We start from the raw sequence: 57,131 nt of genomic DNA, 5'->3' as shown, positions 1-57,131 counted from the left end.
AGATTGGTCCGAGTTTGGTTAGACACCCAGGCTGCGGCCCAATTGGCTCGGCTAGACGCCGAGGCTACGGCCGATGATCTCCTTCATGATTTCGGTTGTCCCCCCGTAAATAGTCTGCACGCGCGAATCCAAATACGCCCGTGCGATCGGATATTCGCGCATATAGCCGTAGCCGCCGTGCAGCTGCAGACACCGGTCGATGAGATGGACCTGCTTTTCGGTCGCGTACCACTTGGCCATCGCCGCCTGCTCCACCGTGAGCTTTTCCTCGAGGTGCAGGCGAACGAACTCGTCGACCATCATGCGCACCACGGTGGCCTCGGTGGCGAGTTCGGCGAGCACGAAGCGGCTGTTTTGGAAGCTGCCGATCGGCTTACCGAAGGCCTTGCGCTCCTTGGCGTACTGAAGCGTCTGTTCGAGCACCGTCTCCATCGCCGCCGCCGCCATGATCGCGATCGAGATGCGCTCCTGCGGCAGGTTCTGCATCAGGTAGATGAAGCCCAGGCCCTCCTCGCCGAGCAGGTTCTCGGTGGGCACCTTCACGTCGGTGAACGACAGCTCAGCGGTGTCCTGGGCGTCCAGGCCGATCTTGTCCAGATGGCGGCCGCGTTCGAAGCCCTCCATCCCCCGCTCGACGACCAGCAGCGAAAAGCCTTGCGCGCCCTTGTCCGGGTCGGTCTGCGCGACGACGATCACCAGGTCGGCGTTGATGCCGTTGGTGATGAACGTCTTCGACCCGTTGAGCACGTAATGGTCGCCCTCTTTGACCGCGCGGGTCTTGATGCCCTGCAGATCGCTGCCGGTGCCCGGTTCGGTCATGGCGATGGCCGTGATCAATTCGCCGGTGCAGAACTTCGGCAGCCAGCGCTGCTTCTGCTCCTCGTTGGCCAACCGCAGCAGGTAGGGCGCCACCACGTCGTTGTGCAGACCGAAGCCGATGCCGCTGTAGCGGCCCGCGGTCGTCTCCTCGGTGATGATCGTGTTGTAGCGAAAGTCGTCGTTACCGCCGCCGCCATATTCCTCGGGCACCGCCATCCCCAGAAAGCCCTGCTTACCGGCTTCCAGCCAGACGCCGCGGTCGACGATCTTGTCCTTCTCCCACTGGTCGTGGTACGGCGCCACATGGCGGTCGAGGAAGGCGCGATAGGCCTCGCGGAACAATTCGTGCTCGGGTTCGAAGAGTGTGCGTTCGTATTTCACGGCTTGAGAACTCGCTGAGCCCACGGTGTTACCTCCGGTACTGGATGACGGGGTTGCGGCCAAGATATACCAACCGGATGGTTGGGGGGCCGGGAGGAGTGCACCGGTACGTCTGCGACCACCCAAGGCGGGAGTTCGGCCGATTGCGGCGTCACCTTCGCCTGGCGGTGCGATGATGCCCCTCATCACTGACGCCGCCGGGGACGAAGGGGATGGTGTCTGATGCGTCGTGCTGTCCGATCCGCAATCCGATCGGCCCTTGTCGCCATCGCGGTGGTGCTCGCCTCAGTCGCCATAGGGCTGACGACGACATTCACCGCGGCCGTCGGCCTGGTGGTGGCGGTGACACCACTGATCGTGCCCGGCACCGGCACTCCCAACCCGGCGGTTCCGAGTAACTACATGTCCAACGCGGTCGCCTACTACATCGAGCCGGGCGGCACCTGCGGCGCCGAGGGTTGCGCCGATCCGGTCCCGGTCCCCTACATCGCCCAGTTCTGGCCGTTCCCGTTTCCGGGCTGGGGCGGCCTCAGCGGCGCCAGGTGGAACGTGTCGGTGGCCAGCGGCGTAACCCGCCTGACGAGTGAACTTGTCGGCGCCAACAATCCCAGTGCGACACACCCCGTCGCGATCCTTGGCTACTCACAGGGTGCAACGGTGACCAGCATCGTGAAGAGCCACCTTGCCGAATTGCCCGCAGAACAAAAGCAATTCATCACAATCGTCTTGATCGGCAACCCCAACCGGCCAGACGGCGGACTCTTCGAGCGGCTCGCGATGCTCGGCACGGTTCCGATTCTCGATGCGACGTTCGGCCAGCCGACACCGACCGACACCGGCATCCAAACCTATGACATCGCCCTGCAATACGACGGCGTCGTCGATGCCCCCGAATGGGTGCTCAACCCACTCGCACTCCTGAACGCCGCGGCGGGATTCGAGTACACCCATCCGACGTACTTGGCGCCCGACGGAAACGATCCGCCGGACGAGACGCCGTATGGCTACACGCCCGAGCAGGTGCAGGCCGCCGTCGCCGCCGCCGCCAAGGCAAACTGCACAGCGGCCACGCATTGCCAGATACACGGCGACACGTACTACATCACGCTGCCGGCGAAAACGCTGCCGATCATGCAGCCATTCCTCGACCTCGCCGATGCCACCGGCACCTCCGCTGTGGTGATACCGATAGTGGACCTCATCTCCCCGATCACGCAGACGCTCATCGAAACCGCCTACACGCGCGACGATTACGGCGAACCGTCACCGTTCCGATTGGTACCGCGGTTCAATCCTGTCCAGGTCGCGACCGATCTGGTCAATGACATCCCGGAAGGCGTGAATGCGGCGCTGAACCCGGGCCTGGATCCACTTCCAGGGTGGCGTGATCCGCTTGAGCCTGCCGACGAGCCACAGACCGATGCCACGACGGACGACAACGCCGTCGTGACCTTGACGTCGAACTCCGATGCCGAACCGCTGATCCGGCGCAGCTCGATCGCCCGGCCGAACGACGGCATCACGGATCCGGACACCGCGGCGACTGACCGCGCGCGCCCCTCTCTGCGCCCGATCGGCAATGAATTACGCAAGGCCGCCAAAGGTTTCGCCGATTCGGTGTCCAGGGCATTCCAGCCGTCGACGAAGCCCAAGCCAGACCAGCCCGACACCGACGACACGCCCGCGGCCACATCGGAGCCTGCCGCTTGACCCGCTAGACGCTCACCACGTCGCCAACCGGCTCCGAAACCGGCTCGCCCGCAACGGGTGCCGGCGCGTGCGTCGGCAGATCGACCTGCACGTCGGAGACGTTGATGACGCCGAACTGGGTGAAGTTCAGGAACGGCGTGGCCGAACTGACGATCTGCAGGCTCAGGTCGGAGTTCTCGTCCATCTCATAGGCGATGGCCGAAAGCGGAACGGTCACAGTGTGTTCCTGGCCGTCCAGCGTCACCGGAATCGGGGTGACAATATTACCGACCACCAATCCCGTTTCATTGTCGACGATCTGGGCGTAGACGTGCCGGCTGGTGCCGATACCGGAGTAGGTCATGGTGACGGTCGGCGCCCCCACCACGTCGGTGGTCGAATCGGGCGCTGTCAACGGCACATTGATCGCATTGCTGGCGGGTGCGCCGTTGCCAAGTGAGAACGGCAAGGCGACGCCGGGTGACGGTCCCGAACCGCCGATCAACGGAATGATCGGCAACAACCCGCCGGTGTGCGACGTGTGGATGGGGTCACCGTAGAACGCGGGGTCGGACGGAAGCGTGTCGGACGTGTGCTGAACCCCGTTCTGGTCAACCCATTCGAACGCCGGACCGGTGTCCACGTCCTCGCCCTTGACCCATTTGTCCATCCACGCCAGCGTCGCGTTCGCCACCAGGTTCGGATCCCCTGCGGGAGTCAGGCAATTGCCGTGACCGCCGCAGAACCAGATCATCTTGACCGGCACGGGCGCATGCGTGGGGGTGTCGGCGGTGAGAATCGCGGCGTTGGTGATCGCTTCCTGCAGCGGGAACAGCACATCGACGGTGCCCTGGATGATCAGCGTCGGCGCGGTGATGTTCGTGACCGTCACACCGGGACCGCTGCTCGCCAGCAGGGCTTGCTGGCTCGGCGTCAGGATGCCGAGCAGACCGCCGGTGAAGATGCCGCCGTAGAGCTGCGAATTGATGTCGGCGCGCGAGGTGACCAAGGCCAACAGAAGCAGCGCCGCATACGACGTCTTGAACGCCCCGCTCGGGTAGAGCGAGCTGTTGAGGGAGTTCCAGGCGATGGACGGCGCAATCGCGTCGATCCGGTGATCGTTGGCCGCGGTGACGAATTGGATTCCGCCGCCGTAGGATCCGCCCACCATGCCCATCCGCGGATCGAGTGCGCTGTCGAGCTGGACCGCGTTCTGGTCGGCCACCCAGTCGATGATCGCCGAGACGTCGCGGCCCTCGAATTGCGGGTTGTTCAACTGCAGTACGCCACCCGAGTCGAATTCGCCGCGCGGGTCCCAGGTGACCACGTTGTAGCCGTTGCTCCGGAACAGTTGCAGCGTCGGCGAATTCGGGTTGGTGTCGCCCGGTGAGGCCAGCCCCGGACCGTTGAGGATGGTGGGATAGACCTCGCCCGGCTGGTAATCGTCGTCGATGGCCGGGAAGAAGTTGGTGCTGACGAGGGTGCCGTCGAACGACTCCACCTTGAACGTGTAGGCGATCGGGACGTCCTCGGTGTTGATCTCGGACGGATTGACCGTGACGGTCGCGACCGTCGCGTAGCCGATGACCGGCGAGAGGGCATCACCGAGGATCGGCACCTGGTGCAGTTGGATCACCACCGGCTGCACGAACGTGCCCACCAGCGGCACCTGCGACAACGCCGCGACCAGTGGCGTCACCTCGCTCACCATGACGTCGAAATCCTCGGAGCCGGACTGGACCACCGTCGCGTACGGCAGGTAGGTGAAATCGCCGGTCTCCGCGTCGAGGCGGACCTTGCCTCCGAGGCTCGGTGCGCCCACCATCGTGTAGACCAGTGGGTAGCCGCGGCTGGACACCGGCGCCGCGGTGTTGTCACCGGTGAGCACGCCCTGGACGAGCGTGATCGTGGGTTGGTAGGCGATGCTGGGCGGGGTCAGCAATGCGGTCGAGTCGACGCCGATCTCACGGCGCGCGGCCGCGAGCAGCATCCACGACGCCGGTGAGTCGACCGGCGCATCGCCGGGCACGTTGCCGGCGAACGGATTCAGCGCGTTGCCGACCAGATTCGCGAAAGTCGTTGTGACGGAGGCCTTGGCGGGTGCGCTCGTCGGTGTGACGGGCCGCTCGGTCAGCGCCGTCGCAACCACGGTCGGGGGCGTCCACAGTCGCGTGGACCGTTCCGGTGCCTTCTGCGCCTGCGCCGTCTCCGCGGCACGGCCCGCCTGGACGCGTGGGCTCGACAGCCACGCCGACGCACGCTGCCGTGCGTTGGCGATCACCTCATGAGCGGGTTCTTTGACGGGCTCAACCTCCGCCTGCCGCCTGACCACGGTGGTGGCGTCGACGTTGTTCGCTTTCGGCGGCTTGTCGCCTCGCTGACGCGGCCGGGACGGCGCGTTGCCCGTCACGGTGTCGATCAGCGACTCCAGGCGCTCTGCTCGCTTGGGTCCCAAGAGGCCGCGGCTGCCGAGGACCCTGCCGAGGCCGGGCGATGATGCCTCGTCGTCGGACGGCGATGTCGACCCGGCGTCCGGCGTCGCGGCTGAACCGGTCGATCCCGTGTCATCTGAGGCTGCGGAGGATCCCGTCGATGACGACCCGTCAGACGGCGTGTCCGCCGAGGCAATCCCCTGGCCGGTGAGAATCGCCGTGCCAACTCCGAGGGCTATCGCAAGTCCGCCCACCCGACCGACATACCGCGCGGCTCCCATGAATCCTCCTGGGACGATTGCGTAACGCGGCAGACTCTAGCCCCGACGGATCGCGGAGAAACGCCGTTTCCCCAAAATTGACGGCCACTAAAATTCTCAGCGCCCGCCGCGAAATTGCGTTCCGGCAGGCCCGCACTCGCACTTTCCCTGCCTGCGCGCAATCTCGCGGCAAACGATGGTCAGTACGTGGCGTATTCGCGCAGGGTTGCCGCCAACGGAATCGGCACTCGCGCCTTGATTCTGGTGCCCTCGGCGGTGTGCTCGGTGGCGTCCACCCGGCCGTCGGCGTGCACCCGGTTGACCAGATCGCCGCGGTCGTACGGGATCGTCACATCGACCCTGGTATCGGTCGGCCTGACGAGTTCACCCATCCGCTGACGCAGCCGATCCAGGCCGAAGCCGGTCTTCGCCGAGACGAACACCGCATCCGGCAGCGCACGCCGCAACTGGGCCAGCGCGAGATCCCCTGCGGCGTCAATCTTGTTGACCACCAACAGTTCCGGCGGATGCGGCCCGTCGCGGTCGGCGATGACGTCGTTGATCACAGCGCGCACCGCATTGATCTGCGCCAGCGGGTTGACGTCGGAGCCATCGACCACGTGCACCAGCAGATCGGCGTCCACCACCTCTTCCAGCGTGGACCGGAAGGCCTCCACCAGCTGAGTAGGCAGGTGTCGCACGAAGCCCACGGTGTCGGTCAGCACGAACGGCCGGCCGTCGTCGAATTCGCCACGGCGCGTAGTCGGTTCGAGGGTGGCGAACAATGCGTTCTCGACCAGGACGCCGGCCCCCGTCAACGCGTTGAGCAGACTGGACTTGCCGGCATTGGTGTACCCGACGATCGCGACCGACGCCACGTCAGACGACAGCCGCCGGCTGCGCTGGGTGTCGCGGACCTTCTTCATGTCCTTGATGTCGCGGCGCAGCTTGGCCATTCGCTCACGGATGCGCCGACGATCGGTCTCGATCTTGGTCTCACCGGGGCCACGCAGACCCACGCCGCCGCCGCTGCCACCGGCGCGTCCACCGGCCTGCCGGGACATCGATTCACCCCAGCCGCGCAGCCTGGGAAGCATGTATTCCATTTGGGCGTAAGCGACTTGCGCCTTGCCTTCGCGGCTGGTGGCGTGCTGGGCGAAGATGTCGAGGATCAGCGCGGTGCGGTCGATGACCTTGACCTTGACCGCTTTCTCCAGCGCCGTCAGCTGCGCGGGGCTGAGCTCGCCGTCGCAGATCACGGTGTCGGCGCCGGTGGCCAGCACGACCTCGCGCAGCTCCTGCGCCTTGCCCGAGCCGATGTAGGTCGACGGGTCGGGCTTGTCGCGGCGCTGGATCAGCCCTTCGAGCACCTGCGAACCGGCGGTTTCGGCGAGCGCAGCGAGCTCGGCCATGCTGGCCTCCGCCTCGGCCGCGCTGCCCTCGGTCCACACGCCCACCAGCACGACGCGTTCCAGACGCAACTGCCGGTATTCGACCTCGGAGATGTCGGCGAGCTCGGTGGACAGCCCGGCGACCCGTCGCAGCGCGGAGCGGTCCTCGAGGGCCAGCTCACCGGCGCTGGGTGTGTCGTTGACAGGAAAATCGGGATACGTCATATGCGGTAACAGATTTGCACGACGGCACTCGGTCGTGCACCCGAATTAACGCTGATGGGACCGCCACCATTCCTCGGACAACTCACCGCGCGCCACCAGGACGGACGGTCCGCGCAGGTAGCTGCTGGCATCGGTGATCGTGACGGTGACCTCACCGCCGGGGACACGCACCTGCAGCGTGCCCGTCGACGTGCCGCTGAACGCCAACGCCGCCGCGGCCGCGGCCACGGTTCCGGTGCCACAGGATCGGGTTTCGCCGACACCTCGTTCGTGTACCCGCATCGACACCGCGCCGTCCACCGGCGGGCTGGAGCGAAGCGACCGGGGAATGGGCAGCGGCGCCGTCAGCACCTCGATGTTGACGCCTTCCGGGAACTGCTCCCGGTCGAACGACACCGGCGCCGCGACGTCCAGGGCGGCCAGCTCGTCGGGCGTCAAGTCGGGATCCACGCAGGCCAGATGCGGGTTGCCCACATCGATCGCCATTCCGGCGAACGGCCGGCCGCCGACGATCGCCTCACCCGTGCCGAGTTGGTTGGTCTTGCCCATTTCGACGGTGACGACGGCCGTCGTCGCGTCCCACTCGTGCAGCACCACCGGCCGCGGCCCGGCCAGCGAGCCGACGACGAACTCGTCGCGTGTCTCCAGTCCGGCGGCACGCAGGTAGTGGGCGAACACCCGGACGCCGTTGCCGCACATCTGCGCGATCGAACCGTCGGCGTTGCGGTAGTCCATGTACCAGTCGCCGTCCGAGACGCCTTCGGGGAGCCGGTCAAACACCCCGGCCGCCAACGCTGCCCCGGCTCGGGTCACCCGCAGCACGCCGTCGGCGCCCAGTCCCTGTCGGCGGTCGCACAACGCGGCCACGGCGGCCGGCGTCAGCGACAGCCGCGCTTGCAGGTCGGGCAGCAGCACGAAGTCGTTCTCCGTGCCGTGCCCCTTGGCGAATTGCACGGTTTCAGGATACGTGTCGCCACGCCTTCAATGCGGCGTCGACGTTGTCCGTCGCGGCGCCGTCGAGCCAGTGGATGCGGTGGTCGCGGCGGAACCACGACCGCTGCCGCCGCACGTAGCGGCGGGTGCCGATGAACGTCGGCTCCCGCGCGGCCGTACCGTCGCCGCCGCTGTCGAGGTCGGCGATCACCTGCGCGTAGCCCAGCGCCCGCGACGCGGTCACGCCGTCACGCAGGCCGCGGCCCAGCAGTCCGCGCACCTCGTCGACCAGCCCGTCGGCGAACATATTGTCCGTCCGCTGCGCCAGCCGCTCGTCGAGAACCGCTGTGTCCCAATCCAATCCGATGATCGCCGTATCCCAGCGGGGCTTTCCGATCTTCGGCGCCGACGCCGCGAACGGCTTACCCGTCAGCTCCACCACCTCCAATGCCCGCACGATGCGCCGGCCGTCGGTGGGTAGGATCGAGGCCGCCGCGTCGGCGTCGACCTGAGCCAGCTCGGCATGCAACGCGGCGACCCCGACCTCGGCGAGCCGCTGTTCCCATTTCGCCCGCACCGCGGGGTCGGTGGCCGGGAACGACCATTCGTCAAGCAGCGACTGGATATACAGCATCGACCCGCCCACCACGATGGGCACCGCGCCGCGGGCCGCGATGGCCTCGACGTCCGCCGCGGCGGCCTGCTGATAGCGCGCGACGGTGGCGGTTTCGGTGACGTCAAGCACGTCGAGCTGGTGGTGCGGGATGCCGCGACGTTCGGCGACGGTCAGCTTCGCGGTGCCGATGTCCATGCCGCGGTACTGCTGCATCGCGTCGGCGTTCACGATCTCACCGCCGACCCGTTCGGCCACTTCGAGCGCCAACGCCGACTTCCCGGTGCCGGTCGGGCCGATGATCGCGATCGGTCTCATGGCGTCCAGACGCCCGCCCAGTAGCCGACGCCGTAGGGCGCGCCGCGGTAGAGCTCTTTGGCCGATCGCGGCGGCTCGGTCAACCCAGCCAACACCTGGTACGCGACTCGGCCGACGACGCCGTCGGGCAGCCGGGTCAACGCCGCAGCGTCGCCACGGGCGAGTGCGTCGTCAAGGGCTTGCTGGACCGGAATGGACGCCGGGTCGTAGCCGCCGGGGGCGGACGGGGTGAGCGTGTGCGCGCCGTCGGCGACGACAAGCACGCCGACGGGATCGCCCGCCTCGTCGATCTCGGTGCGCAGCGCCCGGCCGCGGGCCAGCGCGGCGTCGGGTCCGTGGTCGTCGGCGTACACCCGCACCTCGACGCGCGCCTCCGGCCGAGCCCTCCCACGGATCCAGCCGGCGATCAATGCGCACAACGGCAGATCGGACACGGAACCGCGATCGGGCGACAATGTCACGCGCAGGTCGACGCCGTACCCGGCGAACGTCCCGGCGCCGTCCGGCCCGATCACCGCGTCGGCGTACCCGACCCCGACGGCCACCCACCGCAGGGGTAACGAAGCCGCTGCGCTGAACACCGCGTCGCGCAAGTCAACGAGTTCCGCAGCCGCGGCACCAGCCAGCTCGGGGACCATGACGGGTGCCGACGGGACAATCGCGATGGCGCTCAACACGACACCACGCTAGTGGTGGCCCGAGCTTCACTGCGGGCCAGCGCCGCCGTCGCAACCACCATCGCCACGACGGCGACAATCAGCGTCAGCCAGCCCGCATCGCCGGGCCGCAGCGTCTCGCCGAGGACAACGATCCCCAGTACTGACGCGACCACCGGCTCCGCGACCGTCATCGTGGGCAGCGACGCGGTCAGCGCGCCGGCCCGAAACGACGACTGCTGCCATACCGTGCCCGCGATCGCCACCGCCGCCCACACGTAGAGCTCCGGCGTGTGCAAAAGCGCCCAGAGTCCAGCCCAACTACCGAAGTCGAGTCGATCCACCACGCCCTTGGTGAGGACGGCGAACACGCCCCACAGCGCGCCGGACACCAATGCCAGCAGCACCGCGCTGACCGGTCCCGACGACAGCTGCGCTCCTAGCACGCACAACACCAGCGCGGGTCCGAGCACCGCGATGACCAGCGTCCAGGTCTCCAGCGAGGCGCGGGCGTGCCCGGCCGTCGGATTGCCGACGACGACGATGACCGCGACGGCACCTGCCAGCAGCGCCGCCCACAGCCATTCCCACCGCGTCACCCGCCGATGCGTCAGCCGCGCGTTGATCGGCAGCGCGAACAGCAGCGAGGTGACCAGCAGCGCCTGCACCAACAGCACCGAACCGAGGCCGAGCGCCGCCGCCTGCAGCGCGAAACCAGCCGCGGCGACGAGGCTGCCCAGCCACCACCGTCGGTCCCGCAGTAACCGGGTGAACAGGCCAAAGTGGCCGACGGGCTCCTCGGTCACCTCATGCGCGGAGCGCTGGTGGATGACGTCGCCGATCGCGATGAAGAAGGCAGCGCCGAGGGCGAGCAGGGCGGCGATATCCGCCTTCGCCATGGACGACCTCCGGTGTTTGTCGACCCATGAGCCTAAAGGCGTGCGCGGGCCGACCGGCGACCTGCTTCAATAGCGTTCTATTGGGCGCCGCGTCGCGCGGCAGGTGCGCGGGTATACCGCGCGGAGGGTATGAGGATCGGATATGACGAGCAGTGAGCAGGGTGTGCAGCCCCAGCCGGAGGCAACACAGGAATCGGCTCAAGCTCGCAAACCCGCTCCCCGGCCCGGCCCGCCACGGCCCGTCCCCCGCCCCGGTAAGCCGGCGGCGACGATCGCCGCACCGCCGACCAGCGATCCCCACCGCTTTGGCCGGGTCGACCCCGACGGCACCGTCTGGCTGATCACCTCGTCGGGCGAGCGGACCATCGGCTCCTGGCAGGCCGGCGATCCCGAGGCCGCGTTCGAGCATTTCGGCCGCCGCTTCGATGATCTGCACACCGAGGTCGCGTTGTTGGAGCGACGGCTGAGCTCCGGCACCGGTGACGCCCGCAAGATCAAGTCCGCGGCGGCGGCGTTGGCCGAAAGCTTGCCGACGGCGCACGTGCTCGGCGATGTCGATGCGCTCGCGGCCCGGCTGGCGACCATCGTCGAACATGCCGACGAGGCCGCCCAGGCCGAGAAGGCCAAGCGGGAGGAACACCGGGCGGCGCAAACCGCGCGCAAGGAAGCGCTCGCGGCCGAGGCTGAAGAGCTGGCCGCCAATTCCACGCAGTGGAAGGCCGCCGGCGACCGGCTGCGCGAGATCCTTGATGAGTGGCGGACGATCACGGGGTTGGACCGCAAAACGGATGACGCGCTGTGGAAGCGGTACTCGGCGGCGAGGGAGACGTTCAACCGCCGCCGGGGCTCGCATTTCGCCGAGCTCGACCGCGAGCGGGCCGGTGCCAAGCAGGCCAAAGAGGCCCTGTGCGAGCGCGCCGAAGAATTGGCCAATTCCACTGACTGGGGGCCCACCAGCGCCGCATTCCGCGAACTGCTCAACGAGTGGAAGGCGGCGGGCCGCGCGGCCAAGGACGTCGACGACGCGCTGTGGCAGCGGTTCAAGGCGGCCCAGGACACGTTTTTCAGCGCACGCAACGCGGCCAGCGCCGAACGGGATGCAGAATTCAAGGCGAACGCCGAAGCGAAGGAAAAGCTGCTCGCCGAAGCGGAGAAGATCGACACCTCGGACCTGGACTCCGCGCGGGCGGCGCTGCGCGCGATCGGTGAGCGCTGGGATGCGATCGGCAAGGTGCCCCGCGAGCGCGGCGCCGAATTGGAGCGGCGGCTTCGTGCGATCGAGAAGAAGATTCGTGACGCGCCGACGCACGGGGTGGATCCCGAGGCCCAAGCGCGTGCCGACCAATTCCGTGTTCGGGCAGAGCAATTCGAGCGTCAGGCCGAGAAGGCCGCGGCGGCCGGGCGCACGAAGGATGCCGAGGAGGCGCGGGCGAACGCCGAACAGTGGCGGCAGTGGGCCGACGCGGCGGCTGAGGCCGTGGCCAAGAAGCGCTAGGGTTCGTCGCGCTTGTCAGGCTTGTCGGTTTCGTCGAACCCGTCCAACAGCCCCTTCTGCTGACGTTCGGCGACCGCCCGGCGGCGCTGCTCCTCGGCGGCAAGCTGCACGGCCGTGCGCGACCACACCACACGCGCCCAGTGGAATGTCAACAGAATCACCGCAATCCAGCCGATGATCAGGCCCACACCCGGCCCGGGATGCGGTTCGGGCGCGGTCTGACGTGACCACACCGCCAGCATTCCCAGCGCGCTGGCCACCGCCGAACCTGCGAGCGCGACCCAGGCCAGTGCCCAGCGCCGGGTCAGCAGCGCCAGCGTCGAGAAACCGACACTGAAAATCAACACCAGCCAAGTGAATACGCGTGACGGCAGCGAAACCCCGTCGCGGATCGCGGCGTCGTCGCCGACGAGCACGTCAAAGCCCTTGGCGCCGCCCGTATGCGGCAGCACGAGCGAGAGCAACACCACGAACACCAGGGTGGCGACGACCAACGCCCGTGGGCCGGGGTCGATGTCGCCGGCAACCTTGCGTTCGACGGACTCGATGTCGTCCTTGAACTCGTCGAAGCGGTTGTTGTCAGCCCCGGTCACCGCGCACATCCGGTGACGATCGGTTCGGCCGGCGGTGCCCCGATGGCGGGCAGTCCCAGGCCGACGGTCTTCGGCCGCTCACCGGCGGCGTGCGCGTCGCCGGCACGGGTACGCCGGTGTTCGAGGATGGCTCCGTCGGCGATGAGGTGATGCGGCGCCGCGTCCGTCACAACAGTGGTGACGATGTCGCCCGGGCGGACCTCGAGCCCGGACGGGGTGAAGTGCACCAGGCGGCCGTCGCGGGCGCGTCCGGACATCCGGGCGGTGCTGGCGTCCTTGCGGCCCTCGCCGGTGGCGACCAGCAACTCGACCGCTCGGCCGATCTGAGCGGTGTTCTCCTCCAGCGAGATTCGCTCCTGCAGCTCGATGAGCCGTTGATAGCGTTCCTGCACAACGGCTTTGGGCAGTTGGTCGGGAAGCTCGGCTGCCGGAGTGCCGGGCCGCTTGGAGTACTGAAAGGTGAACGCGCTGGCGAATCGCGCCCGTTCGACCACATCCAGCGTGGCCGCGAAGTCGTCCTCGGTTTCACCGGGGAAGCCGACGATCAGGTCGGTGGTGATGGCCGCGTGCGGGATGGCGTCGCGCACCTTTTCGAGGATGCCCAGATAACGCTCGGCCCGATACGACCGGCGCATGGCCTTCAAAATGCGGTCAGAGCCCGACTGCAACGGCATGTGCAGCGCCGGGCAGACATTCGGCGTCTCGGCCATGGCCTCGATGACGTCATCGGTGAACTCGGCGGGGTGCGGCGAGGTGAACCGCACGCGTTCGAGTCCGTCGATCCGACCGCAAGCGCGGAGCAGTTTCGCGAACGCGCTGCGGTCGCGTGGCAAATCGGGGTCGGCGAACGAGACGCCGTAGGCGTTGACATTCTGGCCCAGCAGCGTGACTTCCAGCACCCCTTGGCCGACCAGCGATTGCACTTCGGCCAGGATGTCGCCGGGGCGGCGGTCGACCTCTTTGCCGCGCAGCGCGGGCACGATGCAGAACGTGCAGGTGTTGTTGCAACCGACAGAGATCGAAACCCATGCGGCGTAGGCGGATTCACGGGCCGCGGGCAACGTGGACGGGAACTCCTGCAGCGCCTCTTTGATTTCGACCTGGGCTGTTTTGTTGTGCCGGGCCCGATCCAGCAAGGTCGGCAGCGAGCCGATGTTGTGGGTGCCGAAGACGACATCCACCCACGGCGCCTTCTTCAACAGCGCGTCGCGGTCCTTCTGGGCCAGGCAGCCGCCGACGGCGATCTGCATATTCGGATCGGCCTGCTTGCGCGGCGCCAGGTGGCTGAGATTGCCGTAGAGCTTGTTGTCGGCGTTCTCCCGCACCGCGCAGGTGTTGAACACCACGACGTCGGCGTCGGCACCGTCCTCGGCGCGCTGATAGCCGGCGGCCTCCAGCAGTCCGGCCAGCCGCTCGGAGTCGTGCACGTTCATCTGACAGCCGTAGGTACGGACTTGATAGGTGCGCGCACGCACAGCTGGGGCCACGTCGGCCTCCCGCGTCACCATCGAAGTCACGGACCCATGGTACGGACGGCCGACTCGCCGCCGGTGGGCGGATTGACGAGTTCCGGGCGAGGTCTGCGTTCCCTGGGTAAGGTCTGCACCCATGGAGACCACCGGGTCGGACGTGCAGGTCAAGGATCCGACTCCACGGGACGTACCGATGATCTCGATGCAGGGGGTCAACAAGCATTTTGGTGACCTGCACGTGCTCAAGGACATCAATCTGGAGGTTGATCGCGGGCAGGTGATCGTCGTGCTCGGACCGTCGGGGTCGGGGAAGTCGACGTTGTGCCGCACCATCAATCGGCTGGAGCCCATCGACTCGGGCACCATCGCGATTGACGGCGAGGTGCTACCCGAGGAGGGCCGCAAACTGGCCCAGCTGCGCTCCGATGTCGGCATGGTGTTCCAGTCGTTCAACCTGTTCGCGCACAAGACAATTCTGGAAAACGTCACGCTGGCGCCGATGAAGGTGCGCAAGAAGTCCAAGGCCGAGGCACGGGAACGGGCGATGGCGCTTTTGGAGCGCGTCGGGGTGGCCAATCAGGCCGACAAGTACCCGGCCCAGCTCTCGGGTGGTCAGCAGCAGCGGGTGGCGATCGCGCGGTCGCTGGCGATGGATCCGAAGGTGATTCTGTTCGACGAGCCGACCAGCGCCCTGGATCCCGAGATGATCAACGAGGTGCTCAACGTGATGACCTCGCTGGCCCGCGAAGGGATGACCATGCTGGTCGTGACCCATGAGATGGGATTCGCGCGCGGCGCCGCGCATCGGGTGGTGTTCATGGACGGCGGCGCGATCGTCGAATCGGCCGAGCCCGCGGAGTTCTTCGGTAATCCCAAGACCGACCGCGCCAAAGACTTCCTCAGCAAGATTCTCCATCACTAACGCCCCGGCGAAAGGAACGAACTCATGTCGTCCATCTCCAAGCGCGTCGTAGGTGCCGTCGCGCTCGCCATTGCGCTTCCGTTGGCTGCCACCGCATGTGGCGGCGGCGACGGCGGCGACAAAGTCGTCATCGGCACCAAGTTCGACCAGCCGGGTCTGGGCCTGAAGAACCCCGACGGCACGTTGAGCGGTTTCGACGTCGACGTGGCGAAGTACGTGGCTAACGAGCTTGGGTACAGCGAGGACCAGATCGAGTGGAAGGAAGCACCGTCGGGCCAGCGGGAGACGCTGATCCAGAACGATCAGGTCAAGTTCATCGCCGCGACGTACTCCATCACCGATGCGCGTAAGGAGAAGGTGGACTTCGCCGGGCCGTATCTGATCACGGGGCAGAGCCTGCTGGTGCGCAACGACAACACCGACATCACCGGCGCGGCATCGCTGCAGAACAACAAGAAATTGTGCTCGGTGACGGGTTCGACTCCGGCGCAGCGCATCAAGGATGAGTATCCGGGCGTGCAGTTGCAGCAGTACGACACATATTCGGCGTGCGTCGAGGCGCTGAAGAACGGCGCGATCGACGCGGTGACGACCGACGAGACGATCCTCGCCGGCTATGCCGCGCAGACTCCGGGCGCGTTCAAGCTCGTCGGCGAGCCGTTCTCCGAGGAGCGGTACGGCATCGGCCTGAAGAAGGGCGACACCGACCTGCGGAACAAGATCAATGACGCCATCGAGAAGATGGAGTCCAGCGGCGCCTGGAAGGAAGCGTTCGACAAGAACCTCGGCCCGGCCGGAATCACCGCACCGACGCCGCCGCAGGTCGATCGCTACTGATTCCGAGGGCTCGATCCGGCCGTGGAGATATTCACCGAATACCGCGATGAGATCTTCGCGGCGTTCTGGACGACGATCCAGCTGACGGTCTACTCGGCGATCGGAGCTCTGGTGTTGGGTACGGCGCTGGCCGCGATGCGGCTGGCGCCGGTGCCGATGCTCAACTGGATCGGGACGAGCTACGTCAATGTGGTGCGCAATACCCCGTTGACGCTGATCATCCTGTTCTGTTCGTTCGGGCTGTCGCAGACGCTGGGTATCACGCTGGTCGACCCGAAGTCGCTGACGTCCATCGAGGACAGCAACTTTCGGTTGGCGGCGCTGGGGTTGACGGTCTACACCGCGGCATTCGTGTGCGAGACGGTGCGATCGGGGGTCAACACAGTGCCGCTGGGCCAGGCCGAGGCGGCGCGGTCGCTGGGTTTGACGTTCAGCCAGAACCTGCGAATCATCTTGCTGCCGCAGGCTTTTCGCTCGGTCATCATTCCGCTGGGCTCGGTGCTGATCGCGTTGACGAAAAACACCACCATCGCGTCGGCAATCGGCGTGGCGGAAGCGGCGCTGCTGATGAAGGAGATCATCGAGGACACCGCGGCGCTGATGGTGACCGGAACGATCTTCGCGCTCGGCTTCGTCATTTTGACCTTGCCGACGGGGTTGTTCTTCGGATGGCTGGGTAAGCGACTGGCGGTGGCCCGGTGAGCGGTTCGGTTCTCTTCGACGCCCCCGGGCCGCGGGCACGGGCCCGGAATCGGGTGTTCAACGTCGTCACGGCCGGAGTCGTCGCGCTGGTGATCTGGGTGGTGTACTCGCGGCTGAACTCGAAGGGGCAGCTCACCGCTGCGAAGTGGGAACCGTTCCTGACGTCGAATCTGTGGACGACGTACGTGTTGCCCGGTGTGCAGGGCACGTTGACCGCCGCGGCGGTGTCGATCGTGCTGGCGCTGGTGCTGGGATTCGTGCTTGGTGTGGGCCGAATGTCACACATTGGACCGATTCGTTGGGTCTGCTCGGTGATCGTAGAGTTCTTCCGGGCCGTGCCGGTGCTGATCATGATGATCTTCGCGTACTTCTTTTACGCGCTGTACGACGTATTTCCGTCCAAGCATCTGGCGTTGGCCGGCGTCATCACGGGTTTGACGCTGTACAACGGCGCGGTGATCGCCGAGATCGTGCGAGCCGGTGTCAACGCGCTGCCGCGTGGGCAGTCCGAGGCGGCGTCGGCCCTTGGTCTGACGTGGGGCCAGACGATGCGGTCGATCCTGCTGCCGCAGGCTGTTACGTCGATGCTGCCGGTGCTGATCTCGCAGTTGGTGGTTGTGCTCAAGGACACCGCGATCGGCTACCAGATCACGTTCGTCGAAATGGTGCGCCAGGGCACGGTGGTGGGCTCGTCGTACGGCAACTACATCCCCGCGTTGATCGTGATCGCGGTGCTGATGATCAGCGTCAACTTCGCGCTGTCGGCGCTCGCGGTCCGGCTGGAGCGGCGAATGCGCCGGTCGCGTCGCGCGCCGACTCCGCTTGCGGCCGAGGCCATCGAGCAGGAAGGGGCGCCGGGAGCCAAGGTGCAGTAGGCGGTGGTCGGCCCGGCTGGTCGCCACAGCTGTCACGTCAGCACCTGAGCCTTGGCACGTATTGCCCGAAAACGTGGTGCATGCGGTATCACGTTTCCGGTCAGGTCCCCAGCCTCGCCAGCGCTGCGCAGACTTCTTAGACGCGCCGTCGTTCCCGCTCACTGGCCAGCTCGACGCTGACGACATCGAATGCCATCGACTGGTTGTAGCCGCGGCGGGCGAGCATGCCGACCAACCTCCGGGTCAATTTTGCGTCATCGTCGTCGCCGAGTTTCTCTCGGCGCAGCTTGTTGCGGACCAGCTGTTCGGCCCGTTCCCGCTCAGCGCCGGCGTCGATGCCGGCCAGCGCTTGCGTAATCACCTCGTTATCGACGCCCTTGTTGCGCAGCTCGACAGCCAAGGCCCGCTTGCCTTTTCCCGCATTGATGCGCCGCGACCGGACCCACTGCTCGGCGAAGTCGGCGTCGTCGACCAGACCGACCTCCGCGAGCCGGTCAAGCACTCGAGCGCTGACGTCGTCGGGGTACCCCCGCTTGGTCAAACGCTCCGCCAACTCGGCCCGCGTCCGCGCTCTCGCGGTGAGCAGGCGCAGGCAGTACGCCCGCGCCTGCTCTTCGCGGGCCGCCCCGTCAGAAGTCGACTGGGGCGGGCAGGACTTCGCCATTGTTGAGGTCATCAGTCACCACGGCGCCGATGCCGAGCTTTTCCTTGATCTTCTTCTCTATCTCGTTGGCGACATCGACGTTCTCCAGCAGGAAGTTGCGGGCATTCTCCTTGCCCTGCCCCAGCTGCTCACCTTCATAGGTGAACCACGAGCCAGACTTGCGGATGAAGCCCTGCTCGACACCCATGTCGATGAGCGAGCCTTCCTTGCTGATGCCCTTGCCATACAGAATGTCAAACTCGGCCTGGCGGAATGGCGAAGCCACCTTGTTCTTTACGACCTTGACGCGAGTACGGTTTCCGACTGCGTCGGTGCCATCCTTGAGGGTCTCAATTCGCCTGACGTCCAAGCGAACTGAGGCATAGAACTTCAAAGCCTTTCCACCCGTTGTCGTTTCAGGCGAGTTATGCACCATAACGCCGTCAACAAAGTAGTTGTGATTGCCCTCAACTTCGATATCGAACCGGTTCATTGAGCGCGTGCGTGGCTTGACGTGGACATCGAGGACCCGTGCCGGCACCAGCCGCTGCGTAGGCTCCACGAACTGCGGTGTCACTGTGCTCCGTCCGCGGAACCGCGGAAGAAGCTTGTACTCCATCGACGGAGCCATGTAGGGCGCCACCAGCTCCTGGAACTTCGCCGAGGCTTCGGTTGAGAACACCAACACCCACTTGCCAGTCGTACCAACTTGGCGTAGCCGCACGTTCAGGCCATGCGAGTGGTGGAGATAATCGCGCAACCGCACTCGCGTACCCTCGCTCATTGCCTCAACACAAATCTCGATGCGTCCACTGCCGCCAAGTGTGCGTTGCTGCAGTCCCTTGGACCTCAAACTGAACGAACCATCATCCATGTACCAAATGGCCAACGCCAGCGGGGTGAGGGCTTTCAGATACTCCTCGGAGAAGAACTTCTTGCCGTCACCCATATAAACTGCGCGCTGCAACTCCGCCAATTCTGGTAGCGGAGTGAAGTCGACAAACCGTGCGCCCTCGGCGTTTTCGTGCACTGAGTGCTTGATGTTGGCCATCAGTGCTGTCTTCCACTCCAGATATTCCACCTGCTTTGCGCCATGCCCCAGACGGAACCGGACACCGTTGCGGTCACGCCGGTTGGGTGACAGATTGCCGTCGCCCATCAGCGAACCGAGCACTACCTGGAACTGCTGGTCGCTAAGCCGGTGCGGCTCGGCGGCCAGAACCCGATCGCCGGCGACGAGGTCGCCTGCCTCGGTCCATCCACCCGGAGTGCGAATGAGGTGGTTGGGCGTTGCCGCGAACTGGGACTTGCCATTACCGGATGACTTCTCCACCGTGAACTGCAGGAACTGCTCGGCGGGCCCGTTGTTGAACCAGTTCACCACCTTGCGTGGCACGATCTGGTCGGTCACCGGGTCGTAGGACATCACCTCGACGTCCATCTTCTGGTTGACGATCTTGCCGATCTTCTCGGTGGTGCCGTCGGCGAGCGTGACACGAGTGGTATAAGTCATGCACCCGAACATGACCCCGATTTTTTCGCGAAGCTGGTTGATGAAGATCGCGGTGGTGCCTGAATTATTCAGTGCGCCAGTCATTTTCCGCAGCGCCTGGCTCATCAATCGGGCCTGCAGACCGACGTGGCTATCACCCATCTCACCCTCAATCTCCGCCCGCGGCACCAGCGCGGCCACCGAGTCGATGACGAGAATGTCGATCGCGCCAGAGCGGATTAGCATGTCGGCAATCTCCAGCGCCTGCTCGCCGGTGTCGGGCTGGGACACCAGCAGCGCATCGGTGTCGACGCCGAGCTTTTTGGCGTATTCGGGGTCCAGCGCGTGTTCGGCGTCGATGAACGCCGCGATGCCGCCGGCGGCCTGCGCGTTGGCAACCGCATGGAGTGCGACGGTGGTCTTACCCGACGATTCCGGGCCGTAGATCTCAACGATCCGGCCGCGCGGGAGCCCTCCGATGCCCAGCGCCACGTCCAGCGTGATCGAGCCGGTGGGAATGACAGAGATCGGCTGGCGAACCTCGTCGCCGAGCCGCATCACCGAGCCTTTGCCGTGGCTCTTCTCAATCTGCGCGATAGCCAGCTCGAGTGCTTTCTCGCGGTCAGGGGCCTGTGCCATGGGGGTCTCCGTCCTAGTGGGTGATCGGTTTTCGATCAGTTGGCCCTGACGCTAGAGGCAGCCACCGACAAGTCGCCTGACCAGCATCTAGCCGTCGAACACTGCTCACACTAGACGAACACGTGTTCGACTCAAGCTGACACGCCGAACCAAACGAAAGTGAGCGCTCGCGGACGTATCGTTCGGATCCATGGCCGCACCGCCGCGCGAAGATGTTCACATCCCATCTCACGGTGAGCAGCTCGCCGCCTACCTCTACCGCCCCGAAAACACCGACCACAAGGTCCCCTGCGTGGTGATGGCACACGGGTTCTCCGCCACCCGCGATGACGGGCTGCCCGCCTATGCCGAGGCCTTCCGCGACGCCGGCTTCGCGGTCATCCTGTTCGACTACCGCCACTTCGGCGCGTCGAGCGGCGAGCCCCGTCAACTCGTGGATATCGGCCAGCAACATGACGACTACCGCGCCGTGGTGGCGTGGGCCCGTCAGCTTGACGGCATCGATCCCGATCGCATCGTGTTGTGGGGCTCGTCGTTCAGTGGTGGCCACGTTCTGGCCGTCGCCGCGGACGATCCCCGGATCGCGGCGGTGATCTCCCAGGCGCCGTATACCGACTCGATCCCCGCACTCCTGAAGGTGCCTCTGAAGAATGCCGTGCGGCTCATTGCTGCCGGAATCGCCGATCAGTTGCGCGCCTGGCGGGGACGTCCACCGCGTCTGGCGCCGGCCGTCGGTCCGCCCGGCACGCTGGCGGCGATGACAGAGCCCGACGCCCAGCCAGGATTCGAGGCCATCGTCCCGCCGGAGTCATTGTGGCGCAACGAGTTCGCTGCTCGCCTGATGCTGCATTTTGCCTTCTACCGACCGGGGCGCAAGGCGCCGCGCCTAAAGATGCCGCTGCTCATTTGCGTATGCGAGAACGACACCACCACCCCGCCGGGCTCCACGATCAAAGCGGCGCAGCGCGCGCCACGCGCTGAACTTCGCCGTTACCCGTACGGGCATTTCGACATCTACAACGACCCGCAGGTCAAAGCCGACCAGGTCGACTTCCTGCGGCGGGTCGTGTCGGGAGTGACGGCGTAACCGCAACGCTGGACGCTGTCGCGCCGAAGCGCTTACAGGCATATCGTGAGTTGATTAGGCCCGAAGCGGGGCAAACGTGCACGAGATGGCGCTGACGCAGAGTGTTCTCGACGCGGTGTGCGAACACGCCGCCGGCCGTCGCGTGCACAGCGTCAAGCTCGAAGTCGGGGCGCTATGCGCGGTCGTGCCGGACGCCATGCAGTTTTGTTTCGAACTCGCCACCGAGGGCACGGTGGCCGACGGCGCCCGCCTCGACCTCGACATACGGCCCGGCATCGCGCACTGCCGGAGTTGTGACGCCTGTTTCGAGATACCGGACCTGATCTTGTTGTGCCCGTGCGGCGGTGCCGACGTCGAGGTGGTATCCGGCCGCGAGTTGAAAATCCTCTCGATGGAGGTGAGCTGACGATGTGCGCTACCTGCGGCTGCGGTGACGACGGTGCGGTCATCACGGTGGCCGGTCACGACCATCCGCACCATCACCACGACCACGACGGTCATGACCACGTCCACACCGAGACCATCTCCCTGGAGCAGAAGGTCCTCGCGAAGAACGACCTGCTCGCCGAGCAAAACCGTGACTGGCTGGCGACACGCAACATCCTTGCGCTCAATGTCACTAGCTCCCCCGGGGCGGGCAAAACCACCCTGCTCGAACGCACCGTCCGCGAACTTACCCACACTCGGCCGGTGGCAGTCATCGAAGGCGATCAGGAGACCCTGCTCGACGCGGAGCGTATCCAGGCGGCGGGCGCGCGTGCGGTACAGGTGAACACTGGTGCCGGATGCCATCTCGACGCGGCCATGGTGCACCGCGCCCTGGAAGCCCTCGACCCCGAGCCGGACAGCCTGCTGTTCATCGAAAACGTCGGCAATCTGGTCTGCCCGGCGTTGTTCGACCTCGGCGAGCACAGCAAAGTCGTGGTGGTGTCGGTGACCGAAGGCACCGACAAGCCGCTCAAGTACCCGCATATGTTTGCGGCGTCTGGACTGGTGCTCATCAACAAGATCGACCTCTTGCCCTACGTCGACTTTGACCTCGAAACGTGTTGCAAGTACGTGCGATCCATCAACCCCGAAGCGAATATCCTGCCCATGTCCGCGACCCGCGGTGACGGCCTCGATGCGTGGTACGACTGGATCGTCACACGCGCAAACCCAAAACAAGCAGCGACGAACCGTTAATCGATCAACGGCACCACGCGCCGCTCGCATTCGGCGAGCGTCCCGCTACCTGGTTGGCGTACAAGGATAGGGACGCTGCCGGGTCGAGATGGTCCTCTTGGGCCATCCTTTCGGAGAGTGAAAGCTGGAATCTGCTGGCAAGTGTGGCGCTGGGACGCCTTGTCACGAGCGTCGGTGGTCAGCCTGAGATCTTTCCGGTCAATTTTGTCGTACAGCGCCGCACGGTGCTTTCCGCACCGCGGAAGGCACCAAACTGGCGTGACCGTTGCACGGTCATGCAACCGTGCCGCAACCCTCCGGGACCTACCGTCAGTGACGGCCCCCACAGCTTGTCGGCGGAAGGCAGGAGAAACACAATGACCGTGTACCCACGGCCAGGCGCAGAGGGCTCGCTGATGACCTTTGCGCCCCGGTATGACAACCATCGACCACTACCTGCAGACCAAAAACCTGCTCGTCTCCTACTCAGATGAGGCCCTTGGGTTCTTCTGATCAAGGACCAAAGCCACTTCTCCCGAAACACCTTTCACGATTGGAATGAACTCATGACACAAGCCATCGACACGGCCGTCCAAGCCGTCCCATCGACAGACACCATGCGCGCGGCCGTCGTCACCGAATTCGGTGCGCCGCTACAGGTTTCCGACCTCGAGCGACCGACTCCCGGCTACGGCGAGGCGCTGGTCAAGCTGGAAACCTCCGGCGTCTGCCACACTGACCTGCATGCCGCGCAAGGTGATTGGCCGGTCAAACCGCAGCCGCCGTTCGTGCCGGGACACGAGGGGTATGGCACCGTCGTCGCTTTGGGTGAGGGCGTCGACGACCTCAAAGTCGGCGACAAGGTCGGCAACGCCTGGCTCTGGTCGGCCTGCGGAACCTGCGAATACTGCCGAACCGGTTGGGAAACGCTATGCGAAAGCCAGCGCAACGGCGGCTACACGGTCAACGGCAGTTTCGGCACCTACATGCTGGTCAACGCGAACTATGCCGCCCGAATCCCCGACGGCGTCGACCCGCTCGAGGTCGCACCCATCCTGTGCGCCGGCGTGACCGTCTACAAAGGTCTGAAGGTCACCGACACCCGGCCCGGCCAGTGGGTGGCGATCTCCGGCATCGGAGGGCTGGGTCATATCGCGGTGCAGTACGCCCGCGCGATGGGATTGCGCGTGGTCGCGATCGACGTCGACGACTCCAAACTCGCGCTGGCCACCCGCCTCGGCGCGGAGGTCACCGTCAACGCACGGACCGCAGATGTCGTCTCCGAAGTGCAGAAGGCCACCGGCGGAGTGCACGGCGTCCTGGTCACCGCCGTGCATCCGCAGGCGTTCGGTCAGGCGATCGGGTTGACGCGGCGCGGCGGCACCATCGTGTTCAACGGGCTGCCGCCCGGCGACTTTCCGGCGCCGATTTTCGACATCGTGCTCAAGGGCTTGACGATCCGCGGGTCGATCGTCGGGACGCGTCAAGACATGGCCGAGGCACTGGACTTCTACGCTCGCGGGCTGATCAAGCCGATGGTTACCAGTGCGGCGTTAGACGACATCAACGACGTCTTCGGCCGCATGCAGCGCGGACAGATCGATGGCAGGGTCGTCATCGACTACCGAAGGGGCTAGCGTCGCGAATCGCGGCGAGAGTTGCTGGGAGATCGCGAACGCGATGCCGTCGAGCATGTCGTGCTCGCTGACCAAGAGCACCAGCCCAAACGTCCTCCCACCCTCCCATGTCCGAGACCGGCGGTGACGACCCGCTAATCGACGATCAACGCCGACACGCTTGCCTCATCGTCCACCATTGCCGGTGTACCCGACGGCAGCCCGTAGCCAGTAGTGGGTCGACGCCATCGAATCCGGCCCGTACCACGGCGGCCCCGGTGAAGTCCTGGTCGGCGGTGTAATCGGTACTGACCACAATGGTGGCCAGGCCGACCGCCGTTGCAGCGCGCAAGCCCAGCTCCGAATCCTCAACCGCCAGAGCGTCTTCCGGGGAAAGGCCGAGCCGATCAAGTGCCCGGAGGTACACCTCGGGGTCTGGCTTCAGCCGGCTCACGTCGTCGCCGGTCACGACTACCTCGACGATTCCGCCACCGAGGAGTTCGCCCAACAGGGGCTCGACCCAGGCCCGCTGCCCTGTGGTCGCCACCGCGATCCGGATGCCCTGATCGGCCAGGCTCATTACCAAGCTCACCAGCCCGGGCCTGGGCATCACGTCACCTGCGAGGATCCGCTCGCGAAACAACGCCGTCTTCGTCTCATGGATATCGGCGGCCAGGTCGTCTGCGGCGTCGCCGAAGCCCCGCGACCGCAAGTCGGCGGCAATCCGGCGCCGGCCGCCGGTAACCTTCAGAAGTCGCCCGTATTCCTCGGCGTCCCAGCTGATGTCGAGGCCATGAATGGCGAATGCCTCATTGAACGCCGGCCGGTGGCCGTCGCGCTCGGTATCGGCCAACGTGCCATCGACGTCGAAGATCACCGCCGACAGATCCGGAATACCGGCCTCCCCCACTATCGCGCCCCGTGCAGGAGGTGATGAAGCAGGATCATTTGGGTGATCGCTAACGGCGTGCTTCGCGCTTCGGGGCCGATAACACCAAGGCACTTGGGTACGTCGGTGCGCGGATCCCCGAGCGCGTGCCAGATAAGCTTTTCCGCGGCGGCGTTCCCCTCCGCCGCTGTGTAGCCATGGACGTGCAGACTGTCGGCGGGTCGACCGTCGGTGTCGCGGGCCAGCCGAAGATGGGCGGTACGGGTCAGATCGGGTTGCAGGATGCCGGTCAGATCAGGCTGGCGAATGGTGGGCCGGAGCAGCACTTCAGCCGAAAGCGGCGTACCAGGCGGGTCGTCACGTTCGGGGATCGGCGCGAACCGGACGACGATGTCGGCATGTGCTCGTTGCGGCTGAATGAATCGGGCCCATTCGGCCTCACCGGCCCTCATTTCAAAGCTCACCTGATCTGTGGTGTAACCGCGAACAGTCGTGTCGCGCTTCATCTTCCAGTCACGCCTGACCACCTCCGCCGTATCGAGGAAGACGGTGACGTCGAAGCAGGCGCGCGCCAACTTGCTGTGTAGCGGTAGCGCGCCGTGCACGATGACGAAGTCGCTCGGCTCGACGAGCTCCGGATGAACACGACGGCCGCTGGAGTGGTCGTAGACCGGCTTGAGCACCGGCTGACCGGTGGCCAACAACTGAAGGTGCTGTTCAAGGATGTCGAAGTAGTTGCAATCCGGATGCAGCGGCGTGAACGGCTTACCTCGCCGCTCCTCGCGGTCAAACCGTTGATAGTCGTCGCTGGATACCGAAACACACCGATTGCGCCCCAACGCCTTGACCAAGCCAGCGGTGACGGTCGTCTTGCCCGCCGCGCTGTCACCGGCCACCGCCAACATGACCGGCCGACCCCGGCCATGGGCGGCGCGGCCACTGCGAACACTCTTGTCAGGCAAGGGATCCACTCATCCGCCGCTTGCGGCCCTGCCGAGGACGGTGAACGCAGTGTTGGCGATCGCAACTGGTGTCAGGCCCAGATGTGCCGCCACTGCGGGTCCGGGACCGCTCTCGCCGAATCGGTTCAAACCGACAACCTCATCGCGGTCACCGGCGATTGCGCGCCATCCGGTCAAGACCCCGGCTTCGGTCCACACCACCGGGATGTCCGGCAACACGCGCTCGTCACGGGAAAGCGCCTCCTGCAGTCGTTCTCGCCACATGACCGAAATGACGGCGGCGCGCACGCCACGAGCCGCCAACAGGTCGGCTGCCTCCACCGCCAGCGACACCTCCGAGCCGCTCGCCGCCAGCGCAACGTCCGCCTCATCCAAGCCTCCGTGAACCACCCGGAAGCCGTTCTCCCGGATGTCGGCAAGCCCGGCACCGCCCAGCACCGGCAGGCTCTGCCTGGAGAGCACCAGCGCGGTCGGACCGGACAAGTTCTGCGCAGCGATCTGCCACGCCAACGCGGTTTCGGCGGCATCCGCCGGCCGCAGCACCGTGAGTCCCGGAATGAGACGCAGCGATTCGACGTGTTCGATCGGCTGATGCGTCGGCCCATCCTCGCCGACGTATACCGAATCATGCGTGAAGACATAGATAACGGGCTGACGCATCAAGGCCGACAGTCGCAGCGCCGGACGTAGGTAGTCGGAGAAGACCAGGAACGTGCTGCCGAACGGCCGCAGACCGCCATGCAACGAAATGCCGTTCATCACCGCGGCCATCGCGTGCTCGCGGATGCCGAAATGAATTGTGCGACCGGCATAGTCGCCTGGCTTCACGTCACCGCCGGGAATAGCAGTGTTGGTCGACCCAGCGAGATCGGCCGACCCGCCGACGAGAGCCCGATATTCGGGCGCAAGCGCGTTCAGCGCCGCGCCAGACGCCTGGCGCGTCGCCGTGCGCCCCCCTGAAGCGGCGTCGGCTAATGGGGCCAAGACTTGCAGGTCTGGCGGGCCGGGCACCCGATCGAACCGGAAGTCGACGGCAAGCTGCGGATGATCGGCGGTCCAGTTGGCGTAGGCACGAGTCCAATCCGCTCGTGCCGCAGCACCGTCGGCCGCCAGGGCCGCCGTTGCTGACCGCAGATGCCCGGGGACGTGGAAAGGTGTCGACGGCCAGCCGGCATCGGAGCGCATGGCTGCGATCGTTTCGGCGCCCAACGGGCTGCCGTGCACCTTCGACGTTCCCTCGAGTCCCGGCGCGCCGTACCCGATTGTCGTCCGCAACTTGATAAAGGTGGGAGCCGACTCGACAGCGCGAGCCTCGGCCAGCGCTTCATCGATGGCGGCGATATCGTTGCCGTCCTCGACGGACAGCGCGTGCCAACCGTACGCGGCGAACCTGCCAAGGGCGTCGTCGCCGCAGCTGAGCTCCGCCGGCCCGTCGATCGTCACGTTGTTGTCGTCGAAGATGACTGTCAGCCGTCCCAGCCCGAGCCGCCCGGCCAGTGACGCAGCTTCGTGGCTGATGCCTTCCATCAGGTCGCCGTCGCCGGCGAGCACCCACGTGCGGTGATCGACGACACGATGCTCGCCGTCGTTGCAACGCGCCGCCAGCATGCGTTCTGCCAGCGCCATCCCGACGGCGTTTGCCAACCCCTGGCCCAGCGGCCCGGTCGTCGTTTCGACTCCCGGTGTGAGCCCGAACTCCGGATGCCCCGGGGTGCGGGAGCCGAGCTGACGGAACCGCTCCAGGTCGGCCACCGACAGGTCGTAGCCGAAGACGTGCAACAACGCATACAGCAGCGCCGAACCGTGCCCGGCAGACAACACGAACCGGTCCCGGTCGGGCCACCGAGGGTCCGCTGGATCGTGGCGCAGGTGCCGCGACCACAGCACCCACGCGGCGGGTGCGGCACCGAGGGGCAGCCCGGGGTGGCCACTGTTGGCCGATTGCACGGCATCGGCGGCCAGGAAACGCAGTGTGGTGATCGCCAACCGGTCGACCTCGTCGGTCAACGCCTCTCCGCTACCCGTGGCGCTGGCTTCGATACTCATCGCGACTCGATTCCGGCGGTGGCCGCAGCACGCAGCGCCGCCACACGGTCGGCCATGGTGCCAGGGCCGTTGAAAAGCGCCGAGCCAGCGCAGAACACGTCCGCACCCGCGCGGGCGGCCGAGCCGATCGTGGCGCCGGCAATCCCCCCGTCCACCTCGAGCTCGATTTCGAGGCCGAGTCGGTCGATCTCGGCGCGCGCCGCGGCGATCTTGTCTTCCATCGCGCCCAGGTATTGCTGGCCACCGAAGCCCGGGTTGACCGTCATCACCAGCAGCAGGTCGACGAGATCGAGCACGTTGGTGACCGCTTCCAGCGGAGTGGAAGGGTTCAACGCGACACCGGCCCGCGCACCCAAATCGGCTATGACAGAAAGTGTTCGGTGCAGGTGCCGGGTGGCCTCGGCATGGACGATGATGATTTCGCAGCCCGCCTCGACCCACCGCGGCAGCATCGGATCGGGGTCGTCGACCATCAGGTGTGCCTCGAAGCCCATGGACACGTGCCCCCGATTGGCGCCGATGACATCCGGCCCGAACGTCAGGTTCGGCACGAACCTGCCATCCATGACGTCCCACTGGATTCGGTCGACTCCTGCCTTCTCCAGCTGCCTGACTTCTTGGCCCAGTTCCGAAAAGTCCGCCGGCAGAACTGAAGCGACGAGCGTTGGCGCGCGTGATTCCATCCAACCTCCTCTTGGTTGGCAGCGATGCTAGGAAGCCGTTCACAACCGCCGTTCCCCCTGTGCGGGGGATTGGGCGGGTTATATGTAGCGCTAGCGGCCAAAACTGCGTGACGGTGCCGTCGGCCCGCCTCTATGGTGTGCCAATGGTGATGACGGTCACAGGTCCGGTGCGACTTGTACTAGTCGATGACCACGAGATGGTCATCGAGGGTCTTAAGGCGATGCTCGCCGGCTTCGGCAGCAAGGTGCGTATCGTCGGACACGCTGTTGGCGCCGAACGCGCAGTCAATGTCGTCGATAGCCTCGACCCCGATGTGGTGCTGTGCGATGTTCGGATGCAGAACTCCAGCGGTCTCGACTTGTGTTTGGCTCTGCGCCAACGCAATCCGGACCGCAAGGTCGTGATGTTGTCGGTCTACGACGACGAGCAGTACCTCTTTCAGGCGTTGCGGGTCGGCGCTTCGGGCTACCTTCTCAAGAGCATCAGCAGCGACGATCTGGTCCGCCAGCTCGAGCTGGTTCGCAGCGGCGAGAGCGCGATCGACCCGGGCATGGCGGCCCGGGCGGTGGACACCGCGTCACGGCTGAAGCGCGACGAGTTTTGGCCGGGCGCCCGGCAGGGCTTGACCCAGCGGGAGAGCGAGATCCTGTCGTACATGGTGACCGGCCTGTCTAATCGTGGCATCGCCAACAAGCTGGTGATCGGCGACGAAACGGTCAAGAGTCACCTGCGGTCGATCTACCGCAAGCTCGGCGTCAGCGACCGGACCAGCGCAGTGGCGACCGCGCTGCGAGAAGGCATCTATCAGTGAGCAATTCGGCGCCTGCACTGCCGACGGGCAGAGGCGAGCGCAATACCGTCCGTGACCTCGTCGAGGCCGACCGTGAGCTGGATCTGCTACGCGAGTTGATCCAGGCAGCCTCGAGCGGTCCTGGGGTGGAGCCGCTCGCCGCGGCGGCGGCGCGAATGATCACCGACGCGACCGGCGCCGACGTCTGTTTCGTCCATGTCCTCGATGACAGTGACCGATCATTGACACTCGCGGGTGCCACCCCACCGTTCGACAGTCAGGTCGGCCGGATCCGGCTGCCATTGGGGTCCGGGATCTCGGGCTGGGTAGCCAGCCATCGCGCACCCGTCGTGATCACGGAAGACAAGGAATCCGACCCCCGGTACCTTCCCATCGAGTCGCTGCGGGGATCGGATTTCACATCCATGGTGTCGGTGCCAATGGAGACCGACCCCGGCGGGTTGGTCGGCGAGCTAACGGTGTACACCGTCGAACGACGCGAGTTCACTTCTGGCGACGTGGAATTGTTGTCGGTCATCGGGCGACTCATCGCCGGTGCGCTGCATCAGGCGCGGCTCCATCGCCAGCTAGTCGCCAGGGAACGCGCTCACGAGAACTTCGTCGAGCAAGTCATCGAGGCCCAAGAGATTGAGCGGCGACGCCTAGCCGGCGACATCCACGACGGGATCTCTCAGCGACTGATCACCCTCTCGTACCGCCTTGATGCTGCGGCCCGGGCTATCGGCACTGACCCGGACCAGGCGTCAGAGCAACTCGAAGCCGCACGCGAACTGGTCGAATTGACGCTGCAGGAGGCCCGGGCAGCCATAGGTGGCCTGCGGCCGCCCGTGCTCGATGACCTCGGCCTGGCCGGTGGGTTGGCCAGCCTGGCCCGGTCGATCCCCCAGATCGATCTCGACGTCGAACTGGCCGACGCCCGCCTGCCCGAGCACATCGAGCTCGCTCTTTACCGCATCGCGCAGGAGTGCCTGCAGAACGTCGTCAAACACGCCAACGCCACGATGGCCCGACTCGCTTTCGCCGTCGACGGCGACACCGCCCGGCTTGAAATCGTCGATGACGGAGTGGGTTTCACCACGCTCGAGCACCCACTGGGCAGCGACGAAACACGAGGCTACGGTCTGCTGTCGATGGCAGAACGCGCCGAGCTCGTCGGTGGACGGCTCAACATCCGGTCCCGGCCCGGCTCCGGTACCTCGGTAACGGCGACGATCCCGCTTCCGTCGACGCGAACCTAAACCATCATGTGCTTGATCTCCAGCTCCGCGAGCGCACGCTGCAGCACATGCACGTCGTCTGTTCCAACACGCTCCACGAAGTGAACCAGGGCTGCCCTACGGTCCCCCGAATCGGCGACCTGTTCCAACGCGTCCACCATCAGGCCGGCGACCAATTCGTCACGGCTGTGCACGGCCGCGTAGCGGTGCGCACGGTCACCGCGGTGCTGCACCACGAGCCCCTTGTCGGCCAGCCGCCGCAGGACGGTCATGATGGTGGTGTAAGCCAGATTGCGTCGCACCGCCAACGCCGCGTGCACCTCGCGCACGATCTGCGGTTCCACCGCATGCCACAAATGTTCCATCACCCGGCGCTCGAGCTCTCCCAACAGCTTCCACTTGGCCATTGCCGTACTCCTGCGTCGATGTGCCACGCATCTGATCGAGCGAAATTATCTACCGCGAACGTCATCCGGCCTCACCCAGGCGGTGGAGCGGCGGGGTGAGTTAATGAACCATTTGTTTCATCTTCGATCACTGATTCTCAATAGACATGTTGATCTTCTGGTGGCAGCATTCATGCCATGACATACGGATGCGACGCCGTGGTGGTCTTCCAAACATGAGCCAGCAGACGACCGAAACACCCCGCCGCTCTTTCGGATTCACCCCCGGCCAGCAGCCCGGCCCCCAACTGGAACCCGAGCCCGGCGAGACGGAGACGGCTGTTCTGCCGCCGCACGCAACGGTGGATCTCGCCGCGGCCCGTCGCGACGCTGGCGTCGACGAGGTGCTGGCCAAGCTTGAAAACGAACTCGTTGGGCTTGCACCGGTTAAGACCCGAATCGCCGAGATCGCGGCACTCTTGCTCGTCGACCGCATGCGAGCCCGCTACGGACTCACGGCGCCGCAACCCACGCTGCACATGTGCTTCACCGGCAACCCGGGCACCGGCAAGACGACCGTGGCCCTACGGATGGCCGATCTGTTGCACAGGCTCGGCTACCTGCGACGGGGACATTTGGTCAGCGTGACCCGTGATGATCTTGTCGGCGAGTACATAGGTCACACCGCGCCGAAGACCAAGGAAGTGATCAAGCGAGCGATGGGCGGCGTGCTGTTCATCGACGAGGCCTACTACCTGTACAAGGTCGAAAATGAACGTGACTACGGGGCCGAGGCGATCGAGATCTTGCTTCAGGTGATGGAGAACAACCGAGACGACCTCGTCGTTATCCTGGCGGGTTACGCCGACAAGATGGATCAGTTCTTTTCGGCCAACCCCGGAATGCAAAGCCGCATTGCGCATCACATCACGTTCCCGGATTACACCGTCGATGAACTCGAGCAGATCGCCGTGCTGATGACCGAGCAGCTCGGCTATACCCTCTCGGCGCACGGCCGAACTGCATTACGCAAGTACCTGCGCCTTCGAATCGACCAGCCCTGGTTCGCCAACGCGCGCAGCGTGCGCAACGCGATGGAACGAGCACGGCTGCGCCATGCACGACGGCTGGTCGCCGACGCCGACCCGCGTGTCGATTTGGCGGCACTGACCACTATCGAAGCCGCCGACCTGCTCGCCAGCCGGGTTTTCCATGCCGGGCGCACATCGAAGGAAACCTCATGACGACTAACGCTCGGCTACGGGCATTGGTGGAGCTCGCCGATACCGGATCCGTTCGCGGCGCTGCCGAACGGCTGGTGGTGACGGAATCGGCGATCTCTTCAGCGCTTGGCAGCCTCAGCGCGGAGGTCGGCGTTCCGCTGGTCGACCGGCACGGCCGCGGCGTTCGACTGACACCGGCCGGGCAACGCTACACCGAGTACGCACGAACGATTCTCGGGCTGCATCACGAAGCTGTGTTGGCAGCCCGCGGGGAGGTCGACCCCGAACATGGGTCGATCCGCCTAGCCGCCGTGACTACGGCCGGAGAGCTGTTACTTCCCGCACTGCTGGCTTCATTCACCGCCAAATACCCTGGCGTCAACTGCGAACTCGAAGTGGCTTCCCGAACGGCGATCTGGCCCATGCTCGCCCGCCACGAGGCCGACGTCGTGGTGGCAGGTCGGCCACCGGCGGACCTTGACCAAATGCGGGTGCGGGCCATCAGTCCGAACACGCTAGTGGTGGTCGGACCGCCCGAGGCTGCCCAACGCTTTGACCCCGCCCAGGCGACATGGCTTCTGCGCGAAGCAGGTTCGGGAACCCGGGCCACAACGACAACGCTGCTGGAGGAACTCGAGATCACCCCGCCGCAGATGGTGCTGGGTTCGCACGGCGCGGTGGTGGCGGCCGCGGTTGCGGGACTGGGCGTGACGCTCGTTTCTCGTCAGGCGGTGCGCCGGGAACTAGAGGCCGGCGTATTGGTCCAGCTGGACGTTCCGGGCACCCCGCTCGATCGACCGTGGCACATCGTTACCCAGTCACCGTGCACAGGATCGGCGGAGTTGTTGATCACCCATGTCATTGCGCATCGCGAACTCGGTTGGGAGTCCGTCGATTGAACCCACCCCGGCGGACACCCAGGAGGGGGATGGGCGGCGGCAAAGACAGGACTAGCTCTTCGGGTACAACCACCGAGGAGGAATCATGGCGAACACGCACGATCCGGTTGACCACTTCCGCACCACCCAACAGCACGCCGGCGAACCGTTCATCGACATCTACTGCTGGCCAGGGCTTCTGTCGATCGCGCTCGGCTTGATCTCACTGAGCGGCTGTGTGGCTGCGGCGGCATACAAACAGCACCAGTGGGTCCTCACAACCGGTGTGGTCGGCGCCCTCGCGATTGCCGGAGGCATCGCGTGGCTGGTTGTCGAGCACCACCGCGTACTGCGCATCGAACGTCAGTGGCTGGCTGAGCATCGCGATCTGTCTTCAGATAGACGGCCGACGTTGTCGCAGCCTCAAGTCCACCCGCACTAGGCGATGAGGCGGCTGCGCAGCAGCGGCGTGACCGTCCCGGCCAGCACCATCGGGTCGACCGGCCGTGCCACGACGGCATCCGCACGTGACCACGTTGCCAGCCAAGCGTCTTCGGCGCGGCCAGTGACGACCACGATCGGAGGGCATTGCAGCAGTTCGTCTTTGAGCTGTTTGGCCAGCCCAAGCCCGCCCGACGGCGATGCCTCTCCATCAAGGATCGCCAGATCTATTCTGCCCGAGCCCATCTGGCTGATGACTGTCGGCTGCGTGGCGACGTCGACGTAATCTAATGGGGGCACCCGGTTGTCGGGTCGGCGACCCAGGGCCTGTCGAATCCGATTTCGGACAACGGGATTGCTGCTGTACACGAGCACCTGAAGCGGTGCGTAGGCACTAGCCCAGCCTGCGTGACGATTCACGCTACGGATGTTAGCGATCGGGCCCTCTCACGTGAATCCCCTTGTCCGTCCCCCAACTCGGGGTGCTGACCCGTGCGAGCGATTCGTCAGCGTAGTGGTTGCGACACCGATGACGAAAGGCCCGACCCGATGAATCCCTACACGCCGATACTGGTGCTTGGCGGGATTGCGGCTGCGTTTGCGGTGGTGTCGGTGGGTATTGCGCTGGTGATCGGGCCGCGCCGCTACAACGCGTCGAAGCTGGAGGCCTATGAGTGCGGTATCGAGCCGATGCCGGAGTCGGCCACCCTGCACGCGGCGGGTCATCAGCGGAGCGGAGCCCGCGCAGCGACCATCCAGCGAGTCCCGATCAAGTATTACCTGACCGCGATGTTGTTCATCGTGTTCGACATCGAGATCGTGTTCCTTTACCCGTGGGCGGTGGCGTTCGACAGTCTCGGGCTGTTTGCGCTGGTGGAGATGCTGCTGTTCATGGCCACCGTGTTCGTGGCGTATGCGTATGTGTGGCGGCGGGGAGGCCTGAATTGGGACTAGAGGAACGGCTGCCGGGCGGGATCTTGTTGTCGACGGTGGAGAAGGTGGCCGGCTATGTCCGCAAGGGCNCATGGCCACCGTGTTCGTGGCGTATGCGTATGTGTGGCGGCGGGGAGGCCTGAATTGGGACTAGAGGAACGGCTGCCGGGCGGGATCTTGTTGTCGACGGTGGAGAAGGTGGCCGGCTATGTCCGCAAGGGCTCGCTGTGGCCGGCGACGTTCGGGCTGGCCTGCTGCGCGATTGAGATGATGTCGACGGCCTCGCCGCGGTTCGACATCGCCCGGTTCGGGATGGAGCGGTTCTCGGCGACGCCGCGGCAGGCCGATCTGATGATCGTCGCGGGCCGGGTCAGCCAGAAGATGGCGCCGGTGCTGCGCCAGATTTATGACCAGATGGTCGAACCCAAATGGGTGCTGGCGATGGGGGTGTGCGCGTCTTCGGGCGGGATGTTCAATAACTACGCCGTCGTTCAGGGTGTGGATCATGTGGTGCCGGTGGACATCTACCTGCCCGGGTGTCCCCCGCGCCCGGAGATGCTGTTGTACGCGATCCTCAAGCTGCACGACAAGATTCAGCAGATGCCGCTGGGCGTCAACCGCGAAGAGGCCATCCGCGAAGCCGAGCAGGCCGCGCTGGCGGTGACCCCCACCATCGAGCTCAAAGGGTTGCTGCGGTGAGTGAGAACGGCAAGGGCGACCGCGAGGTGATCGGCGTGCGCCGCGGCATGTTCGGCGTGCGCGACACCGGCGATACGTCGGGCTACGGCCGGCTGATCCAGCCCGTCGCGCTGCCGGGCAGCTCCCCGCGGCCCTACGGCGGGTACTTCGACGAGGTGGTCGACCGGCTGCAGTTCGTGCTGGGTGACGAGGTGTTTGCCGCGGCCATCGAGCGGGTGGTGGTGTTTCGCGACGAGCTGACGCTGGAGGTGCGCCGGGAGCGGCTGGCGGCGGTGGCACAGGCGCTGCGCGATGACGCGGGCCTGCGGTTCGAGCTGTGCCTGGGCGTATCCGGTGTGCACTATCCGGAAGAAGCCGGCCGCGAATTGCACGCGGTGTATCCGCTGATGTCGATCACCCACAACCGCCGCATCCGGCTGGAGGTGGCCGCGCCGGACGCCGATCCGCACATCCCGTCGCTGTTCGCGGTGTATCCCACCTGTGACTGGCACGAACGGGAGACCTACGACTTTTTCGGCATCATTTTCGACGGGCATCCCTCGCTCACCCGCATCGAGATGCCCGACGACTGGGTCGGGCACCCGCAGCGCAAGGACTACCCGTTGGGCGGCATCCCGGTGGAGTATCACGGCGCCGAGATCCCGCCGCCCGATCAGCGGAGGGCCTACAACTGATGAGTACTTCGGCTAACCCGCCCGTTGAGGGCGGTGCCTGTGGCGACACCGTCATCACGCTGGGCGGGCAGGACTGGGACCAGATCGTGGCGGCGGCCCGCGAAAACGCCGAAGCGCAGGCCGGTGAACGCATCGTGGTGAACATGGGCCCGCAGCATCCGTCCACGCATGGGGTGTTGCGGCTGATCCTGGAGATCGAGGGCGAGACGGTCACCGAAGCACGGTGCGGCATCGGGTATTTGCACACCGGTATCGAGAAGAACCTGGAGTACCGCAACTGGATCCAGGGTGTCACGTTCGTCACCCGGATGGATTATCTGTCACCGTTTTTCAACGAGACGGCCTATTGCCTGGGCGTGGAGAAGCTACTCGGCATCACCGACGCCATCCCCGAGCGCGCCAACGTGATTCGGGTGCTGTTGATGGAACTCAACCGCATCTCCAGCCATCTGGTGGCGCTGGCCACCGGCGGCATGGAACTGGGCGCCATGAGCGCGATGTTCTACGGGTTCCGCGAACGCGAAGAAATTCTGCGGGTGTTCGAGACCATCACCGGCCTGCGGATGAACCACGCCTACATCCGCCCCGGCGGGCTGGCCGCCGACCTGCCCGATGAGGCCATCGGCCAGATCCGCGGCCTGCTGGAACTGCTGCCGAAACGGTTGCGCGACTTGGAGAATCTGCTCAACGAGAACTACATCTGGAAAGCCCGCACCGTCGGCATCGGCTACCTCGACCTGACCGGGTGTATGGCGCTGGGCATCACCGGCCCGGTGCTGCGCTCCACCGGGCTGCCCCACGACCTGCGCAAGTCCCAACCGTACTGCGGGTATGAGAAATACGACTTCGACGTGATCACCGATGACGGCTGTGATGCCTACGGCCGCTACCTGATTCGCGTGAAGGAGATGCACGAATCAATCAAGATCGCCGAACAATGCCTGGAGCGGCTCGAACCGGGGCCGGTGATGATCGACGACAAGAAACTGGCCTGGCCCGCCGATTTGAAGCTCGGCCCCGACGGGCTGGGTAACTCGCCCGAACACATCGCCCGCATCATGGGCCACTCCATGGAGGGCCTGATCCACCACTTCAAACTGGTCACCGAAGGCATCCGGGTACCCGCCGGCCAGGTCTACATCGCGGTAGAGTCCCCGCGCGGCGAGCTGGGGGTGCACATGGTGTCCGACGGCGGCACCCGCCCCTACCGGGTGCACTACCGCGACCCGTCGTTCACCAACCTGCAAGCCGTGGCAGCAATGTGCGAGGGCGGCCTAGTCGCCGACGTCATCTCCGCCGTCGCCTCCCTCGACCCCGTCATGGGCGGAGTCGACCGATGACCGTGTTTCTACAATTGGGCCCGAAACCCGATGAGCCACATGGCTTGAGCGGGCGAGACTCCTACCCCACTGACGTGCGCGCACGCTTGGAAGTCGATGCCGAGAAGATCATAGCGCGCTACCCGCACGCCCGTTCGGCGTTGCTTCCGCTGCTGCACCTGGTGCAGTCCGAGGACGGCTACCTCACGCCCGCCGGAATCGAGTTCTGCGCTGAACAAGTGGGATTGACCAGTGCCCAGGTCACCGCGGTCGCCACGTTCTACTCGATGTACCGACGCACCCCGACGGGCGAATATCTGGTCGGCGTCTGCACCAACACGCTTTGCGCGATCATGGGCGGCGACGCCATTCTCGAAGCGCTGCAAGACCATTTGGGCATTCACGCCGGCCAGACCACCGACGACGGCCGGGTCACACTCGAGCACATCGAATGCAACGCCGCATGCGACTACGCCCCGGTCGTGATGGTCAACTGGGAGTTCTTCGACAACCAAACCCCGTCGTCGGCCCGCGATCTCGTCGACGCGCTACGCGCAGGCAATCCACCGGTGCCAACGCGCGGCGCGCCGTTATGCCCCTTCCGCCAGACCGCGCGCACCCTCGCCGGCCTACCGGAACCGCAAGACCTGGCCGATGCACGCACACTCGGCCCGGCAACTGTGGCCGGGCTGAAGACCGCACACGAAAAGGGCATGGTCGCACATGGTTTGGAAGGCGAGGACTGATATGGCGCTCACTCCCGTGTTGAGCCGGTACTGGGATCACCCACAGTCCTGGACGCTCGATACCTACCGCGCGTTCGATGGCTACCAGGCGCTGCAGAAGGCGCTGGGCATGGACCCCGACGATGTCATTGCGACGGTGAAGGAGTCGGGTCTGCGCGGCCGCGGCGGCGCCGGCTTCCCGACCGGAGTCAAGTGGTCGTTCATCCCCCAGGATGACTCCGGCGCAGGCGCCAAACCGCACTACCTCGTCGTCAACGCCGACGAATCCGAACCCGGCACCTGCAAAGACGTTCCGCTGATGATGGCCACCCCCCACGTTCTGATCGAGGGCGCCATCATCGCGGCCTATGCGATCCGAGCCCATCACGCCTTCATCTACCTCCGCGGCGAGGTGGTCCCGGTACTGCGGCGCCTGCAGGCCGCGGTCACCGAAGCCTACGACGCCGGGTACCTCGGCGCCGACATCCTCGGCTCCGGCTACCACCTCGACCTCGTCGTACACGCCGGGGCGGGCGCCTATATCTGCGGCGAGGAAACCGCGTTGCTCGACTCGTTGGAGGGCCGCCGCGGTCAACCCAGGTTGCGGCCGCCGTTCCCGGCCGAGGCCGGGCTGTATGGGTGCCCCACCGTGGTGAACAATGTCGAATCGCTCGCGTCGGTGCCGGCCGTCGTACTCCACGGTGTCGACTGGTTCCGTTCCATGGGAAGCGAGGACTCACCCGGGTTTTCGCTCTACTCCCTATCGGGTCACGTCCACCGACCGGGCCAGTACGAGGCGCCACTCGGCATCACCCTGCGCGAACTGCTCGAGTATGCCGGCGGTGTGCGGGCCGGGCATTCGCTGAAGTTCTGGACACCCGGCGGATCGTCCACTCCGCTACTGACCGACGAACACCTCGATGTGCCACTGGATTACGAGGGAATGGCGTCGGTCGGCTCGATGCTGGGCACCAAGGCGCTGCAAATCTTCGACGAAACCACCTGCGTGGTGCGTGCGGTGCGCCGCTGGACCCAGTTCTACGCCCACGAGTCCTGCGGTAAGTGCACGCCGTGCCGCGAGGGCACCTACTGGCTGGCCCAGATCTACGAACGCCTGGAAGCTGGAACGGGAACGTCCGAAGACCTACAGAAACTGGCCCGGATCGCCGACAACCTCAACGGAAGATCCTTCTGCGCGTTGGGCGATGGCGCGGCCAGCCCGATCCAGTCCTCGCTGAAGTTTTTCCCCGACGAGTACCACGCGCACGTGTCCGGAGGCGGCTGCCCGTTCGACCCGCACGCCTCGACGCTGACGGCCACCGCGGGGGTGGGTGTCTAGATGGTCACCGAATGGACACCGAGTGTGCGGATTGATACGCAGCAGGCGGCGTGTCGCGTGCGGAAGCGCTCGCTCGCGGCGAGGGGGTGGTCAAGATGACCGTCACCGAACCGACCCGCGAGGCCCCGCCGGTGGAGATGGTGAACCTCACCATCGATGACACCGAGCTGCGGGTACCGAAGGGCACGTTGGTGATTCGCGCGGCCGAGCTGGCAGGGATTCATATTCCGCGGTTCTGCGACCACCCGTTACTGCAGCCCGTCGGCGCGTGCCGGCAGTGCCTGGTGCAAGTAGAGGGCCAGCGCAAACCGACCGCCTCCTGCACGACCGTGGTGACCAACGACATGGTGGTGCGCACCCAGCGCACCTCTGAGGTCGCGGACACGGCGCAGAAGGGCGTGCTGGAGCTCTTGCTGATCAATCACCCGTTGGACTGCCCGGTGTGCGACAAGGGCGGAGAGTGCCCGCTGCAGAACCAGGCTATGTCCAACGGCAACGCGGAATCCCAATTCCACGACGTCAAACGCACGTTCGCCAAACCGATCAACATTTCGGCGCAGGTTCTGCTCGACCGCGAGCGCTGCGTGTTATGTGCGCGATGCACCCGGTTTGCCGATCAGATCGCCGGCGACCCGTTCATCGAGCTGCTTGAGCGGGGCGCGCTGCAGCAGGTGGGGACTTACGCCAAAGAGCCGTTCGATTCCTACTTCTCCGGCAACACCGTGCAGATCTGCCCGGTCGGCGCACTGACCGGCAGTGCCTACCGATTCCGGGCCCGGCCGTTCGATCTGGTGTCCAGCCCGAGCGTGTGCGAGCACTGCGCGAGCGGATGCGCTCAGCGCACCGATCACCGACGCGGAAAAGTGCTGCGCCGGTTGGCAGGTGATGACCCCGAAGTCAATGAAGAGTGGAACTGCGACAAGGGCCGCTGGGCGTTCAACTACGCGACTCAGTCCGACCGAATCACCAGCCCCTTGATCCGCGGCGCCGACGGCACGCTGGCGGCGGCGTCGTGGTCGCAAGCGCTGGCAGCGGCGGCCGACGGGCTCCGAGGTGCCTACCGCCGGGCCGGCGTGCTGGTTGGTGGGCGTACCACCTGGGAGGACGCCTATGCGTACGCAAAGTTCGCACGACTCGCCCTGGGCAGCAACGACATCGACTTCAGGGCGCGGCCCCACTCCGCAGAGGAGGCCGACTTCCTCGCGGCGCGCGTCGCAGGGCGGCCGATGACGGTCACCTATGCCGACCTCGAGAAGGCTCCGGCGGTGCTGCTCGTGGGGTTCGAACCCGAAGACGAGTCCCCGATCGTCTTCCTGCGGCTGCGCAAGGCCGCCCGCAGCCGTGGCCTACGGGTATTTTCCGTGTCGCCGTTCACCACCCGCGGCCTGACCAAGATGGCGGGCACGCTGCTGCGTGCGGCGCCGGGTGAAGAGCCGTCGGTCCTCGACCGGTTGCACACCGGCGAGGTGGCCGACCTGCTGAGCCAACCCGGAGCGGTGGTGATGGTCGGCGAGCGGCTGGCGTCGGTCGACGGCGGGCTGTCCGCTGTCGGGCGGCTGGCCGACCGCACTGGCGCGCAGCTGGTTTGGGTGCCGCGACGGGCCGGCGAGCGCGCCGCGCTGGAGGCCGGCGCACTGCCCAACCTGCTGCCCGGCGGTCGCCCCGTCGGCCAACCCGGCAGGGACACCACCGGAATCCTCGCGGCCGCGATCGACGGCCGGCTGGAGGGCCTCCTGGTCGGCGGCGTCGAGATCGTCGATCTCCCCGACCCCGATGCCGCCCGGCGCGCGTTGACATCAACATTCGTGGTGAGCCTGGAACTGCGTCATAGTGAGGTCACCGAGCGCGCCGACGTGGTATTCCCGGTCGCGTCTGTCACCGAAAAGTCAGGCACATTCCTCAATTGGGAAGGCCGCCAACGGTCGTTTTCCGCCGCTCTGCCCGACACCGGATCCTTGTCGGATCTACGGGTGCTTGATGCGCTCGCCACCGAAATGGGTGTCGGCCTCGGCCTACCCGACATCGCCGCGGCACGCAACGAACTCCTGCGACTCGGAACCTGGCAGGGGCCGCGCCCGGATGCCCCCCGTTTGCAACCCGCAGTCATACCGAAACCCGCGGCGGGCCAGGCCATTCTGGCGGGCTGGCGGAAGCTGCTGGACCGTGGGCGGATGCAAGACGGCGAACCACACCTGGCCGGAACAGCCCGCCGGCCGGTGGTTCGCCTGTCCGAATCCACTGCCGCCGAAATCGGTGCGGCCGAGGGAGATTCGGTCACTGTCAGTAGCGGGCGCGGCTCGATCACCTTACCGCTGGCCCTCGCCGACCTGCCCAACCGGGTCGCGTGGCTACCGCTGAACTCCTCCGGCTCCGCGGTGCATCAGCAGCTCGGTGTGACTGTCGGAGCCGTCGTCGCGATTGGGGTGGCGTCGTGACCGACACCTGGTGGCTGGTTGCCGCGAAAGCAGTCGCGGTATTCGTGTTCCTGTTGTTGACCGTCTTGGTCGCCATACTCGTCGAGCGCAGGGTGCTTGCCTGGATGCAAGTGCGGGTCGGTCCTAACCGCGTCGGGCCAGCCGGCCTCCTGCAAAGCCTTGTCGACGGTGTGAAGCTGGCCTTGAAGGAGGGCATCACACCCGCCGGGGCGGACCGCAGGCTCTACCTGCTGGCACCTATCATTTCGGTAGTCCCGGCCTTTATGGCGTTCGCCGTTATCCCCCTTGGCGGCGAGGTGTCCGTCGCCGGCCACCCCACGATGCTTCAACTGACGGACCTGCCGGTGGCGGTCCTCTACATCCTGGCAGTGACCTCTATCGGCGCCTACGGGATCGTGTTGGCGGGCTGGGCATCCGGATCTATCTATCCGCTGCTGGGTGGGCTGCGCTCGAGCGCGCAGGTGATCTCCTACGAGATCGCGATGGCGCTGTCCTTCGTCACGGTGTTCCTCTACTCCGGAACCATGTCCACCTCCGGCATCGTCGCCGCCCAGCACGGCACCTGGTATGCGTTCGTGCTGGCGCCCTCGTTCCTCATCTACATGACCGCGATGGTCGGCGAAACCAACCGCGCCCCATTCGATTTGCCTGAGGCCGAGGGTGAACTGGTCGGCGGATTCCACACCGAGTACTCATCGCTGAAATTCGCGATGTTCATGCTCGCCGAATACGTCAACATGACCACCGTCTCGGCGCTGGCGACGACGATGTTCCTGGGCGGCTGGCACGCTCCCTGGCCGATCAACATGTGGGACGGCGCGAACACTGGTTGGTGGCCGCTGTTGTGGTTCGCGGCCAAAGTGTGGGCGTTTCTATTCCTCTTCATGTGGCTGCGTGCCACCCTGCCGCGGCTGCGCTACGACCAGTTCATGGCGCTGGGCTGGAAGATCCTCATCCCGACCTCACTGGCCTGGATCATGATCGTCGCCACCGCACGCGCCGTCGGTGGGGGTGGGCGAACGTCGGAGTGGATCGCGGCAATCGCAGGAGGGCTCTTGATGGCGGCTATCGCGCTCGCGGCAGCGCGCACATCCGCGCGGTCGCGGCGGTCAATTACCCGGCGCGATCACGCGCCATGGCACGAAACCGGCGGGTTCCCGGTGCCACCGTTGCCGAATCGGCGCACCCTCGATCCGATCATCGTCATCCGGCAGGAGGAAATCGATGCCTAGGTTCTTCGACGCCATAGCCGGTTTCGCCGTGACGTTCGGCACAATGTTCAAAAGGCCGGTCACCGAACAGTATCCGGAACAGCCGGGTCCCGTCGCGCCGCGCTATCACGGCCGGCATCAACTCAACCGCTACCCCGATGGCCTGGAGAAGTGCATCGGATGCGAGCTGTGTGCGTGGGCCTGCCCCGCCGACGCCATCTACGTGGAGGGCGCCGATAACACTGAGCAGGAACGGTATTCGCCCGGTGAACGCTATGGCCGGGTCTATCAGATCAATTACCTGCGATGCATCGGGTGTGGGCTGTGCATCGAAGCTTGCCCCACCCGCGCGCTGACCATGACCAACGACTACGAGATGGCCGACGACAATCGCGCCGACCTGATCTGGGGCAAGGACAAACTGCTCGCCCCGCTGCAGCCGGGCATGCAAGCGCCGCCGCATCCAATGGCGCCGGGCAGCACAGACGAGGACTACTACCTGGGAAACATCAACAGCACCGCGGAGGTACGTCAATGACCACATCGCTTCTGGCGCAACCGATCACCCAGACCTCGATCGGCGAAGCGGTGCTGTTTTGGGTACTGGGTCCGCTTGCAGTGATCGGCGCGTTCGGCGTCGTGATGGCGGCGAAGGCCGTGTACTCCGCGGTATGCCTCGCGATGACGATGATCATCGTTGCAGTGCTTTACATCGCTCAAGACGCGCTGTTCCTCGGTGTGGTGCAGGTGGTGGTGTACACCGGCGCGGTCATGATGCTCTTCCTGTTCGTACTCATGCTCGTCGGCGTGGATTCCGCGGATTCGCTAGTGGAAACCATTCGTAGACAACGGGTCTCTGCGGTCATCGCCGGCCTGGCGTTCGGCATCCTGTTGATCGGCGGCATCGGCAATGCCGCCAGCGGAGGAGTGGCCGGTGGCTCCGCAGCGCTCACTCCCGACGGCAATGTGGAGGGCGTAGCGACGCTGATCTTCACCCGCTATCTGTGGGCCTTCGAGTTGACGAGCGCGCTGCTGGTCACTGCCGCTCTCGGCGCGATGGTGTTGGCGCACCGGGAACGCTTCGAGCGCCGCAAGTCTCAGCGCGAGCTGTCCCGGGAGCGGTTCCGCAACGGTCACCGCGTCACACCACTTCCAAATCCGGGCGTCTACGCGATGCACAACGCTGTGGACATTCCCGCACTGCTGCCAGACGGCTCGCCCGCACGGCGATCCGTGTCGCGGGTCCTGCAACCACGCCGAGTCACGGCCCACGGGGACAGGCCTTCCGCGCCATCGCATCTGCGGCTGGTGACACCCGTTCGCGGCGGCGATGCCGACTGGGTCGAGGGCTGGATGAACGGTACTCGATCGGACGGTCAATCGTGAATCCAGATAATTATCTGTACTTGTCGGCGTTGTTGTTCACGATCGGTGCGGCGGGGGTGTTGTTGCGCCGCAACGCGATCGTCATGTTCATGTGCGTCGAGCTGATGCTGAACGCCTGCAATCTGGCGTTCGTCGCGTTCTCCCGCATGCACGGCCACCTCGACGGCCAGGTGGTGGCGTTCTTCACCATGGTGGTCGCGGCCTGCGAAGTGGTGGTGGGCCTGGCGATCATCATGACCATCTTCCGCACCCGCAAATCGGCCTCGGTCGACGACGCCAGCCTACTGAAGCACTAAGGCTGCCATGACAATTCCGGTGTGGCTGACCATCGTCTTACCGCTGGCGAGCGCGGCGATACTGCTGCTGGCGGGCAGGCGCTCCGACCGCTGGGGTCATTTGCTCGGCTGCGCGGCGGCGCTCGCGTCGTTCGTCGTCGGCGCGGCGCAGTTCGCCGACATGGCAGGCCGTGACGCCGAGCACCGCCTCGTCCACGAGACGCTGTTCTCCTGGGTGCCGGTGGCCGGATTGCAGGTCGACTTCGGGTTGCAGCTCGACCAGCTGTCGATGTGTTTCGTGCTGCTGATCACCGGCGTCGGCTCGCTGATCCACGTCTACTCCGTGGGCTATATGGCCGACGATCCCGACCGGCGACGGTTTTTCGCCTACCTGAACCTGTTTCTAGCGGCCATGCTGCTGCTGGTGCTGGCCGACAACTACCTGGGCCTGTATGTCGGATGGGAAGGCGTGGGCCTGGCCTCATACCTGCTGATCGGGTTCTGGCAGCACAAGCCGACCGCGGCCACCGCAGCCAAGAAGGCCTTCGTGGTCAACCGCGTGGGCGACATGGGCCTGGCCATCGCGATGTTCCTGATGTTCGCGACCTTCGGGACGGTGGCGTTCTCCGGAGTGTTCGACGCCGCGCCGGCCGCCAGCGAGGCCGTGCTCAGCGTGATCGGGCTGCTGCTGCTACTGGGCGCGTGCGGCAAGTCGGCCCAGGTCCCGCTGCAGTCCTGGCTCCTGGACGCGATGGAAGGCCCGACGCCGGTGTCGGCGCTGATCCACGCCGCGACGATGGTGACCGCCGGCGTGTACCTGATTGTGCGATCGGGTCCGATCTTCGATCTGGCCCCCTGGGCCCAGACCGGGGTGGTGATCGTCGGCGCCGTCACGCTGTTGTTCGGGGCGATCATCGGCTGCGCCAAGGACGACATCAAGAAAGCCCTGGCCGCGTCGACCATGAGCCAGATCGGGTACATGCATCTGGCCGCCGGTCTCGGGCCGGCCGGCTATGCGTTCGCGATCCTGCACCTGCTCACCCACGGCTTCTTCAAGGCCGGCCTGTTCCTGGGCGCCGGCTCGGTCATGCACGCCACCAACGACGAGGTCAACATGCGCCGCTACGGCGGCCTACGCACCCTGCTGCCCATCACCTACGTCACGTTCGGGCTGGGCTACCTGGCCATCATCGGAGTGCCGCCGCTGGCCGGATTCTTCTCCAAAGACGCCATCATCGAAGCCGCGCTCGGCGACGGCGGACCCCGCGGCATCCTCCTGGGCGGCGCCACGCTGCTCGGCGCCGGCATCACCGCCTTCTACATGACCCGGGTGATGCTGATGACCTTCTTCGGCGAAAAGCGTTGGGCGCCAGACGTTCACCCGCACGAGGCCCCGAAGGTGATGACCTGGCCGATGATCCTGCTGGCCATCGGCTCGGTGGCCTCCGGCGGGCTGCTCGCCATCGGCGGCACCCTCGAGCACTGGCTCGAACCGGTCGTCGGCACCCACGAAGCCCACCACGTGATGCCGGTGTGGGTGGCCACCACCATCATCCTGGCCACGGTGGCCGTCGGCATCGCGATCGCCTACCGCACGTACGGCACCCAACCCGTGCCCGCCGAAGCGCCGACCGGCTCGGCACTCGCCGTCGCCGCCCGCAAAGACCTCTACGGCGACGCATTCAACGAAGAAGTACTCATGCGACCCGGAGCGCGGCTGACTCGCGCGCTAGTGGTGATGAACGACAACGGCATTGACAGCGCGGTCACCGGCCTTGCCGCGTTGGTCGGCCGTCTCTCGTATCGCCTGCGGCAGTTGCAGACCGGGTTCGCTCGGTCGTACGCGCTGTCCATCTTGGCGGGCGCGGTCGTAGCGGTCGCGGCCCTATGGATGGTGAGGTCGTGGTGACTAGCGTTCCGTGGTTGACAATTCTGTGGCTTGGGCCTGTCGTCGGCGCTGGCGTCGTGCTGCTACTGCCGCCTCCCCAACGAACGCTGGCCAAATGGGTGGGTCTGGTTGCAGCGATGGCGGTTCTGGGTGTTGCTGCAATCTTGGCGGTCGGCTTCGAACCCGGCGGCGAGCAATACCAGTTCATCGAATCCCACACCTGGATAGCGGCTTTCGGCGCCGGCTACACGGTCGGCATCGACGGCGTTGCGCTGGTTCTGGTGCTGCTCACCGCCGTGCTGGTGCCGCTACTGATCATCGCCGGCTGGAACGACGCGTCGAGCCGGCAATATGAACAGCACGTCTACGTCGCGCTTATGTTGTGCGTCGAGGGCATGGTGCTGATTTCGTTCGTCGCGCTGGACGTGCTGCTGTTCTACGTGTTCTTCGAAGCCATGCTGATCCCGATGTACTTCCTCATCGGCCGATTCGGGGGCGCGGGCCGATCACAGGCGGCGCTAAAGTTTCTGCTCTACAGCCTGTTCGGCGGCCTCATCATGCTTGCGGCCCTCGTCGGCCTGTACGTGCTCAGCGCACGTGATGGCAACGGCTCGCTGGATTTCCGCGAGCTCGTCACCCTTGCCCACGACGCTGACCCGACGATCGCACGACTCCTCTTCCTGGGTTTCATGCTCGCGTTCGCGATCAAGGCCCCGCTGTGGCCGTTCCATACCTGGCTGCCCGGCGTGGCCAGCGCAGCGAAACCCGTCACGGCGGTGTTGATGATGGCCGTGGTCGACAAGGTGGGAACGTTCGGGATGTTGCGTTACTGCTTGCAGTTGTTCCCCGACGCGTCAGCGTTCTTCCGCCCGCTGATCATCACGCTGGCGGTCGTCGCCATCCTCTTCGGCGCGATTGTGGCGATCGGCCAGACCGACATGATGCGGTTGATCGCCTACGTGTCGATATCGCATTTCGGATTCATCATTCTGGGCATCTTCGCGATGACCAGCCAGAGCGAGGCCGGCTCCACCCTCTACATGGTCAACCACGGCGTCTCAACGGCAACACTTTTCCTTCTCGCCGGATTCCTGACCTCCCGCCGGGGCACACGTGTGATCGCCGCCTACGGTGGGGTGCAGAAGGTCGCACCGGTACTGGCCGGCACGTTCCTGGTCGCCGGTTTGTCTGCGCTGGCGCTTCCGGGGCTTGCGCCGTTCATCAGCGAATTCCTGGTACTGACAGGAACATTCACGCGCTATCCACTCGCGGCCGTCATCGCCACGGTTGCGCTCGTATTGTCCGCGATCTACGTGCTGTGGCTGTATCAGCGGATGATGACCGGCCCAGTCACCGACGGCAATGACCGCATCCACGATCTGGTCGGTCGTGAGTTGGTCGCGGTCGCACCGCTGCTCGCGCTGCTTCTGGTGCTCGGGATATACCCCAAACCGGCCCTCGATGTGATCAACCCCGCCATCGAACACACCCTGACCTCTATCGGCCAGCACGACCCCGCACCGAAGGTGATGGCCAAATGAGCATTCCCACGCCCAGTGTCGAGTATGCACAGTTGTCGCCGATGCTCATCGTGTTCGGCGCGGCCGTCGCCGGTGTGCTGGTCGAGGGGTTCGTCCCCTGCCGCGGCCGGTACCCGGCTCAACTGGCGCTGAGCGCCAGCGGCCTTGTGACGGCTTTCGTTGCAGTCGTCCTGCTCGCCGGCCACCACGGTAGCGTCGTCATGGGCTCAGTCATGATCGACGGTCCGGCGCTGTTCCTGCAAGGAGCCATCTTGTTGACGGGGATCGTCGCGATCGTGCCGATCGCAGAGCGCAGCCTTGCCGCGTTCGCCCCACAGGGCTCCCTGGTCCCTGGCAGCCCCGCCGAGCAGAGCGCAACCAGCGGCGGCGTCATCCAGACCGAGATCTTTCCGCTCACCATGATGGCGATCGGCGGGATGCTGCTCTTCCCCGCCGCCGCCGACCTGCTGACGATGTTCGTTGCACTGGAAGTGCTTTCGCTTCCGCTATATCTGCTGTGTGGGCTAGCCCGGCATCGGCGCCTGCTGTCGCAGGAGGCCGCGCTGAAGTACTTCCTGCTCGGGGCGTTCTCGTCGGCACTCTTCCTCTACGGCATCGCAATGCTTTACGGATATGCGGGCACGCTGACGTTCGCCGGCATCGCCGACGCTATCACCACGCGTCGCGGCGATACGTCGATGTTGTTGACCGGAATCGCACTGCTGGCAGTCGGTTTGCTTTTCAAGGCTGGCGCGGTGCCGTTCCAGTCGTGGGTGCCCGACGTGTACCAGGGCGCCCCCACGCCCATCACCGGGCTCATGGCCGCCGCGACGAAAATCACTGCGTTCGGTGCGATGCTCCGAATCTTTTACATCGCGCTGCCTGAACTGGTCGCCGATTGGCGTCCGGTTCTATGGGGGATAGCGACCCTTACCATGGTGGTTGCGGCGGTTCTCACCGTGGTCCAGACCGACGTCAAGCGCTTGCTCGCCTACTCGTCGGTGGCCAATGTCGGGTTCATCCTGCTTGGCGTAACCGCCACGCGGAACGGCTTGTCGTCGACGTTGTTCTACCTGGTCGCCTACGGCTTCAGCACCCTTGGTGCGTTTGCCGTCGTCAGCCTCATCCGCCGTGCCGACGGCGAGGAGGCCACCGACATCTCGCGGTGGAATGGACTGGGCAGGCGATCGCCCACGGTCGCAGCGGCGATGGCGCTTTTCCTGTTGGCGATTGCCGGGATTCCGCTGACAAGCGGGTTCGTCAGCAAATTCGCGATCTTTACTGCCGCAATGAATGTCGGGGCCGCCGGCCTCGTCGTCGTCGGAGCGCTTAGCAGTGCGATCGCGGCGTTCGCCTATGCCCGTGTCATCGTGTTGATGTTCTTCACCGAACCGAGCGCGGAGACGCCCCGAGCAGCCGTGCCCACAAAGCTAACCGCAGCGGCGGTCACTGTGGCCGCGGGCGTGACAGTACTGCTGGGCATCGCGCCGCAACCCGTGCTCGACCTGGCCAACGCGGCCGGACAATTCATGCGGTAGCAGTGACTCCCCCAGATAGGGGGCACCGCAGCCGAATTCGGTCATCTGGTCACACCCCGCTGACCCCCCACTGAGGGGTCGCCGCAGTGGTGGCCAGACGGCAAGGTAGAGGCAACGATCAGCCGTGAGGAGGAGCACCGTGATGACAAGCACCGCGCGGATCTATCCGCCGCCGGCCACCTTGCCCTGTCTCCCCGCGGCCGGTGATCGCATTCGAGTGGCCCACGGCGTATTCGGCCGACTCGGCCGAGTCTCTTCAATCTCACCGGGACATGTCGTTGTTCACTACGATGACGGCGGCCGCGAACTCATCGATGCCACGCGACGCCGCCTATGGATTCTCCGATAAATCGTTGACCGGCAACGACACTCGTTCATCACGATCAATGACACGCGCAAACGGGGGCAGCGCGCTGGATGGGGTGGAGGCGCGCTGCCCCCGTGTGGCATTCAGGCTGACTTCAATTCGGTGCGCAGACGCGCGGCCGCACCATTGGCAGTAACCCGCTCGACCAGCGCCGCCTGCCCCTCGGTGACTCGACCGGGATCTCCACGCCATGCCTTCAGCGCGGGCGACACCAACGCGCGGCCGAACGAGAATGTCAGCGGCCACGGTGTTCGGTGCGCCTGCATTGCCTCGAGATTCGCCGTCGCCCGCTCCGGCGACTGGCCGCCGGACAAGAATGCCACGCCCGCAAGGTCACCCGGCCACGAACGCAGCACCGCTACTGTGATCTCGGCGACTTCCTCAGGAGTCGATCGCCGCGGGTAATCCTCGCCCTCGATGACCATGTTCGGTTTCAATACGATGCCAGCCAAATCGACGTGGAAAAGCGCGAGCTCGGTTCGCACTGCGGTATGTACTTCATTGGTTATGTCTCTGCAAACCCCGCGGTTGTGATCGCCGTCCATGAGCACCTCCGGCTCGACGATCGGCACCAGACCCGCCTCCTGGCAGGCTGCGGCGTAACGGGCCAGGGCGTTGGCGTTGGCCCTTATTGCACCTCGGCTCGGCGTATCGGCGGTTATTCGGAACACCGCTCGCCACTTGGCGAATGCCGCGCCCAGCTGCGCGTACTCGGCCAGCCGTGCGGGTAGTCCGTCGAGACCCTCGGTGATCGTCTCACCGGACAGACCGGGGCACGGCTTGGCGCCGGTGTCGACCTTGATACCGGGCAGGATGCCTAATGCGGTTACCGCTTGCGCGAAAGGCATACCGTCGCTGAACGTCTGGCGCAATGTCTCGTCGCAAAAGATGATGCCGGACACGCTCTCCGAGAGACCCGGCGCGGTGGCGAGCAGTTCGCGATATCTGCGGCGGTTCTCAGCCGTCGGCTCGACTCCAGTCTGCTGCAGGCGCTTGGACATCGTGGCGATGCTCTCGTCAGCTGCCAGGATGCCCTTGCCGGGCGCCATCATTCGTGCCGCGGTCTGTCGACAAGTCGTCATTTGGTTGTGCCCTTCGGTGCGTGGTTATCGAACGCAAGTAATCCACGTCGACCGGCTTTCGACCTCACCTACGTGGTGGATGCGCGGGGTGAATCCATGAACTAATTACTTCAGCATTATTGGCAGATTCTCAATAGACATGTTGATAATTCGCTGGCAGCATTTCGGGCATGACTGATCGATGGAACGCCGGGGTGATTCCCTACGCCGAAATGGGCTATTGGCAGCCTGACTATGTCCCGAAGGACTCAGATGTGTTGTGTGCCTTTCGGATAACGCCGCAGCCGGGTGTGCCGCCAGAGGAAGCTGGCGCCGCTGTCGCCGGCGAATCCAGCACCGCCACCTGGACGGTGGTGTGGACCGACCGGCTGACCACTTACGAGCACTACCAAGCCAAGTGCTACCGCGTAGACGCGGTGCCGAACGCCCCTGGTCAGTGGATCGCCTGGATCGCCTACGACCTGGACCTGTTCGAGGAAGGGTCGATCGCCAACCTCACCAGCTCGATTATCGGCAACGTCTTCGGGTTCAAACCACTCAAGGCACTTCGCCTGGAAGACATGCGGATTCCCACTCATTACGTCAAGACCTTCCAAGGTCCGGCGCACGGGGTGGTGATGGAACGTGAACATCTCAACAAGTTCGGCCGCCCACTGCTCGGCGCAACCACTAAGCCCAAGCTGGGTTTGTCGGCACGCAACTACGGCCGCGTGGTTTATGAGGCTCTGCGCGGTGGGCTCGACTTCACCAAGGACGATGAGAACATCAACTCGCAGCCATTCATGCGTTGGCGTGACCGGTTCCTGTTCTGCATGGAGGCCGTCAATCGCGCCCAAGCCGCCACCGGCGAAATCAAGGGCCACTACCTCAATGTCACCGCTGGAACCATGGAGGAGATGTACGAGCGAGCCGATTTCGCCAAAGAAATCGGTTCGGTGATCGTGATGATCGACCTGACCGTTGGATACACCGCGATCCAGTCGATGGCGAAGTGGGCCCGCGCCAACGGCGTACTGCTGCATCTGCACCGCGCCGGCCACGGCACCTATACCCGCCAGAAGACCCACGGCGTGAGCTTCCGAGTGATCTCCAAGTGGATGCGGCTGGCGGGTGTCGACCACATCCACGCCGGCACGGTCGTCGGCAAGCTGGAGGGCGACCCGAACAGCATCGCGGGGTTCTACGACACACTGCGCCTGAACAGCATTCCAGCCGATCCGGTCAAGGGCCTGTACTTCGACCAGGAGTGGGCCTCCATGCCCGGGGTCATGCCCGTGGCATCCGGCGGCATCCACGCCGGCCAGATGCATCAACTGCTGCACTACCTCGGCGAAGACGTCATCCTGCAGTTCGGTGGCGGCACCATCGGTCATCCGATGGGAATCGCCGCCGGCGCGGAAGCCAACCGGGTGGCGCTGGAGGCGATGATCAAGGCCCGCAACGAAGGCAGGGACTACTACAAGGAGGGGCCGGAGATTCTCAAGAAGGCCGCATCCCGCAACCGCGCCCTCGACACCGCTCTGGCCACGTGGGGCGACATCAGTTTCAACTACGAATCCAACGACACCCCTGACGTCGTCGCGACACCTACCCATTCCTGAGCAAGACCGGAGACTACGCATGCGAATCACCCAGGGCACCTTCTCATATCTGCCGGACTTCACCGACGAAGAGATCACCGCCCAGATCAACTACGCACTGGACAACAACTGGCCGCTGTCGGTGGAATTCACCGACGATCCTCATCCCCGCAACGTGTACTGGGAAATGTGGGGCCTGCCCATGTTCGACCTCAAGGACGCGGCCGGTGTCCTGTTGGAGGTCAACGCCTGCCGCAGTGCCTATCCGTCGGCGTACATCCGGCTCAACGCGTACGACGCCCGCCTCGGGCGCCAAACCACGGCATTCTCCTTCATCGTGCAACGCCCGGCCGACGAACCAGGCTTCCGGCTTGACCGCACAGAGGGATCCGATCGGCGCATCGGCTACACCACCTTCGCCTATGCCACCCAACAGCCGCACGGGCATCGGTACGGATCACCATGATCACGGCAACCCTGCCCAATAACCGCGAACGGATGCGTCACGTTGACACCATCGACGGATTCGGTGTCCCCGTCGAACTGTCCGGTCCGGACAACGGGCGTGTTGTCATCATGTTCGAGGAGACCCACCGCAAGACGGACGCGTACGACATCGTCCGCGAGCGTCTACACGTGGCAATGCTTCGGACGCTTGTGATTCCGGCGGATCCGAGGCTGACCGCGAAGTCGGTGGTCGGCATTCTCGACCAGCTGAAAATCCCAGGCGGCTTGCTCGTGGGCGATCGGACCGGCGGTGAACTCGCATGGAATCTTGCCGCGTCCCAACAGGAACGGTTCACCGGCCTGGTCGTGATCGACTGCGGCCACCCACGGGCGCCCGACATCGACGGTGTGGTCCGCGACCGACATTGCCCGGCGGTACAAGCCGACGCCACCGCGCTGGTGAGCACGCGAGCTGCGCATGCCGTTGCCTGCGAGAGTAAGCGATATGTCCACGGGGAGTTCCGACTCGCCGAGCTCGCTGGTCCACGACGATCCCGGCACTTCATCGCTCAGCTCGCCACTGAAATCGTCGTCCGTTCGCTGTCCCGGTGAATGCCGGCTAGTCCTCGACCGCCTGGCTCCACCGTTCTTCAATCCGTCCAAAGCGCCAGATCAGCAGCGCCACAATCCATGTCGCGATGAACACCCCGACGATAACATAGCCGACGGCGTTCAAGTCGATGTCGCCGAGCCAAAGCCAGAAGCGGCCGGTCCAACCTAGCTGATCAGCCAGCAACCCCAACAGTTCGACGCTGCCGACGATTAGCGCGATCGCCGCCGACAACGCGGTGATGGTGATGTTGTAATACACCTTGCGAACTGGTTGAGAGAATGCCCAGCCGTACGCGAAGTTCATGAATGAGCCGTCAATGGTGTCCAGCAGACTCATACCCGCCGCGAACAAGACTGGCAGACACAGGATTGCATACCACGGCAGCCCGGCGATGGCGCTCGTGCCGGCAAGCACCAGTAGTGCAACCTCGGTGGCCGTGTCGAAGCCGAGTCCAAACAGCACTCCGAGCGGGTACATCTGCCATGAACTCCGGATGGATCCGGTGAACCGGTAAAGGACGCGGTTCATCAACCCCCGGCTATTCAGCTGCTGCTCCAGCTCACTGTCTTGGAAGGCGCCGCGCCGCATTCCGCGGAATATTCGCACGATTCCGAACAGAACCACCAAGTTGATACTGGCGATCACATAGAGGAACACCCCCGAGACGGTGGTCCCGATCAAACCGGTGTAGTGGTGGACCGCCGAAGAATCGTCGACGACGGGGCCGATGACTGCTTGGACTCCGACCGACAGCAGCAACGCCAGGCCGAACACCACCGTCGAATGACCAAGAGAGAAAAAGAAGCCCACGCCCATCGGACGCTGGCCATCGCTCATCAACTTGCGGGTGATGTTGTCTATGGCGGCAATGTGATCGGCGTCGAACGCGTGGCGCAGCCCGAGCATGTATGCGGTGAGCCCTACGCCGACGCCCAACGCTCGATCTCCGACGGTGAGCTGTTGTGGCGCGACGAACACCACCAGCGTGATCCACCCCACGAGATGCAACGCGATGATCGTGCCGGCGATGCACCCTACGTGTGCCCACTCCTTCGCGGACAACCATGTTCGCAAGGACGATTTCACTGCGCTTGCGGTTGATCAGCTGCTGACCAGGTCGGCGTTGCGGAGTTCGGCGTTGCGCCGGTCCACCAGCCGCAGGATCATCGGGGTGAAGATGAGCTGCATCGCGAGATCCATCTTGCCGCCCGGACACACAATCGTGTTCGGCCGCGACATGAACGAATCATGGAGCATCGCCAGCAGATAGGGAAAGTCGATGCCATGGGGATCGCGGAATCTGATGATCAGCATAGATTCGTCCGCGGTCGGAATGGTCCTGGCTATGAAGGGGTTTGACGTATCGACGACCGGAACACGCTGGAAGTTGACATCGGTGTTGGAGAATTGCGGGCATATGTAGTTCACGTAGTCCGGCATTCTCCGCAGAATCGTGTCGGTGACCGCCTCCGACGTGTATCCCCGAACGACCTTGTCGCGGTGCAGCTTCTGAATCCACTCCAGGTTGATGACAGGGACCACCCCGATCCGCAGGTCCGCGTGGCGAGCAATGTTGACGGTGTCGGTCACGACTGCGCCGTGCAGGCCTTCGTAGAACAGCATGTCGGTGTCGGCCGGCAACTCCTCCCACGGCGTGAAGGTACCCGGTTCCTGGCCATACGGCTTGGCTTCCTCTTGGTCATGTAGGTACTTGCGAAACTTTCCGCTGCCGGTTTCGCTGTAGGTGCGGAACAGCTCTTCGAGATCCTCGAAAAGATTTGCCTCCGGACCGAAATGGCTGAACGTGTGATCACCACGGGCGTGGGCGTCAGTAATCGCCGCCTTCATTTCGCTCCGGTCGAAGCGGTGAAAGCTGTCGCCCTCGACATAGGCAACGTTGACACCTTCGCGACGAAAGATCTGTTGGAATGTGCGCATCACTGATGTCGTGCCGGCACCTGAGGAACCCGTGACCGAAACGATGGGATGTTTGCGTGACATGAACGCTTAACCCACCGGAGTGCGGAACAGGCCGCGCGTGCCGTACAGCGGCAGCGTGGAGGCCAGCTCATAGGTTTCGCTGTGGTAATCCTCGATACGTGCCACCTCCTCACGGGCTCCGAAGACGAATGAGATGCGTTGGTGCACATCACTTGGAACAACGTCGAGCATGCGCTGCCGTCCGGTGCTGGCCGCGCCGCCTGCCTGCTCGATCAAGAACGCCACCGGATTGGCCTCGTACAGCAGCCGGAGCCGCCCCGGCTTGATCGGTTCACGAGAGTCACGCGGATAGAGGAAAACCCCGCCGCGGGTGAGGATCCGGTGCGCCTCCGCCACGAGCGACGCGACCCAGCGCATGTTGAAGTCCTTCTGCCGTGGCCCCGATCGGCCCGCGAGGCACTCCTGGACGTAGCGTTGCACCGCAGGCTCCCAGAACCGCTGATTCGAGGCATTGATCGCGAATTCTTTTGTTGTGGGCGGTATTTGGATCGACTCGCGGGTCAGAACGAACTCGCCGAGATTCGGATCGAGGGTGAACGCATGCACCCCGGTCCCCACCGACAGCACCAGCATCGTCGACGGGCCGTAGATCGCATAGCCGGCGCAGACCTGCTGGCTGCCGGGCTGCAGGAAATCTTCCGGGTCCGGGTCGGACGCAGCCTGCGGGGCTCGCAGGATGGAAAAGATGCTCCCCACCGACACGTTGACGTCGATGTTCGACGATCCGTCCAACGGGTCGAACACCAACAGGTACTTACCTCTTGGGTACTGGGAGGGCAACAAATAGGGCTCGTCGAGTTCCTCGGATACCATCCCGGCGACGTAACCACTCCACTCGGTGGCACGCAGGAAGTAGTCGTTGGCCAACAGGTCGAGCTTCTGCTGCACTTCACCCTGGATGTTGGTGTGGTCGGCCGAACCGAGGACTCCGCCCAGCGCGCCTACAGCCACCCGGTTGGAGATCGCCTTGCAGGCCAATGCGACATCGAGGATCAAACCATTGAGATCCCCGGACGCGCCGGGGTGGCGCCGGCGTTCCTCGATCAGAAATTGCACCAGGGTGGTGCGATCGGTGAGCATGGGTAAAGAATGTCCAGGCCATACCGGCCGGCCATCCCCCGCCTGGGTGGGGATTCGGGTGGCTCGATCAGTCCATTAGTCGGGCGGTCGATCGAAGGACCGGCGCAAGTCGCAGAGCCAGTCACACCATTGGTCGATCCCGACACCGGTTCGTGCGCTTGTCTCGATCACCGCCACACCGGGATTCACCGCGTTCAGGTTGGCATAGAACAGCGAGAGGTCGTAGTCGAGATGCGGAATCAAATCCACCTTGTTCACCAGCACCAGATCGACAGATCGGAACATCACCGGATACTTGAGAGGCTTTTCCTCGCCCTCCGTGACCGAGT

The 57,131-nt window shown here is 65.1% G+C and carries 54 protein-coding genes and 1 pseudogene (1 of these 55 only partly in view); 33 read left to right on the top strand and 22 right to left on the bottom strand.

All coding sequences use genetic code 11. The annotated features are described in order from the left end of the window. Positions 1–51 precede the first annotated feature (51 nt). Entirely contained in the window at positions 52–1,224 is a 1,173-nt protein-coding gene (locus tag CWS39_RS08990) for an acyl-CoA dehydrogenase family protein (RefSeq protein ID WP_102142557.1), read from the bottom strand. A 198-nt stretch (positions 1,225–1,422) separates the two neighbouring features. Between CWS39_RS08990 and CWS39_RS08985 the strand changes: the two genes are divergently transcribed. After that, a complete protein-coding gene (locus tag CWS39_RS08985; RefSeq protein WP_102142556.1) occupies positions 1,423–2,910 on the top strand; it encodes a PE-PPE domain-containing protein in 1,488 nt (495 codons plus the stop codon). A gap of 4 nt (positions 2,911–2,914) precedes the next feature. On the opposite strand, the gene CWS39_RS08980 is transcribed toward CWS39_RS08985, so the two are convergent. The 6 genes from CWS39_RS08980 to CWS39_RS08955 form a co-directional block, all read right to left on the bottom strand. Further along, positions 2,915–5,602, bottom strand: coding sequence for a CocE/NonD family hydrolase (locus CWS39_RS08980; RefSeq protein WP_102142555.1), 2,688 nt, complete (start codon positions 5,600–5,602; stop codon positions 2,915–2,917). Positions 5,603–5,781: 179 nt separating this feature from the next. Beyond that, a complete protein-coding gene (gene hflX / locus CWS39_RS08975; protein WP_102142554.1) occupies positions 5,782–7,197 on the bottom strand; it encodes a GTPase HflX in 1,416 nt (471 codons plus the stop codon). A 45-nt stretch (positions 7,198–7,242) separates the two neighbouring features. After that, a complete protein-coding gene (gene dapF / locus CWS39_RS08970) occupies positions 7,243–8,151 on the bottom strand; it encodes a diaminopimelate epimerase (protein ID WP_102142553.1) in 909 nt (302 codons plus the stop codon). A 4-nt stretch (positions 8,152–8,155) separates the two neighbouring features. Continuing rightward, complete coding sequence (gene miaA, locus CWS39_RS08965; protein WP_102142552.1) at positions 8,156–9,061, bottom strand: tRNA (adenosine(37)-N6)-dimethylallyltransferase MiaA; 906 nt, start codon at positions 9,059–9,061, stop codon at positions 8,156–8,158. Beyond that, positions 9,058–9,738 (bottom strand): class III extradiol ring-cleavage dioxygenase family protein, encoded by a 681-nt coding sequence (locus CWS39_RS08960; protein ID WP_102142551.1) that lies wholly within the window; start codon positions 9,736–9,738, stop codon positions 9,058–9,060. The genes miaA and CWS39_RS08960 overlap by 4 nt, the downstream gene beginning before the upstream one ends. Then, entirely contained in the window at positions 9,732–10,616 is an 885-nt protein-coding gene (locus CWS39_RS08955; protein WP_102142550.1) for a DMT family transporter, read from the bottom strand. The genes CWS39_RS08960 and CWS39_RS08955 overlap by 7 nt, the downstream gene beginning before the upstream one ends. A gap of 142 nt (positions 10,617–10,758) precedes the next feature. Here CWS39_RS08955 and CWS39_RS08950 point away from each other — a divergent pair, with 142 nt between their 5' ends. Further along, on the top strand, positions 10,759–12,111 hold the full coding sequence (locus tag CWS39_RS08950; RefSeq protein WP_102142549.1) for a DUF349 domain-containing protein: 1,353 nt from the start codon (positions 10,759–10,761) through the stop codon (positions 12,109–12,111). On the opposite strand, the gene CWS39_RS08945 is transcribed toward CWS39_RS08950, so the two are convergent. Both CWS39_RS08945 and miaB read right to left on the bottom strand, forming a co-directional pair. Continuing rightward, on the bottom strand, positions 12,108–12,713 hold the full coding sequence (locus CWS39_RS08945) for an Rv2732c family membrane protein (protein WP_102142548.1): 606 nt from the start codon (positions 12,711–12,713) through the stop codon (positions 12,108–12,110). The two genes, CWS39_RS08950 and CWS39_RS08945, sit on opposite strands and share 4 nt — an antisense overlap. Further along, the gene (miaB, locus tag CWS39_RS08940; RefSeq protein WP_102142547.1) at positions 12,701–14,212 is read right to left on the bottom strand and encodes a tRNA (N6-isopentenyl adenosine(37)-C2)-methylthiotransferase MiaB; all 1,512 of its coding nucleotides are present in this window, start codon (positions 14,210–14,212) and stop codon (positions 12,701–12,703) included. Before miaB ends, CWS39_RS08945 begins: the two co-directional genes overlap by 13 nt. 157 nt (positions 14,213–14,369) lie before the next feature. Between miaB and CWS39_RS08935 the strand changes: the two genes are divergently transcribed. From CWS39_RS08935 to CWS39_RS08920, 4 genes are read left to right on the top strand one after another with little or no spacing between them, the layout of a single operon-like run. Further along, complete coding sequence (locus CWS39_RS08935) at positions 14,370–15,098, top strand: amino acid ABC transporter ATP-binding protein (RefSeq protein ID WP_102142614.1); 729 nt, start codon at positions 14,370–14,372, stop codon at positions 15,096–15,098. 24 nt (positions 15,099–15,122) lie between these two features. Then, on the top strand, positions 15,123–15,935 hold the full coding sequence (locus tag CWS39_RS08930; protein ID WP_102142546.1) for a glutamate ABC transporter substrate-binding protein: 813 nt from the start codon (positions 15,123–15,125) through the stop codon (positions 15,933–15,935). 21 nt (positions 15,936–15,956) lie between these two features. Next, positions 15,957–16,637 (top strand): amino acid ABC transporter permease, encoded by a 681-nt coding sequence (locus tag CWS39_RS08925; protein ID WP_102142545.1) that lies wholly within the window; start codon positions 15,957–15,959, stop codon positions 16,635–16,637. Next, positions 16,634–17,512, top strand: a complete 879-nt coding sequence (locus tag CWS39_RS08920) for an amino acid ABC transporter permease (protein WP_102142544.1) — start codon at positions 16,634–16,636, stop codon at positions 17,510–17,512. Before CWS39_RS08925 ends, CWS39_RS08920 begins: the two co-directional genes overlap by 4 nt. A gap of 136 nt (positions 17,513–17,648) precedes the next feature. Here the strand turns inward: CWS39_RS08920 and recX are convergent, their stop codons facing one another. Then, positions 17,649–18,176 (bottom strand): recombination regulator RecX, encoded by a 528-nt coding sequence (gene recX / locus CWS39_RS08915; protein WP_102142543.1) that lies wholly within the window; start codon positions 18,174–18,176, stop codon positions 17,649–17,651. After that, positions 18,142–20,286, bottom strand: a complete 2,145-nt coding sequence (gene recA, locus CWS39_RS08910; protein WP_102142542.1) for an intein-containing recombinase RecA — start codon at positions 20,284–20,286, stop codon at positions 18,142–18,144. The genes recX and recA overlap by 35 nt, the downstream gene beginning before the upstream one ends. A gap of 190 nt (positions 20,287–20,476) precedes the next feature. Between recA and CWS39_RS08905 the strand changes: the two genes are divergently transcribed. The 5 genes and pseudogenes from CWS39_RS08905 (at position 20,477) to adhP (ending at position 24,174) form a co-directional block, all read left to right on the top strand. After that, positions 20,477–21,373, top strand: a complete 897-nt coding sequence (locus CWS39_RS08905; RefSeq protein WP_102142541.1) for an alpha/beta hydrolase — start codon at positions 20,477–20,479, stop codon at positions 21,371–21,373. A gap of 76 nt (positions 21,374–21,449) precedes the next feature. Continuing rightward, the gene (locus CWS39_RS08900) at positions 21,450–21,779 is read left to right on the top strand and encodes a hydrogenase maturation nickel metallochaperone HypA/HybF (protein WP_102142540.1); all 330 of its coding nucleotides are present in this window, start codon (positions 21,450–21,452) and stop codon (positions 21,777–21,779) included. 2 nt (positions 21,780–21,781) lie between these two features. Then, entirely contained in the window at positions 21,782–22,558 is a 777-nt protein-coding gene (gene hypB / locus CWS39_RS08895; RefSeq protein ID WP_102142539.1) for a hydrogenase nickel incorporation protein HypB, read from the top strand. A gap of 104 nt (positions 22,559–22,662) precedes the next feature. Further along, positions 22,663–22,814, top strand: a pseudogene (locus CWS39_RS08890) (pyridoxamine 5'-phosphate oxidase family protein); the annotation flags it as partial. A 289-nt stretch (positions 22,815–23,103) separates the two neighbouring features. Further along, positions 23,104–24,174: an alcohol dehydrogenase AdhP gene (adhP, locus tag CWS39_RS08885; RefSeq protein ID WP_233213417.1), complete on the top strand. Its 1,071-nt coding sequence runs from the start codon at positions 23,104–23,106 to the stop codon at positions 24,172–24,174. 145 nt (positions 24,175–24,319) lie between these two features. On the opposite strand, the gene CWS39_RS08880 is transcribed toward adhP, so the two are convergent. From CWS39_RS08880 to rpe, 4 genes are read right to left on the bottom strand one after another with little or no spacing between them, the layout of a single operon-like run. Beyond that, positions 24,320–25,063 carry an HAD-IA family hydrolase gene (locus tag CWS39_RS08880; protein WP_233213416.1) on the bottom strand — a complete coding sequence of 248 codons (744 nt, stop codon included), beginning with the start codon at positions 25,061–25,063 and terminating at the stop codon, positions 24,320–24,322. Next, complete coding sequence (locus CWS39_RS08875; RefSeq protein WP_255412996.1) at positions 25,063–26,013, bottom strand: phosphoribulokinase; 951 nt, start codon at positions 26,011–26,013, stop codon at positions 25,063–25,065. The genes CWS39_RS08880 and CWS39_RS08875 overlap by 1 nt, the downstream gene beginning before the upstream one ends. Then, on the bottom strand, positions 26,014–28,050 hold the full coding sequence (gene tkt, locus CWS39_RS08870; RefSeq protein WP_102142536.1) for a transketolase: 2,037 nt from the start codon (positions 28,048–28,050) through the stop codon (positions 26,014–26,016). Beyond that, positions 28,047–28,733 (bottom strand): ribulose-phosphate 3-epimerase, encoded by a 687-nt coding sequence (gene rpe / locus CWS39_RS08865; RefSeq protein WP_102142535.1) that lies wholly within the window; start codon positions 28,731–28,733, stop codon positions 28,047–28,049. The genes tkt and rpe overlap by 4 nt, the downstream gene beginning before the upstream one ends. Before the next feature lie 149 nt (positions 28,734–28,882). Here rpe and CWS39_RS08860 point away from each other — a divergent pair, with 149 nt between their 5' ends. Next, positions 28,883–29,545 (top strand): response regulator, encoded by a 663-nt coding sequence (locus CWS39_RS08860; protein WP_102142612.1) that lies wholly within the window; start codon positions 28,883–28,885, stop codon positions 29,543–29,545. Then, entirely contained in the window at positions 29,542–30,783 is a 1,242-nt protein-coding gene (locus tag CWS39_RS08855; protein WP_233213415.1) for a GAF domain-containing sensor histidine kinase, read from the top strand. Before CWS39_RS08860 ends, CWS39_RS08855 begins: the two co-directional genes overlap by 4 nt. Here the strand turns inward: CWS39_RS08855 and CWS39_RS08850 are convergent. Further along, positions 30,780–31,169 carry a BlaI/MecI/CopY family transcriptional regulator gene (locus CWS39_RS08850; RefSeq protein ID WP_102142534.1) on the bottom strand — a complete coding sequence of 130 codons (390 nt, stop codon included), beginning with the start codon at positions 31,167–31,169 and terminating at the stop codon, positions 30,780–30,782. The two genes, CWS39_RS08855 and CWS39_RS08850, sit on opposite strands and share 4 nt — an antisense overlap. Before the next feature lie 215 nt (positions 31,170–31,384). Here CWS39_RS08850 and cbbX point away from each other — a divergent pair, with 215 nt between their 5' ends. From cbbX to usfY, 3 genes are all read left to right on the top strand, one after another. Further along, the gene (gene cbbX, locus CWS39_RS08845) at positions 31,385–32,392 is read left to right on the top strand and encodes a CbbX protein (protein ID WP_102142533.1); all 1,008 of its coding nucleotides are present in this window, start codon (positions 31,385–31,387) and stop codon (positions 32,390–32,392) included. After that, on the top strand, positions 32,389–33,270 hold the full coding sequence (locus CWS39_RS08840) for a LysR family transcriptional regulator (protein ID WP_102142532.1): 882 nt from the start codon (positions 32,389–32,391) through the stop codon (positions 33,268–33,270). The genes cbbX and CWS39_RS08840 overlap by 4 nt, the downstream gene beginning before the upstream one ends. Before the next feature lie 85 nt (positions 33,271–33,355). Beyond that, the gene (gene usfY / locus CWS39_RS08835) at positions 33,356–33,691 is read left to right on the top strand and encodes a protein UsfY (RefSeq protein ID WP_102142531.1); all 336 of its coding nucleotides are present in this window, start codon (positions 33,356–33,358) and stop codon (positions 33,689–33,691) included. On the opposite strand, the gene CWS39_RS08830 is transcribed toward usfY, so the two are convergent. Then, the gene (locus CWS39_RS08830) at positions 33,688–34,110 is read right to left on the bottom strand and encodes a response regulator transcription factor (protein WP_102142530.1); all 423 of its coding nucleotides are present in this window, start codon (positions 34,108–34,110) and stop codon (positions 33,688–33,690) included. The genes usfY and CWS39_RS08830 overlap by 4 nt on opposite strands. A gap of 129 nt (positions 34,111–34,239) precedes the next feature. Here CWS39_RS08830 and CWS39_RS08825 point away from each other — a divergent pair, with 129 nt between their 5' ends. The 14 genes from CWS39_RS08825 (at position 34,240) to nuoN (ending at position 49,632) form a co-directional block, all read left to right on the top strand. Further along, the gene (locus CWS39_RS08825; protein WP_102142529.1) at positions 34,240–34,644 is read left to right on the top strand and encodes an NADH-quinone oxidoreductase subunit A; all 405 of its coding nucleotides are present in this window, start codon (positions 34,240–34,242) and stop codon (positions 34,642–34,644) included. 123 nt (positions 34,645–34,767) lie between these two features. Continuing rightward, a complete protein-coding gene (locus CWS39_RS08815; RefSeq protein WP_102142528.1) occupies positions 34,768–35,322 on the top strand; it encodes a NuoB/complex I 20 kDa subunit family protein in 555 nt (184 codons plus the stop codon). Then, on the top strand, positions 35,319–35,996 hold the full coding sequence (locus CWS39_RS08810) for an NADH-quinone oxidoreductase subunit C (protein WP_102142527.1): 678 nt from the start codon (positions 35,319–35,321) through the stop codon (positions 35,994–35,996). The genes CWS39_RS08815 and CWS39_RS08810 overlap by 4 nt, the downstream gene beginning before the upstream one ends. Then, positions 35,996–37,336 carry an NADH dehydrogenase (quinone) subunit D gene (gene nuoD, locus CWS39_RS08805; RefSeq protein WP_102142526.1) on the top strand — a complete coding sequence of 447 codons (1,341 nt, stop codon included), beginning with the start codon at positions 35,996–35,998 and terminating at the stop codon, positions 37,334–37,336. Before CWS39_RS08810 ends, nuoD begins: the two co-directional genes overlap by 1 nt. Next, a complete protein-coding gene (gene nuoE / locus CWS39_RS08800) occupies positions 37,333–38,061 on the top strand; it encodes an NADH-quinone oxidoreductase subunit NuoE (RefSeq protein ID WP_102142525.1) in 729 nt (242 codons plus the stop codon). The genes nuoD and nuoE overlap by 4 nt, the downstream gene beginning before the upstream one ends. A 1-nt stretch (position 38,062) precedes the next feature. After that, positions 38,063–39,379, top strand: a complete 1,317-nt coding sequence (gene nuoF / locus CWS39_RS08795) for an NADH-quinone oxidoreductase subunit NuoF (protein WP_102142524.1) — start codon at positions 38,063–38,065, stop codon at positions 39,377–39,379. A 95-nt stretch (positions 39,380–39,474) separates the two neighbouring features. Continuing rightward, positions 39,475–41,814 (top strand): NADH-quinone oxidoreductase subunit G, encoded by a 2,340-nt coding sequence (locus tag CWS39_RS08790; RefSeq protein ID WP_102142610.1) that lies wholly within the window; start codon positions 39,475–39,477, stop codon positions 41,812–41,814. Further along, positions 41,811–43,046, top strand: coding sequence for an NADH-quinone oxidoreductase subunit NuoH (nuoH, locus tag CWS39_RS08785; protein WP_102142523.1), 1,236 nt, complete (start codon positions 41,811–41,813; stop codon positions 43,044–43,046). Before CWS39_RS08790 ends, nuoH begins: the two co-directional genes overlap by 4 nt. Beyond that, entirely contained in the window at positions 43,039–43,563 is a 525-nt protein-coding gene (gene nuoI, locus CWS39_RS08780) for an NADH-quinone oxidoreductase subunit NuoI (RefSeq protein WP_102142522.1), read from the top strand. The genes nuoH and nuoI overlap by 8 nt, the downstream gene beginning before the upstream one ends. After that, positions 43,560–44,411: an NADH-quinone oxidoreductase subunit J gene (locus tag CWS39_RS08775; protein ID WP_102142521.1), complete on the top strand. Its 852-nt coding sequence runs from the start codon at positions 43,560–43,562 to the stop codon at positions 44,409–44,411. Before nuoI ends, CWS39_RS08775 begins: the two co-directional genes overlap by 4 nt. Beyond that, entirely contained in the window at positions 44,408–44,707 is a 300-nt protein-coding gene (gene nuoK / locus CWS39_RS08770; protein WP_102142520.1) for an NADH-quinone oxidoreductase subunit NuoK, read from the top strand. The genes CWS39_RS08775 and nuoK overlap by 4 nt, the downstream gene beginning before the upstream one ends. Before the next feature lie 7 nt (positions 44,708–44,714). Beyond that, complete coding sequence (gene nuoL, locus CWS39_RS08765; protein ID WP_102142519.1) at positions 44,715–46,595, top strand: NADH-quinone oxidoreductase subunit L; 1,881 nt, start codon at positions 44,715–44,717, stop codon at positions 46,593–46,595. Next, the gene (locus CWS39_RS08760) at positions 46,574–48,115 is read left to right on the top strand and encodes an NADH-quinone oxidoreductase subunit M (protein ID WP_233213414.1); all 1,542 of its coding nucleotides are present in this window, start codon (positions 46,574–46,576) and stop codon (positions 48,113–48,115) included. Before nuoL ends, CWS39_RS08760 begins: the two co-directional genes overlap by 22 nt. Beyond that, positions 48,112–49,632, top strand: coding sequence for an NADH-quinone oxidoreductase subunit NuoN (nuoN, locus tag CWS39_RS08755; RefSeq protein WP_102142518.1), 1,521 nt, complete (start codon positions 48,112–48,114; stop codon positions 49,630–49,632). Before CWS39_RS08760 ends, nuoN begins: the two co-directional genes overlap by 4 nt. 450 nt (positions 49,633–50,082) lie before the next feature. Here the strand turns inward: nuoN and CWS39_RS08750 are convergent, their stop codons facing one another. Continuing rightward, a complete protein-coding gene (locus tag CWS39_RS08750) occupies positions 50,083–51,081 on the bottom strand; it encodes a class I fructose-bisphosphate aldolase (RefSeq protein ID WP_102142517.1) in 999 nt (332 codons plus the stop codon). Between the two features lie 170 nt (positions 51,082–51,251). Between CWS39_RS08750 and CWS39_RS08745 the strand changes: the two genes are divergently transcribed. Genes CWS39_RS08745 through CWS39_RS08735 form a run of 3 tightly spaced genes read left to right on the top strand, consistent with a single transcriptional unit; the run spans position 51,252 to position 53,720 of the window. Further along, positions 51,252–52,682, top strand: a complete 1,431-nt coding sequence (locus CWS39_RS08745) for a form I ribulose bisphosphate carboxylase large subunit (protein ID WP_102142516.1) — start codon at positions 51,252–51,254, stop codon at positions 52,680–52,682. Positions 52,683–52,701: 19 nt separating this feature from the next. Beyond that, positions 52,702–53,127 carry a ribulose bisphosphate carboxylase small subunit gene (locus CWS39_RS08740; protein WP_102142515.1) on the top strand — a complete coding sequence of 142 codons (426 nt, stop codon included), beginning with the start codon at positions 52,702–52,704 and terminating at the stop codon, positions 53,125–53,127. Beyond that, the gene (locus CWS39_RS08735; protein WP_233213413.1) at positions 53,124–53,720 is read left to right on the top strand and encodes an alpha/beta fold hydrolase; all 597 of its coding nucleotides are present in this window, start codon (positions 53,124–53,126) and stop codon (positions 53,718–53,720) included. The genes CWS39_RS08740 and CWS39_RS08735 overlap by 4 nt, the downstream gene beginning before the upstream one ends. A gap of 7 nt (positions 53,721–53,727) precedes the next feature. On the opposite strand, the gene nicT is transcribed toward CWS39_RS08735, so the two are convergent. From nicT to hypB (CWS39_RS08715), 4 genes are all read right to left on the bottom strand, one after another. Further along, positions 53,728–54,795 carry a Nickel transporter NicT gene (gene nicT, locus CWS39_RS08730; RefSeq protein WP_102142607.1) on the bottom strand — a complete coding sequence of 356 codons (1,068 nt, stop codon included), beginning with the start codon at positions 54,793–54,795 and terminating at the stop codon, positions 53,728–53,730. Between the two features lie 27 nt (positions 54,796–54,822). Next, positions 54,823–55,722 (bottom strand): phosphoribulokinase, encoded by a 900-nt coding sequence (locus CWS39_RS08725; protein WP_102142514.1) that lies wholly within the window; start codon positions 55,720–55,722, stop codon positions 54,823–54,825. A gap of 6 nt (positions 55,723–55,728) precedes the next feature. Further along, entirely contained in the window at positions 55,729–56,802 is a 1,074-nt protein-coding gene (locus tag CWS39_RS08720; RefSeq protein ID WP_102142513.1) for a class 1 fructose-bisphosphatase, read from the bottom strand. A gap of 75 nt (positions 56,803–56,877) precedes the next feature. After that, positions 56,878–57,131, bottom strand: the 3' end of a protein-coding gene (gene hypB, locus CWS39_RS08715; RefSeq protein ID WP_102142512.1) for a hydrogenase nickel incorporation protein HypB. The gene runs 556 nt beyond the window's last position; the window shows 254 of its 810 coding nt (coding positions 557–810); its start codon lies beyond the right edge, outside the window — the gene reads right to left on this strand; it ends in the stop codon at positions 56,878–56,880.

Origin of the sequence: Mycobacterium hubeiense (assembly GCF_002838065.1) — a bacterium.
Classification (GTDB): domain Bacteria; phylum Actinomycetota; class Actinomycetes; order Mycobacteriales; family Mycobacteriaceae; genus Mycobacterium; species Mycobacterium hubeiense.
This window is presented reverse-complemented; position numbering and strand designations above follow the sequence as displayed.

What these genes read in the sequence shown, in the direction of transcription:
- CWS39_RS08985 (WP_102142556.1), top strand. Translation starts at nt 1,423, where the DNA reads ATGCGTCGTGCTGTCCGATCCGCAATCCGATCGGCCCTTGTCGCCATC.
- CWS39_RS08980 (WP_102142555.1), bottom strand. Translation starts at nt 5,602, where the DNA reads ATGGGAGCCGCGCGGTATGTCGGTCGGGTGGGCGGACTTGCGATAGCC.
- hflX (WP_102142554.1), bottom strand. Translation starts at nt 7,197, where the DNA reads ATGACGTATCCCGATTTTCCTGTCAACGACACACCCAGCGCCGGTGAG.
- miaA (WP_102142552.1), bottom strand. Translation starts at nt 9,061, where the DNA reads ATGAGACCGATCGCGATCATCGGCCCGACCGGCACCGGGAAGTCGGCG.
- CWS39_RS08955 (WP_102142550.1), bottom strand. Translation starts at nt 10,616, where the DNA reads ATGGCGAAGGCGGATATCGCCGCCCTGCTCGCCCTCGGCGCTGCCTTC.
- CWS39_RS08950 (WP_102142549.1), top strand. Translation starts at nt 10,759, where the DNA reads ATGACGAGCAGTGAGCAGGGTGTGCAGCCCCAGCCGGAGGCAACACAG.
- CWS39_RS08945 (WP_102142548.1), bottom strand. Translation starts at nt 12,713, where the DNA reads ATGTGCGCGGTGACCGGGGCTGACAACAACCGCTTCGACGAGTTCAAG.
- miaB (WP_102142547.1), bottom strand. Translation starts at nt 14,212, where the DNA reads ATGGTGACGCGGGAGGCCGACGTGGCCCCAGCTGTGCGTGCGCGCACC.
- CWS39_RS08935 (WP_102142614.1), top strand. Translation starts at nt 14,370, where the DNA reads ATGATCTCGATGCAGGGGGTCAACAAGCATTTTGGTGACCTGCACGTG.
- CWS39_RS08930 (WP_102142546.1), top strand. Translation starts at nt 15,123, where the DNA reads ATGTCGTCCATCTCCAAGCGCGTCGTAGGTGCCGTCGCGCTCGCCATT.
- recX (WP_102142543.1), bottom strand. Translation starts at nt 18,176, where the DNA reads ATGGCGAAGTCCTGCCCGCCCCAGTCGACTTCTGACGGGGCGGCCCGC.
- recA (WP_102142542.1), bottom strand. Translation starts at nt 20,286, where the DNA reads ATGGCACAGGCCCCTGACCGCGAGAAAGCACTCGAGCTGGCTATCGCG.
- CWS39_RS08905 (WP_102142541.1), top strand. Translation starts at nt 20,477, where the DNA reads ATGGCCGCACCGCCGCGCGAAGATGTTCACATCCCATCTCACGGTGAG.
- hypB (WP_102142539.1), top strand. Translation starts at nt 21,782, where the DNA reads ATGTGCGCTACCTGCGGCTGCGGTGACGACGGTGCGGTCATCACGGTG.
- adhP (WP_233213417.1), top strand. Translation starts at nt 23,104, where the DNA reads ATGACACAAGCCATCGACACGGCCGTCCAAGCCGTCCCATCGACAGAC.
- tkt (WP_102142536.1), bottom strand. Translation starts at nt 28,050, where the DNA reads ATGAGTATCGAAGCCAGCGCCACGGGTAGCGGAGAGGCGTTGACCGAC.
- rpe (WP_102142535.1), bottom strand. Translation starts at nt 28,733, where the DNA reads ATGGAATCACGCGCGCCAACGCTCGTCGCTTCAGTTCTGCCGGCGGAC.
- CWS39_RS08860 (WP_102142612.1), top strand. Translation starts at nt 28,883, where the DNA reads ATGACGGTCACAGGTCCGGTGCGACTTGTACTAGTCGATGACCACGAG.
- CWS39_RS08850 (WP_102142534.1), bottom strand. Translation starts at nt 31,169, where the DNA reads ATGGCCAAGTGGAAGCTGTTGGGAGAGCTCGAGCGCCGGGTGATGGAA.
- cbbX (WP_102142533.1), top strand. Translation starts at nt 31,385, where the DNA reads ATGAGCCAGCAGACGACCGAAACACCCCGCCGCTCTTTCGGATTCACC.
- CWS39_RS08840 (WP_102142532.1), top strand. Translation starts at nt 32,389, where the DNA reads ATGACGACTAACGCTCGGCTACGGGCATTGGTGGAGCTCGCCGATACC.
- usfY (WP_102142531.1), top strand. Translation starts at nt 33,356, where the DNA reads ATGGCGAACACGCACGATCCGGTTGACCACTTCCGCACCACCCAACAG.
- CWS39_RS08825 (WP_102142529.1), top strand. Translation starts at nt 34,240, where the DNA reads ATGAATCCCTACACGCCGATACTGGTGCTTGGCGGGATTGCGGCTGCG.
- nuoD (WP_102142526.1), top strand. Translation starts at nt 35,996, where the DNA reads ATGAGTACTTCGGCTAACCCGCCCGTTGAGGGCGGTGCCTGTGGCGAC.
- nuoE (WP_102142525.1), top strand. Translation starts at nt 37,333, where the DNA reads ATGACCGTGTTTCTACAATTGGGCCCGAAACCCGATGAGCCACATGGC.
- nuoF (WP_102142524.1), top strand. Translation starts at nt 38,063, where the DNA reads ATGGCGCTCACTCCCGTGTTGAGCCGGTACTGGGATCACCCACAGTCC.
- CWS39_RS08790 (WP_102142610.1), top strand. Translation starts at nt 39,475, where the DNA reads ATGACCGTCACCGAACCGACCCGCGAGGCCCCGCCGGTGGAGATGGTG.
- nuoI (WP_102142522.1), top strand. Translation starts at nt 43,039, where the DNA reads ATGCCTAGGTTCTTCGACGCCATAGCCGGTTTCGCCGTGACGTTCGGC.
- CWS39_RS08775 (WP_102142521.1), top strand. Translation starts at nt 43,560, where the DNA reads ATGACCACATCGCTTCTGGCGCAACCGATCACCCAGACCTCGATCGGC.
- nuoL (WP_102142519.1), top strand. Translation starts at nt 44,715, where the DNA reads ATGACAATTCCGGTGTGGCTGACCATCGTCTTACCGCTGGCGAGCGCG.
- CWS39_RS08760 (WP_233213414.1), top strand. Translation starts at nt 46,574, where the DNA reads ATGGATGGTGAGGTCGTGGTGACTAGCGTTCCGTGGTTGACAATTCTG.
- nuoN (WP_102142518.1), top strand. Translation starts at nt 48,112, where the DNA reads ATGAGCATTCCCACGCCCAGTGTCGAGTATGCACAGTTGTCGCCGATG.
- CWS39_RS08750 (WP_102142517.1), bottom strand. Translation starts at nt 51,081, where the DNA reads ATGACGACTTGTCGACAGACCGCGGCACGAATGATGGCGCCCGGCAAG.
- CWS39_RS08745 (WP_102142516.1), top strand. Translation starts at nt 51,252, where the DNA reads ATGACTGATCGATGGAACGCCGGGGTGATTCCCTACGCCGAAATGGGC.
- CWS39_RS08740 (WP_102142515.1), top strand. Translation starts at nt 52,702, where the DNA reads ATGCGAATCACCCAGGGCACCTTCTCATATCTGCCGGACTTCACCGAC.
- CWS39_RS08735 (WP_233213413.1), top strand. Translation starts at nt 53,124, where the DNA reads ATGATCACGGCAACCCTGCCCAATAACCGCGAACGGATGCGTCACGTT.
- CWS39_RS08725 (WP_102142514.1), bottom strand. Translation starts at nt 55,722, where the DNA reads ATGTCACGCAAACATCCCATCGTTTCGGTCACGGGTTCCTCAGGTGCC.
- CWS39_RS08720 (WP_102142513.1), bottom strand. Translation starts at nt 56,802, where the DNA reads ATGCTCACCGATCGCACCACCCTGGTGCAATTTCTGATCGAGGAACGC.